The organism is Curtobacterium sp. SL109 (genome assembly GCF_026672405.1).
Lineage (GTDB): Bacteria > Actinomycetota > Actinomycetes > Actinomycetales > Microbacteriaceae > Curtobacterium.
The window spans coordinates 1,927,726-1,984,540 of the sequence record NZ_JAPPRB010000002.1 but is presented as its reverse complement, the minus strand read 5'-3'; the positions used below and the strand labels follow the sequence as shown (position 1 = coordinate 1,984,540).

Below are 56,815 nucleotides of genomic sequence, written 5' to 3'. Positions count from 1 at the left end.
GTGCCCCAGGGCCAGTCGCTCTGGATCTCGGGCAGCGCGATCGACCGGTTCGGCAACCTGACCGAGGAGTGGGAGGACGGCGAGGCCTTCCCGTCCCCGACCATCACGAGCGACCACGCCACGGACGTCATCGCCCTCGACGAGGACACCTTCTCGACGAAGGTGACCTTCCCGCACGCGTCCGTGCACCGTCTCACGGTCGCGCAGGACGACGTCTCGGTGTCGTTCCCCGTCACGGTGGTCCCGACGCTCGCGGTCCCCACGGCGGCGGTCCCGGTCGTCCCCGCAGCCGCACCGCTCGCTCCGGTCACGGCGGCGCACGCGGTCGACCGCCGTCTGGCCTACACCGGCACGGACACCACCGACGCCCTGCCCTGGGCGCTCGCGATGCTCCTCGCCGGTGCCGGCCTGGTCGGCTTCCGCACGCTGCGCCGCCGCAGCCAGCGCTGACGACCCGCACGACCGCAGCACCACCCACACACCACGAGGGCGTCTCCACCGGGGGCGCCCTCGTCCTCTCTCGTTCCTGCCCACCTGGACAGCGGACGCTCACGATCCGGCACCCGACCGGACCTCATCCCCTGGGGGAACCCGTGCACCGCAGCACCTCCGGAGCCCGACGCGCCTGTGCCGTCGGCACCACCATCGCGATCATCGGCCTGACCACCGGCCTCGGCCTCGTCACCGCCACCGCAGCCTCCGCCGATGAACTCGCGGACCCGACCAGCGGCCAGAGCACGTTGACAGCGCCAGCGCCAGCGCCCGCGCCCGCGGCCGACCCGACGCCCGGCGCGACCCCGACCGACCCGGCCAGCCCGACGGCACCGGCGACCGACCCGTCCGGTGCGCCGACCCCGGGACCCGACCAGGGCCTCCCGACCGACACACCGACAGCCGCAGCGCCCACCGGAGTCGGCCACGGCACGCCGACCGCGGCCCCGACCACGGGTGCCGAGCCGAGCACCCTGCCGCCGTCGCTCACCGCACCGCGCGACGTGCCCCCGTCCCCCGCAGCGACGACGCCGACCGTGACGATCACCGGGACGCCACGTCCGGGCGAGGACCTGGTCGCGAAGACGTCAGGCTTCACCGCCCCCGCGTCGTACTCCTACGTCTGGACCGTCGGTGACGTCGTCGCTGCCGAGACCGGCGCGAGCTACACCGTGCAGACCGCCGACATCGGCAAGGTCGTCCACGTCACCGTCACGAGCGGCACCGAGACCGCGGAGGCCGACACCGCCACGACCGTTGCGCAGCAGCCGGCCTTCGGCACCGGGACGGTCCGGGAGGACCCGCTCGTCCTCACGACCGTCGCGGGCGAACCGTTCTCGTACACCGTCACCGCGACGGGCGACCCGACGCCGACGTACACGCTCGACTGGTCCGACCCGTCCGACGTGAGCGACGTCGACGAGGGCTACACGCCGGACCTCCAGCTCCCCGACGCGACCACGTTCGAGGACGGCGTCCTGACCGGCACCCCCACGGCCGCGTCGTCGTACACGTTCAGCGTCGACGCCACGAACGCCGGCGGCACCGCGAAGCAGTACGTCGAGCTCGACGTCCTGCCCGCGGCCTCCGCCGGCTTCGAGGTGTCCACAGGCGACCGCGCCGAGCTCACCACGAACGGCGACGTCGAGCAGTGGATCATCGCGCCGGACGGCTCGGTGTCGACCCTGCACCTGTCGCAGCACGTCGACGAGGACGGCACCGGGTGGAGCATCGGGTTCTCCGAACCGGGCGGCCGACCGACCATCGAGCAGGGCGGCACGCTCTTCATCACCGGCAGCACGGTCGACGCGTACGGAAACCCCACCGACAGCACCGCGGGCGACACGTCCTACCCGACGCCGACCGTCACCTCGGACGTGGCGAGCGACGTCGTCCGGACCGACCCGGAGAACGGCGACTTCGGCATGGTCGACGTCACCGTGCACGAGGCCTCGACGCACCACCTGACCGTCGCCGACACCGCTGCCGGCTTCGCCACGGCGTTCGACGTCGAGGTCACGCCGACCGCAGCAGTCGCCCCGGTGCCCCCGGTCGCGTTCGTCCAGCCTGCCGCGCCGGCAGCCGCCCCGGTCACCCCTGCGCGGACAGCCGGCCGCCAGCTGGCCTCCACCGGCACGGACGCCACGAGCGCCCTCCCGTGGGCACTCGCGATGCTCCTCGCCGGTGCCGGCCTGGTGGGCGTCCGCACCCTCCGCCGCCGCGCCCAGCGCTGACGACCCCTCCTGGTCGCGTCCGGTTCCCGCCGGACACGACCGGGAGGCTCCTCCCGCGGCCCCGTCCGACCGGTCACCGGTCCGACGGGGCCGTCCTGCGCGTCCCCGGCCGTCGCGGCGCCCGGTCGGTACCGTTGGCCCATGCCCACACTGCTGCACATCGACTCCTCGGCCGACCTCGCCCACTCCCGCTCGCGCGCCCTGACCGCCGCGTTCGCCGACGCCTGGCGTGCACGGGGTCCGGAGTACACGGTGGTCCGCCGCGACCTGCACACGGACCCGCTCCCGCACCTGGAGACCTCGGCGCTGCACTGGGCCGCAGCGGACCGCACCGACGAGGAGTCCGTCGACCCCCAGGCCGAGGCACTGCGCCAGGCGGTGATCGACGAGCTCCTCGGTGCGGACGTCGTCGTGATCGGTGCGCCGCTGTACAACTACACGGTGCCGTCGACCCTCAAGGCCTGGATCGACCGCGTGCACATCCCGGGCGTCCTCGCCCCCGCGGCCGAGGGTGACGCCCAGCCCCTCGCCGGCCGGCCCGTCGTGACCGTCGTCAGCCGTGGCGGCACCTACGACGCCGGCACCCCGACCGAGCACTGGGACCACGGCTCGCCCGTGCTCGAGATCGTCCTCGGGAGCGCGCTCGGCATGCGGCAGTACCCGATCACCGTCAGCGCCACGCTCTCCGACCGGCTGCCCGCGCTGGCGCCGGTGGCCGACCACGCCGCGGCCGAGTTCCACGACGCGCGGACGACGCTCGAGCGCCTGGCGACGACGCTCGGCTGATCAGGCGGGACGGACCTCGCCGCGGCGGCCGAGCAGGTCCGCGTGGAAGGCCGTCTGCGTCAGCGCGCTCGCCAGCAGGAAGCCCCGCATCGACGCGATGCCGCCGCTGAACGGCACGCGGGACGCGACCTCGAACAGCGTCGGTGCGTCCAGCGTGTCCAGGGCGGCGGCGACGTGGGCGCTCCGCTCCTCCCGATGGCGTGCGAGCGTCCGGGCCCGGGACACCACGTCGCGGAACCGGTACTCGTGCCCCGGGCAGACCTCGAGGTCCGCGTACCCGTCGAGCCGCCCCAGGGACGCCAGGTAGTCGCCCAGCGGGTTCGTCGCCGTCCGGCCGCCGAGCCCGAGCCCGGAGTTGATCCGCGGCAGCACGTGGTCGCCGGTGAACAGCAGCCCGTCGGCCTCGTCGACGAAGCACAGGTGCCCGCTGGTGTGCCCGGGCGTCCACAGCGCCCGGATCGTCCTGCCCGGGACCGGCAGCACGTCGCCGTCCTCGAGCAGCAGGTCGGCCCACGGGGGTTCGGCGGCGCCGAGCCCGATGCGCCGACCGGTCCCCCACGCGGCGCTCAGGCCAGCGCGGAACTCCGGCGGCACGCCCCAGGTGGCGATGTCGGCCTCGTGCCGTGCGGCGTCCTCGCGTTCGTGCTCCAGCGCGTGCACCTCGAGCGCGTGCATCGCCACGCGGGCACCCGAGGCCCGGCGGAGGGCAGCGGCCGCGCCGAGGTGGTCCGCGTGCAGGTGCGTGACGACCACGAGCCCCACGTCGGCGAGCGCACGGCCGATGCTGCCCAGTCCCGCGGTCAGGACGTCGAGCGCACCGTCCTCGCTCCACCCCGGGTCGATGACCGCGAGCGAGCCGTCCGACCCCTCGACGACGTACACCAGCGTCGCGTCGGGGACGCCCCCGCGGAACGGGACGGCGAGCGTCCAGATGCCCGGCCGGACCTCCTCGACGGGCGGCAGCTCCCCCGCGGCGAGCGCCGTGGCCTGCACGGCGCTGATCGGGACGGGGGCCGGGGCAGCCGGCGGCGGGGACGGACGGGTCGACACCCGGCCACCATAACGACCGGACGGACGCGCAACGAGCCGACCCGGGCCTCCCGGCCAGCGGTCCCGAGCCGAGCCGGATGGACGTGGACCGCTGCCCTCCTCGCCCGCCGTGTCCTTCCCGGCGGTACCCGCTCCCCGACCGTTTCGCCCTGCGGTCGTGACGGATCTGGTCGGCGAGCCTCGGGGATCGCGAGCCGGATCCGTCATGGCGGAATCCGATCTCCAGCCGGGAGCCGGGACGCAGCCGGTCCTGTCAGTCCCTGCGGGATGGGGACGGTCGAGCCGACCCGGACCTCCCGGACGGCACCTGCGGGTAGACAGGACGCATGGAGATCGCACCGATGCTCGCCAAGGCCGTGCCCGACGTCCCGGACCCCGACAGCGTCAAGGGCGGCCTGCGGTACGAGCCGAAGTGGGACGGCTTCCGCGGGATCGTGACCATCGACGGCGACGACGTGGAGATCGGCAGCCGTGGCGCGAAGCCGCTCACCCGGTACTTCCCCGAGCTCGTCGAGGCCTTCCGCGCGCAGTTCGGCGGACACGGCCACCCGGTCGTGCTGGACGGCGAGGTGATCCTGCGCGCCGGGGCGCCGGGGCACGAGAAGCTCGACTGGGAGGCGCTGTCGCAGCGCATCCACCCGGCAGCCTCGCGGATCGCGAAGCTCAGCGCGGAGACGCCGGCGCAGTTCGTCGCGTTCGACCTGCTCGCGGCCGACGGCGAGGAGCTCGTCGACCTGCCGTTCGACGACCGACGCGCGCGGCTCGAAGCCCTGTCCGACGGCGTCACCGACCCCCTGTTCGTGACGCGGACCACGCTCGACGTGGACGTCGCCCGTGGATGGCTGACGACGTTCGAGGGGGCGGGGCTCGACGGCGTCGTCGCGAAGCCGCGCACCCGGGCCTACGAGCCGGGCAAGCGCTCGATGCTCAAGGTGAAGCACCACCGCACGGCCGACGTCGTGGCGATCGGGTACCGCGTCCACAAGAGCGGCAGCGGGGTCGGTTCGCTGCTCGTCGGGCTGTACGGCGACGACGGCGAGGTCCGGCAGGTCGGCGGTGTCTCCGCCTTCTCCGACAAGCGCCGACTCGCACTGGTCGACGAGCTCGACCCGGTGGTCGTCAAGGACGCCGACGGGAGGCCCGTCACCGGTGCCGGGGAGACGTCGCGGTTCTCGTCGGGTCGCGACACGTCCTTCGTCCGGCTGGCGCCGGAGCTGGTGCTGGAGGTCCGGTACGACCAGATGGAGGGCGACCGGTTCCGTCACACGGTGCAGTTCGAGCGGTGGCGGCCGGACCGCGAGGCCTCCTCGTGCGGGTTCGACCAGCTCGAGGTGCCGGCGGCGTACGACCTGCGTGATGTCCTGTCGTGAACGCGGTTGTCCGTTCTGCGGGCGGCCGTGTCCGATAGTCGAAAGTAGTTAGGCGAACTAGTGACTGCGTGGAATGATCGTCGCAGCGGCACTCGCAGGGAGTGCCAGCAGATCGGAGCGGATCGACATGAGCAGTGCAACACTCGTCCGTCACTCGCAGCGCCACCCGTTCAGCGAGCTGCGTGAGGCTCGCCACCAGCGTGCCCTGCAGATCAGTGCCGTGATCAGCGGCATCGCCGGGGTCACCGCCACCGCGCTCGCCCTCGTCACGATCGGCCTCGGCGCATGATCGTCGACGGCATCACCGACGCCCACCGCGGCACCTGGTCCAAGCTCACCCGCCTGCACACCGCCACCGTCGTGCTGCCGATGCACACCACGCTGATCGACTCCGCCGACGCGCGGCCCGAGGTCCCCGGGGTCTGACCGCTCGTCCCGCCCGGGCCTCCTCAGCCCAGGCACCTTCGGGTCAGGCCTCCCGGGGTCAGGCCTTCTTGGCGCGGGACGGCTGCACGCGCGGCGGCTCCCCCGGCATCTTCGGGAAGTCCGGCGGGAACGGCAGCTCGCCGAGGCCGTTCTCCACGTCACGCTCCCACCGGGCCAGGAGCGGCGCGATCGACGCGGACTCCTCGCCCATCGCCTCCCACGGGTCCCCCACGGTCGCCAGGCGCTCCGGCATCGTCAGGATCGTGAACGTCGTCGGGTCGGCGTCCCGCAGTTCCTCCCAGCGCAGCGGCGCGGACACCGAGGCGTGCGGGAGGGCACGCGGGCTGTAGGCACCGGCCATCGTCCGGTCGCGGTTCGCCTGGTTGAAGTCGACGAAGACGCGCTCCCCGCGCTCCTCCTTCCACCACGCGGTCGTCACCTGGTCGGGCATGCGGCGCTCGAGCTCCCGCGCCGCGGCGATCACCGCGTGCCGGACGTCGAGGAACTCGTGCTCGGGCTCGATCGGGGCGAACACGTGCAGCCCGCGGTTGCCGCTCGTCTTGATCCACGCGGTCAGGCCGACCTCGGCCAGGACCTTGCGGAGCTCCTCGGCTGCCGGTACCGCGTCGTGGAAGTCGGTGCCCGGCTGTGGGTCGAGGTCGATGCGGAGCTGGTCCGGGTGGTCGCTGTCCGACGCCTTCGAGGCCCACGGGTGGAACACGACGGTGTTCATCTGCGCTGCCCACACCGCGACCGCGGGCTCGTCGAGCACCAGCTGAGGGTGCTTCCGGGCGCTCGGGTACGTGACCGTCACGGAGCGGACGTAGTCGGGCGCGCCCTTCGGCGGGTTCTTCGAGAAGAACTGCTCGCCGTCGACACCGCCCGGGAACCGCTGCAGCGACAGCGGCCGGTCGCCGTTCGCCCGGACGAAGGCGTCGCCGACCGTCACGAGGTACTGCGCCAGGTCGAGCTTGGTGATGCCCGCGTCCGGCCAGAGCACGCGGGAGGGACTGCTGATCCGGACCTCCCGGTCGCCGTCGGGGCCGGGTACGGTCAGCGTCGTCGCTTCGCTCGCCATGCTGGGGAACCTACTCGCGGCTCCGTGTGCGTTCGCGTCCGGGAGCGCACGGCAGGATGGACTGGTGAGCGCGTACATCGGGGTCGACCTGGCCTGGGGACTCGGGACGGCGACGCGTCGCCCGAACGAGACCGGACTGGCCGCGCTCGACGACGCCGGCCGGGTCCTCGACGCCGGGTGGGCCCGCGGCGTGGACGACGTGACCGCCTGGGTCGCGTCGCACCTCGGTCCCCGCACGCTGATCGCCGTCGACGCGTCGCTCGTCGTGACCAACCCCACGGGGATCCGCGAGGCCGAACGGCAGGTCGGGCAGCGCTACGGCCGGTGGAAGGTCGCGGCGAACCCGACGAACACCGCTTCCGCCGCGAGTGCCGGTGCGCAGCTGCTCGACCGGCTGACCGCGCTCGGGGTGCGCTACGTCTCGGACACGACCGACATGCGGGAGCGCACGGAGCCGGGGATGTTCGAGTGCTACCCGTACACCACCCTGGTCGGGGTCGAGGAGCTCGGGTACGACGACGAACGCCCGCGCTACAAGCGCCTCGACACCGCCCTGCCGGCACCCACCGCCAGGGCTCGCCGCGCCGTCGCGTTCGACGAGCTCGTTCGACGTCTCCGCGAGACACCGCTCGAACCGCCCCTGCACCTCGACACGCACCCCCTGACCGCCGGGCTCGCCGAGGCCTCCGGGATCCACGGTCCGACGCACAAGCACCGGGAGGACCTGCTCGACGGCGTCCTGTGTGCCTGGACCGCCGCGTTCTGGGAGCGGCACGGCGACGAACGGGTGCAGGTGCTGGGAGGTGACCCGAGCCTCCCGTCCGACCCGGTTGACCAGGCGGGCCGGATGCCGACGATCGTGACGCCCGCGCGCGCGTCGCAGCGGCGGCCCCGCGGCTAGTCTTGACCGGTGAGCGCCACCACCGAACCCCTGCGCATCGGGCTGGTCTCGCTGCACACCTCCCCCGGCGACGAGCCGGGCTCCGGCGAGGTCGGCGGGATGAACGTCGTGGTCCGCCACCAGGCCGAGGCCCTCGCGGACCGCGGACACCACGTCGAGATCATCACGCGACGCTCGTCCCCGACGCAGCCGGACTCCGTGTCGCTCGTGCCGGGCGTGTGCCTGCGCTTCCTGTCCGCCGGGCCGGCGGCGCCCGTGCCGAAGGGCGAACACGACGCCTTCATCGAGCCGTTCCGCCATGAGCTCGCCGCGCTCGGGCCGTTCGACGTGCTGCACTCGCACCACTGGTTCTCCGGCGTCGCCGCCCTGCCCGTCGCACGCGAGCGGCACATCCCGCACGTGCAGTCGTTCCACTCCATCGCCGCCGACTCCACCACCCCGCTGTCCGAGGGCGAACGCGCCGAGTCCGCCGGTCGGATGACCGGTGAGGCGATGCTCGCGCGGGACTCCGACGCCGTCGTCGTGGTCAGCGAGGCCGAGGCGCACACCGTCCGCTCCCGGCTCGGCGGCGAAGCCTCCCGCGTGTGGATCGTGCCGCCGGGGGTCGACGGGAGCGTCTTCCGCCCCGCCGCCGTCGGTGCGCGCCGCCCCGCGGCCCCCTACGTCGTCGCCGCTGCCCGCGTCCAGCCACTCAAGGGGCTCGACCTGGCGATCGAGGCGATCGCGGGCATCTCCGAGCAGGCCCGGCCCACCCTGGTCATCGCCGGTGACTCCTCGAGCGAGGCCGGCGACCACATGGCCGAGCTGCAGGAGCTCGCCGCCGCGCACGGCATCGCCGACCGGGTCACGTTCATCGGGCCGCAGTCGCGGGCCGACCTCGCCCTGGTGTTCCGCGGGGCATCGGCCGTGCTGGTGCCGTCGCACTCGGAGACGTACGGGCTCGTCGCGCTCGAGGGCTCCGCGTCCGGGGTGCCCGTCGTCGCGGCCGCTGCCGGTGGGCTCCGCGAGGCCGTCCTCGATGGGGAGACCGGGGTCGTGCTGGAGTCCCGTGACCCGAGTGTCTGGGCCGCCGAGATCGAACGCATCCTGACCGAGCCGGAGTACGCCCGGGGGCTGTCGGCAGCGGGGCGCGAGCACGCCGAACGACTCAGCTGGGAGCGGTCCGCCGCCGGGCTCGAGCAGGTGTACCGGCGGGTGCTCGGGCGTCCGGAGTGAACGGGCTCGGCGGGTTCTGGGACGCGCTCGACGCGGTACCGGTCGAGTCCGACGCAGAGGCCCTGTACGACGTCGGCACCGCGGACGGGCGACTCCGTCGGGAGAACCTGTCGCGCTACCTGGACACCGTCGGGCCCGGTGCGGACACGCTGCTCGTCGCAGAGGCGCCCGGGTGGCGTGGCATGACGAACACCGGCGTGCCGTTCACGAGCATGCGGGAGCTCGAGCCGCAGTACCGCGTCCCACCGACGCCGACCGCCCCGTGGGAGGCGTCGTCCCGGGTGGTCCACGCAGCACTCGCCGAGTGGCAGGGGCCGCTCCCCGTGGCGTGGGCCATCTTCCCGCACCACCCGTTCGTCCCCGGGGACCGGCTGACGAACCGCACGCCGCGCCCCGCCGAGGTCCGCGCCGGAGCACCCGTCGCGCTCGCGCTCATCGCTGCGCTCGGTGTCCGGCACGTGGTGGCCGTGGGGCGGAAGGCGCAGGGGGCGCTCGCCTCCGCGGGCATCGACGCCGTGGCCGTCCGGCATCCCGCGCAGGGCGGGGCACGGCAGTTCACCGAGCAGGTCCTCGCGCTGTCGCGGACGTAGGCGCTGTCGCGGGTGTCGGCGCGGCCGCGGTCGTGTCGCGGGCTGACGGGGCGGGCGCCGCGTCAGGCGGAACGGACCTCGATGTCCTTCGCGGCGAGGGCGTCCGCCACGTGCGCCGGCAGCCGGGTGGCGGCGTACACGGTGCGGAGCGCGGGGAGGTCGATCAGGTCGTCCCAGTTCTGCGGGTCGAAGCGGTCGTCGGTGCCCTCCCAACCGGGGTGCACGTCCTGCAGGACCTCGAGCGCGGAGTCGACGGTCAGCTCCGTCACCAGGGACAGGTGCGACGGCAGCAGGTCGAGGTCGTCGTAGTACTCGCGGGCGCGGTCGTCCTGGCCCTCGACGTCGACGTCCTCGTCGGTCTCGTCGGCGCTGTCGGCGTCGTAGGGCTCCAGCACGCCGAGGTCGTAGCAGAGCACGTCGAGCACGAGCAGCTTGGCGTTGAAGTCCGCGAACTCGACGGGTTCCTCGGTGGTGTTCGACTCGTCGTCCATGCAGCGGATCGTAGCGGGCTGTCGGCACGTCGTCCGGTTTCAGGCAGGACACGGCCACGTTGCGATCGAGGGCCAGAACTCTGTGAGACTCGACAGGGAAGCGATCGTCGGGAACAGTGTGTGCATGGCCACCACGAACACCGAACGCCCGTCCACGGAGCAGCCAGCGCTCCGACGGGTCATCGGCCCCAAGCTCCTGCTGCTGTTCATCATCGGGGACATCCTCGGCACGGGCGTCTACGCCCTCACCGGTCAGGTCGCCGCGGAGGTGGGCGGAGCAGCGTGGCTCCCCTTCCTCATCGCGTTCTCCGTCGCCCTGCTCACGGCGTTCTCCTACCTGGAGCTCGTGACGAAGTACCCGCAGACCGCCGGTGCCGCGCTCTACGTGCACAAGGCGTTCGGCGTGCACTTCGTCACGTTCATCGTCACCTTCATCGTGATGTGCTCCGGGATCACCTCGGCGTCGACGGCGTCCCGCGCGTTCGCCGCGAACCTCGGCGTGGGCTTCGGCCTCGAGCTGCCGAACACGGTCGTGATGCTCATCGCGATGGGCTTCATGCTCGCGGTGATGCTCGTGAACTTCCGCGGGGTGAGCGAGAGCGTCAAGACGAACGTGGTGCTGACCCTCGTCGAGCTGAGCGGGCTCGTGATGGTCATCCTCATCGGGTTCTGGGCGATCGCGGGCGGCAACGCGGACTTCTCCCGCGTGGTGATGTTCGAGACGCCCGAGGACAAGAGCCTGCTGCTGTCGATCTCCACCGCGACCTCGCTGGCGTTCTTCGCGATGGTCGGCTTCGAGGACTCGGTGAACATGGCCGAGGAGACCAAGGACCCCTCGCGCATCTTCCCGAAGGTGATGCTGACCGGCCTCGGCATCACCGCCGTGATCTACGTGCTCGTGTCCATCTGCGCCGTCGCCGTCGTGCCGATCGGTGAGCTCGCCGGCAACGAGACGCCGCTGGTCACGGTCGTACAGACCGCCGCGCCGGACTTCCCGATCGGCAACCTGCTGCCGTTCATCTCGATGTTCGCCGTCGCCAACACCGCTCTGATCAACATGATGATGGCGTCACGACTGCTGTACGGGATGAGCAAGCAGGGCGTCCTGCCCGGGTTCCTCGCGAAGGTGTCCCCGACCCGCCGCACGCCGTCCACCGCGATCGTCTTCACCACGCTGATCTCCCTCGCACTGATCGGGTGGGTGTCCCTCAGCCCGGACTCCCCCATCGTCGTCGTGCTCGGCGGCACCACGTCGCTGTTGCTGCTGTCGGTGTTCGCCGTCGTCAACCTGTCGGTCCTGGTGCTGCGCCGGGACAAGGTCGACCACCGGCACTTCAAGGCCGGCGTCGTCATCCCCGTGATCGGCATCGTCACCTGCCTGTGGCTCGTGCTGCCGTTCTCCTCCGGCCGTGACATCGAGCAGTACCAGATCGCCGGCGGGCTGCTCGGGCTCGGCATCCTGCTGTGGGTCGTGACGTGGTTCACCCACGGCCGCAAGCAGGCCGGCAAGCCGCCGACGGGCGTGGTCACGGAGCCGACGAAGGTGGTCCACCGGGACGGGCACCGCGACTGAGGTCGACGCCCGAGCGAACGGGTGACCCCCGGACCGGGGCATGTCGAGGGCGGCCGTTCCCAGGCCGCCCTCGTACCCTCGTCCTGGCACCCGGACGGAAGGACCCGAGCATGCGCCGTGTCGGCATCACCCTGGCATCGGTGTTCGGCGCGGGGATCGTCGCCGTCGGCATCGGTGTCGTCGTGCTCGTCGTGATCGCAGTCAACTCGCTCTCCGGCATCGGCAGTTCGGCGTCCACACCACGGGCCGTGACGTGTCCCGCGGTCGCGTCGAAGACCGTCGGCGGGATCGTCGTCCCCGCAGGCCCGGTGGCCGGGTACTGCCAGGACCGTCTGGTCAACGCCGCGTCGGTGATCCAGGCGGCACGGGCGCTCGGCATCGGACCGCACACCCAGGCCGTCGGGGTGATGACGGCGCTCGGTGAGTCCGGGCTGCGGAACCTCGACCACGGGGACACCGTCGGGCCGGACAGCCGCGGCCTGTTCCAGCAGCGGGACAACGGCGCCTGGGGCACGTACGCGGACCGGATGGACCCGTACACGGCCGCGTCGATGTTCTACGCGAAGCTCGTCAAGGTCCCCGGGTGGAAGACGATGACGCCGACCCAGATGGCGCACGCCGTGCAGGTGAACGCCGACCCCGACCACTACGCGAAGTCGTGGCCGGCGGCGAAGGCGATCGTCGAGGGCCTGACCGGCGAGACCGTGCCGGACACCGCCCCGCTGGGCTGACACGGGCGGACCGGGTCGGCCTCACGCCGCGGCCTCGCTCACCTCGTCGTCGTCGAGCTCGACCATCGACGCACCCCCGTCGTGCACCACGACCTGCCCGCGCAGCGGCACGCGGTGCTCGGCGAAGACGCACACCATGGCGTCGACCCACTCCCAGTCGACCGGGGAGAGCGCCGTCGTGGTCGGGCGCTCCCACGCGAGCACCACTTCCTTCGCATCGACCTGTTCGACGAGGTCGGCCACCAGGGCGCCGAAGTCCTCGACGTGCTCGTCGGGTTGCCAGGGCAGGTCGGCGATCGGGATCACGAGGCGGATCGGCACGGCGTCGGCGCCGAGGAACAGCACCCAGCACTGTCGGCGGACGGGGCGTTCGAGGAGTGCGACGACGAGGTCCACCACGTCGTCGTCGGTACGGACTGCGGTTCGCTCGAGTCGGTCGAGCACGTCGGTGTCTGGCATGCCTCCACGCTCGCGGACAGCAGCACCGGCGAGCACGCCCACCACGAGATCTGTGGACGACCGACCGCACGACCGCGCCTGTGGAGGAATCGCCGAACCGCCAGCTGCCGCGCCCTAGATCCCGAGCGTCACCGCACTGTCGACGAGCAGCAGCGCCGCGAAGAACACCGCCACGACGGCCACGAGCCCGGTCACCGCGACCGGCCACGCCACACGGTGCCGGACGAGCCGCATGACGCTCACCACGACGGACAGCGCCACGACGAGCGCGACGACCACCGGACCGGCGTACACGACGACCCCGCCGAGGGTCTCGTCACACCGGTTCCCCGGCGCCGAGCACGAGTGGAAGCCGAGCGAGAGGAACACGATCCCCCACGCGACCCCCAACCCAGCCGCCGTCGCGATCGTGAGCACGGCGATCGTGGCGACCATGTCGGCGACGCGACGCCCGCCGACCAGGGGCTGGCGGGCCTCCCGTCCGGTGGTCGACGCAGCCGCGTCCGGAGCGGACAGCCGCGTCGGCATCAGCGGACCCCGCCAGACGGCCGCTGCAGGCCGGAACGGCGCTGGTGCCGCACCTCGCGGAGCGGCAGGGCACGGACGGACGAACGCATGGCCCCAGCATGCCCGCCGGGGGCGCCGCCGGTCAGCGAGTGCCCCCTGGACCGGCGTCTCCCGGACAGCTGGCCGCATCGGTATGGTCAGGGCATGGCCGCTCGGACCCGAGACCACGAACCCCCCGCAGCCCCGGCGTTCGCCGCCGTCGTCCTCGCGGTGATCGCGCTCGTGCTCGGGTGTCTGGTGCCCGCCGAGTCGATCGTCCGGCACTGCGTCCTCGGTGCCGTGTTCGGCCTCACCGCCCTGGCCAGCGCGTGGCGGGCGATCAGCATCTCCGGGCGTCGGCGAGCGCCGCGGGCCTGGTCGTGGGTCGCCGTCGTCGTCGCCGGCGTGGGGCTCGCGATGCTGCTCTACCAGGTGCTCGAGATGGTCTCCGGCGGTGCGCTGCCGCGGCCGTTCTGGTCCCCGTACGCGACGCACTGAGGCAGCAGGACGGCGCGCAGGAGCGCGGACACACCGAAGACGAGCACGACCGGGCACGGACCCCGTCGAAGGTGCATCCTGGCCGGGTGACAACGACGCCGCGCCCCACCCTGTTCCGTCGCAAGCCGATCGAGGAGATCGACGACGACACCGGGGGCGAGGGCGGCCTGCAGCGGCACCTGGGGCTGTGGCAGCTCACCGCGATCGGCATCGGCGGGATCATCGGCGCCGGGATCTTCACCCTCGCCGGCACGGTCGCGCACGGCGTCGCGGGCCCGGCCGTCCTCATCTCGTTCCTCGTCGCCGGGGTGGCCAGTGCCGCCGCCGCGCTGTCGTACGCGGAGTTCGCCGGGATGATCCCGAAGGCCGGCAGCGCCTACACGTACGGGTACGCGGTGCTCGGCGAGATCGTCGGCTGGTTCATCGGGTGGGACCTGCTGCTCGAGTACACGGCGATCGTGGCCGTGGTGGCGATCGGCATCTCCGGCTACGTCGGGTTCCTGGTCGGCCAGTTCGGCATCGACCTGCCCGCGTGGATGCTCGGCGCGCCCGGCACCGGCGACGGCCACGTGGTCGACGTCTTCGCGATCCTGCTCTGCCTGCTCACCGCGTTCGTGCTCACGCGCGGCATCCGCAGTGCCGCGCGGTTCGAGTTCGTCGCCGTCGGCGTCAAGGTCGCGCTCGTCGTCCTCATCGTCGTGCTCGGCGTGTTCCACATCGACAGCGCCAACTACGACCCGTACTTCCCGTTCGGCTTCGGCGGCGTGATGACCGGTGCCGCGACGGTGTTCTTCGCCGTGTTCGGCTACGACGCCATGTCCACCGCCGCCGAGGAGTCCGTCGACGCCCGGAAGCACATGCCGAAGGCGATCCTGCTGTCCCTCGGCATCTCGATGGTGCTCTACGTCCTCGCCACGATCGTGCTGACCGGCATGCAGAAGTACACGGACATCGACCCGGCGTCCGGGTTCTCCTCCGCGTTCGCGTCGGTCGGGCTCGGCGGCGTGGCGAACGTCATCGCGATCGGCGCCATCGTCGGCATCGTCACCGTGCTCGTGACGTTCATGCTCGGCGCCTCGCGGGTGTGGTTCTCGATGAGCCGCGACGGCCTGATGCCCGCGTGGTTCGCCAAGACCGACCCGAAGCGACACGTCCCCACGCGGGTCACGTGGATCCTCGGGATCGCGGCAGCGGTCCTGGCCGGCGTCCTGCCGATCGGGGTGGTCGCGGAGCTGACGAACATCGGCATCCTGCTGGCCTTCGTCGTCGTCTGCACGGCCGTCGTCGTGCTCCGCTACACCCAGCCGGACCTGCCCCGGCAGTTCAAGCTCCCGTTGATGCCGATCGTGCCGGTCATCGGCGTGATCGCGTCGCTGTGGCTCGTCACGTTCCTGCAGTGGGAGACGTGGGTGCGCTTCGCGGTGTGGTTCGCGATCGGGCTCGGCGTGTACTTCGGGTACTCACGGAAGCACAGCAAGCTGGCCGAGAAGGCCTGACGGCCCCGCGTGCACAGCACGCAGGCCCGACACAGGTCAGCGGCGGTGCTTGCCCTCGGCGGCCGTCGGGTCGGCGAGCGGGTGGTTGCGGAACCAGCGCAGCAGCTCGCGGGGACGGCTGTGGTCCGCGCTCTGGTCGCCCTGCGCCAGGAAGCCGCTGAAGCCGTCGGGGGTGCCGTTCTCCTCGGAGCGGTCGAAGGCCATCGACCACTCGGGGAAGCGCCGGGTGTGGATCGACTCCTCGACGAGCAGCGAGACGTCGCCGTGGCGCTCGTCCGCGAGGATCCGGGAGTACGTCGCCATCACGGCGTCGTACGGCCCCTCGAGCAGCTGCATGAAGCGGCCGGCGCGGTGCACGAGCATGCCGGACAGCCCGTCGGCGGTGTTCCGCTCGCGTGAGTACGCGAGCACCTCCTCGAGCTCGTCGTCGTCGAACTGCTCGACGGCCGAGCTCATGTAGACCAGTGACTGCAGCATGGTGCTCCTCCCTGACGGACCTCCTCTGAGCCTGCCTCGTCCGTCTCGGCCACGACAGCCCCTGTCCGGGGTGCGTGGCACGATGGGCGGGTGCCAGCTGCCCCGATGATCGACGCCGTCGACGTCATCCGCTTCGTCGGGCCCCAGACCTTCGGCCGCGCGCGGGACATCGTCCGCCGCGGGCTCGTCGAGGACGCCACCTCCCACGACGACGGCTCCATCACCGCCACGGTCGCCGGCTCCGCTGACGACCCCTACGACGTCCACGTCGACACCACGGTCGCGCGCGGCGAGTTCGTCCGCCCCGTCCGGTCCCGCTGCACGTGCCCGATCGGCGGCGAGTGCAAGCACGTCGCCGCCGCGCTCCTCACCATCAACGCACGAGCGGTCGCCGCCCACGCCGGCCCCCGGTCCGCAGCACCGGTCGCGTCCACCACGGACTGGAGGCACGAGGTCGCCCGCCTCGCCGGTGACGCCGACGAACCGGTCACCACCGGCACCACGACCCCGCTCGGCCTGCAGTTCGAACTCCGCGACGCCGTCCCGGCACGCATGGCCGCGCGGGCGCGCGCCACCGGCCGGGCGCTCGCGGCGCCCTCGCGCTCCGTCCGGCTCGGCGTCCGGCCCGTCACCCGGAGCGGCGCGGGCAACTGGGTGCGCGGGCAGCTCACGTGGGGCACGCTCCCCTACTCGATGAACCGGCTCGGGCTCTCCCCCGAGCAGCACGGCTGGTTCCAGCAGTTCGCCGCGCTCCACCGTGCCGGCCAGCTCGCGGGACTGCCCGGGGAGAGCGACTGGATCCACCTGGACGACTTCCAGAGCCCGCTGCTCTGGCCGCTGCTGCGCCAGGCACCCGGACTCGGGGTCGCGTTCATCACCGGGAAGCGCGAGGGCGGCGTGGCCCTCGGCGCCGACGCCCGGGTGCTCCTCGACGTCGCACGGTCGGACGCCGGGCTCGTCATCGGCACGAGCGCCGTGCTCGACGGCCGCCCCGCAGCCGACGGCGCCGCGCGGCTGATCGGGGACCACGGCGTGTACGTGTTCCGCGAGTCGCCCGAGTTCCACGTCGACCTCGCGCCGACGCCCGAACCCGTGCCCGACGACCAGCGCCGCATGCTCGTCGAGGGCTCCCGCATCACCGTCCCCACGGACGAGGTCGACGAGTTCCTGGCCGACTGGTCCCCCCGACTCCGCGGTGCGCTCGGGCTCGTGAGCTCCGACGGCTCGATCGAGCTGCCCGAGCGGACGCCGCCCGAGCTCGTCCTCACGGTGACGTTCGAGCCGGCCCGGGCGCCGCGGACCGACGACGTCGCGCACCTGCAGTGGCGCTGGCACGTCGACGGACGCAAGGACCCGGTGTCGATGCACGGCCCGCTGCCGGACCTGCGCACGGTGACCGCGGCGGACGACGTCGCGTCTGCTGATGACCCCGACGCCGACGCTCCGGGTGCCGACGTCGCCGAGCCGGCCAGGGCGGCACTGGCGGCCGACGACGCGACGCCGGCCGAGCCTCCCGTCGGTGCGGGAGCCGACCACGGCGCAACCGGACCCGGCGGCGGGCTCGACTGGTTCCAGGACGGCACCGTGGAGGGCGCCGACGTCGCGGTCCTCGCGACCGAGCTGCTGCCGGCCCTGGCCGACCACGGCGTCCGCGTCGTGGTGCAGGGCGAACGGCTCGACTACGAGCGCCTGACCGGGCGGCCGCACATCCGCGTCACGACGATGCCGTCCGACAAGCACGACTGGTTCGACCTCGGGATCTTCGTCAGCGTCAACGGCAAGCAGATCCCGTTCACGCCGCTACTCCGGGCGCTCGCCAAGCGGGACCGGCGGATGAAGCTCATCGACAACTCGTACCTGTCGCTCGCCGACCCCGCCTTCGACCGGCTCAAGGAGCTCATCGAGGAAGCCCGCGAGCAGGACGAGTGGGAGCCGTCGCAGACGATGACGGTCACGCCGCTGCAGGCCGGGCTGTGGTCCGAGTTCGACCAGCTCGCCGACGAGACCGACCACGACGCCCGCTGGCAGGACATCGCCTCGCGGTTGCTCGACGCCGCTCCCGAGACCGACCTCGCGGTGCCGTCGACCGTGCACGCGGACCTGCGGCCGTACCAGCGGTCCGGGTACGCGTGGCTGTCGTTCCTGGTGGCGCACGGGGTCGGTGGGGTGCTCGCCGACGACATGGGGCTCGGCAAGACCCTGCAGGCGCTCGCGATGATCGCCGACCGACGCGCCTCACACCCCGACGACCCGCCCTTCCTCGTCGTCGCACCGACCTCGGTCGTGGGCAACTGGGCGCTCGAGGCCGCCCGGTTCGTCCCGTCGCTCCAAGTCACCACGATCGAGACCACCTCGCTGAAGCACCCGTCGCTCGTCGCCCGGGCCGCCGCGGACGCCGACGTCGTCGTGACCTCGTACGCGCTGCTCCGGCTCGACGCTGCGGCCTACACGGAGCAGCGCTGGTCGGCACTGCTCCTCGACGAGGCCCAGTTCGTGAAGAACCCGCAGTCGCAGACGCACCGGGTGGCCGCGGAGCTGCAGGCGCCCGTGAAGATCGCGATCACCGGGACCCCCCTCGAGAACGGTCTGACCGACCTGTGGGCACTGTTCTCCATCGTCGCGCCCGGGTTGCTGTCGTCGTGGACGCGGTTCGGCGACGACTACGTGAAGCCCCTCGCGTCGCCGGACCTGCGCGGCGACGCCCGGTCGGAGCTCACCGCCCGGCTCCGTCGCCGCATCCGGCCGCTCATGCTGCGGCGGACGAAGGAGAGCGTCGCGTCGGACCTGCCGCCGAAGCAGGAGCAGGTCGTGCGGGTGACGCTCGACCCCGCGCACCGCGAGGTGTACGAGCGCACGCTCAACCGGGAGCGCCTCAAGGTGCTCGACCTCATCGACGACCTCGACCGCAACCGGATGATCGTGTTCCGCTCGCTGACGCTGCTGCGGATGCTCGCGCTCTCCCCCGCGCTCGTCGCGGACGGCGACACCTCGATCCCCTCGGCCAAGCTCGACCTGCTGCTCGACGAGCTCGAACAGCTCGCGGCCGAGGGGCGGCGAGCGCTCGTCTTCAGCCAGTTCACGTCGTTCCTGCGCCTCGTCGCGACGGCCCTCGACGCGCGCGGCATCGGGTACGACTACCTCGACGGGTCGACCAGGCAGCGCACGAAGGTCATCGACCGCTTCCGCACCGGCACCGCGCCGGCGTTCCTCATCTCGCTCAAGGCCGGCGGCTTCGGGCTCACCCTGACCGAGGCCGACACCGTGTTCGTGCTCGACCCGTGGTGGAACCCCGCGGCCGAGTCGCAGGCCGTCGACCGGACCCACCGCATCGGACAGACCCGGTCCGTCAACGTCAACCGCCTCATCGCGGAGGACACCATCGAGGAGAAGGTCCTGGCGCTGGCGGCCCGCAAGGCGAAGCTGTTCGCGACGATGATCGACGACGACGCCCTGTTCGCGGACGACCTGACCGCCGAGGACGTGCGTTCCCTGTTCGACTGACCATTGGCGAGATGCAACATCCGGAGAGCTGGCGGCGGCGGGCTGGGTCGGCCTAGCGTCGGCGCATGCTCCTTCTCGATGCACCGCCGACCGCTGCTCCTCCCGATGCCCCCGACCGCGCCCGTGTCGTGCGCTCAGAGAGGGGCATGTCCTCCGTCCTCCGTCTGACGAACGGCGCCGAGGTCCCACTGTCCGGGATCACCGCCGGCATGTACTACCCGCCGAACTACCTCGAGGACCTCCGCGCGGGCAGGCTGTGATTACCCTCGACGCGAACGTCCTGATCGCCTGGTCGGACGCTGGAGACGCGAGCCATCAGCGCGCCTCCGACCTGATCGAAGCGCACGAGTGGGACGAGTTCGCCACGAACGCCGTGGTGCTCAGCCGAGTGAGACAGTCCACTCCGCGGTCGTGACGACGTCGGCCTGCCGCGGGAACACCTTCTCCAGCAGCACCCGGTGCACCTCGGGATCACCGTCCGCGCAGGCATCGGAGAGCACCGTCAACCCGAAGTCCAGGTCCGCCGCCTGCCGCAGCGTCGACAGGACGACACCACTCGTGGCGATGCCGGCGAGCACCAGGTCGCGGACTTCGAGCCCACGGAGCAGCACCTCGAGGTCGGACCCGGCGAAGGCACTCACGCGGAGCTTCGTCACGACGATGTCGTCGTCACCCACACCGAACGCAGCGTGGACGTCCGCGGCGCCGGGTGCCTGCGCGCCCATGCGGTCCCGCATGCCGGAGAACATCCGGTTGGACGACGCGACCTCGGGAGCGCCGGGGCGGAACCCGACCCGCACGAACAGCACCGGGATCCGTCGCTCGCGCGCGGCCGACACCGCCGCCGTCGCGGCAGCGAGGGACTCCTCGCTGCCGAGACGGTCGACGATGCTGTTCTGGTAGTCCATCACCAGCAGGGCAGTGCCAGCCATGTCAGTGCCCGAGCGCGTCGATCTGGCGGACCTCGTCGTCGGACAGGCTGATCGTGGCACCGGCGGCGTTCGAGCGGATGCGCTCCGGGTTCGACGACTTCGGGATCACGACGAACTCGTGGGCGACGTGCCACGCGACGATGACCTGGGCGGCGTCGGCGTCGTGCGCCTCGGCGATGGAGACCAGCGTCGGGTCCTCGAGGTTGCTCGCCTTGAAGGGGCTGTACCCCTCGAGCACGACGCCGCGCTCGCGCAGCCCGTCCGCAACGGCAGCGTCGAACTCGACGGGGCTCCACTTGATCTGGTTCACGGCCGGCGTGACCCCGGTGGCCTCGATGAGCTCGTCGATCTGGGCGAGCGAGTAGTTGCTGACGCCGATGGCCTTCGTCAGGCCGTCCTGCTGCGCCTGCACGAGCTGCTGCCAGACATCGGGACGGGCCTCGCCGTTCGGCGGCCAGTGCACCAGCCACAGATCGAGGTGGTCGAGCCCGAGCTGGTCGAGGCTCTCCTCGATGGTTGCGCGGACCTTCTCGGCGTTGTCCGGCGGGAGCTTCGTCGTGACGAAGACGTCCTCGCGCGCGAGCCCGGAGTCGGCGATGGCCTTCCCCACGCCGCGCTGGTTGCTGTAGCCGGTGGCGGTGTCGATGTGGCGGTACCCGGCCTCGAGGGCGGAGCTCACGGCGGCGGGCGCGTCGGAGTCGTCGATCTGCCAGGTGCCGAAGCCGAGGAGCGGCATCGCTCCACCGGTCACGGGCACGGACGGTTCTGCGTAGTCGGTCATGTCACCGTGTCTACGCGGCGATGTCGGGGGCGTCCGCCAGGATCGTCAGGAACCGCCGAGCACCACCAGGAGTCCCGCCAGCAATGCCCTCTCGCCGACGCCGTCCCGTCCGCCTCCGCACGGGCGTCACCGCCGTGCTCGTCCTGCTCGCGATCGTCGTCGCGGGCTACGCCACCCTGACGGCCGAGCCCCCTGCGCCGGGGGGGAGCCGAGCCTCCAGTCCGACGGTCGCCAGCCCCGCGATCACCGCGAGCGCCGACCCGACCGCGGCGACTGCGACTGCGACTGCGCCCACGGCCCCTGCTCCCACGATGACGGCAGGCACGACGCCACCGGCTGCTGCCGCGGCCCGTGCTCGCGACCTGCTCGCCGCGCTCCCGGTGAAGGGCCCCGCGCCGGCCACCGGCTACGACCGCACCGGCGACTTCGGCTCCCCCTGGCTCGACGTCGACCGCAACGGCTGCGACACCCGCAACGACGTCCTCGCCCGCGACCTCACCGACGTCGTCCGCAGCGGTCCCTGCCGCGTGCTCTCCGGCGAGCTCGTGTCGCCGTACACCGGCGCCACGATCGACTTCGTGCGCGGGAACACGACATCCACCGCGGTCCAGATCGACCACGTCGTCGCGCTCGAGAACGTCTGGCGCACCGGCGGGCAGCAGCTCACCCAGGACGAGCGCCAGGCGCTGGCGAACGACCCGGCGAACCTCTTCGCGGTCGACCAGCACTCGAACGCGCAGAAACGGTCCGGGGACGCGGCGACCTGGCTGCCCGCGGACACGGCGTTCCGCTGCACGTACGTCGAGCACCAGGTCGCGATCAAGACGACGTACCGGCTCTGGGTCGTCCCCGCTGAGCGCGACGCCATCGAACGGGTCCTCGCTCGATGCTGAACCGGCCTGACCGGGCGAGATAAACGACAGGTGTAGCCTGGAGGGAGGCTGATGCGCACGCATCGACCTTCACCGTCGAAGACCTCAGGAGGCCTCCCCATGACCGTGCCCACCACCGGCACCACCCGCTTCACCGACCGCGTCGTCCTCATCACCGGCGGCGGTTCCGGCCTCGGCCGCGCCACGGCCGTGCGCCTGGCCACCGAGGGCGCCTCGCTCGCCCTCGTCGACGTCTCCGAGCAGGGACTCGCGGCCTCCGTCGCCGCCGTGCACGAGGTCGCCCCCGACGCCGACGTCCTCACCACCGTCGCCGACGTCTCCGACGAGGCCCAGGTCGACGCCTACGTCACCGCCACCGTCGAGCGCTTCGGCCGCATCGACGGCTTCTTCAACAACGCGGGCATCGAGGGCAAGCAGAACCCCACTGAGTCCTTCACCGCCGCCGAGTTCGACAAGGTCGTCTCGATCAACCTCCGCGGCGTGTTCCTCGGCCTCGAGAAGGTCCTCGCCGTGATGCGCGAGCAGGGCTCCGGCAAGGTCGTCAACACTGCGAGCGTCGGCGGCATCCGCGGTGTCGGCAACCAGTCCGGCTACGCGGCCGCCAAGCACGGCGTCGTCGGCCTGACCCGCAACTCCGCCGTCGAGTACGGGCAGTACGGCATCTCGATCAACGCGATCGCCCCCGGCGCCATCTGGACGCCGATGGTCGAGAACTCGATGAAGCAGCTCGACCCGGAGAACCCGCGGAAGGCCGCCGAGGAGTTCATCCAGGTCAACCCCACGAAGCGCTACGGCGAGGCCCCCGAGATCGCTGCGGTCGTCGCGTTCCTGCTCTCCGACGACGCCTCCTACGTCAACGCGGCAGTCGTCCCGATCGACGGCGGGCAGTCAGCCAAGTACTGACGCTGGTCCGGCCGCGTCGCCGAGCAGGGCGCTCGGCACCGGCCGGGAGGCTCGGCTCGCCCCCGACACCGCATCGCACCGTGGCAGCATGGGTGGTCACACGACGAGTCACACGTCGAGTCACACGTCGATGGAGGAGGACGCGATGAGCGCGAACGGATCGACCGGGTCCGGCTTCGGCCGGGGCGCCGAGCACGCGGAGCCCGACGCTGCCGGTGCGCTGCGCCGCCGGATGGGCGAATCGGTCGAGGGCTTCCTCGGCAGCGCCGCCTGGGTGCCGTGGAAGGCCGCCGGGACGAGCGGCGAGCCCGAGGACGGCAGCATCGCGCACGTCATGATCCGCGACCGCGAGTTCGTGCCGGTCTTCACCGATCCGGCGGAGCTGACCACGAGCCTCCCGGACACCGAGGCCCGCGCCATGCCGATGGCCGAACTCGTCACTGCGCTCCCCGAGGGCTTCGGCATCGTCGTCGACCCGACCAGCGCGCAGGCGGCGAACTTCCTGCAGGCCGACGTCGTCGCCGAGCTGCGGGAGGGGATGCGCGGCGGCGTCCCCCTCGACCCCGACGAGCGCTGACCGCGGAAGCGAGCGCCCCCATGGCTGAGCACCTCACCGTCCCCCGGGCGTTCGCGCTGCTCCTCATCGAGCCCGACGGGCGTCGTGTCGTCAACGGCCAGACGTTCGACTCCGGCCTGGCCGGCGCGGTGCTCGCAGACCTCGCGCTTCGCGGCACGGTGTCGCTCCACGGCACGGACGTCCAGGTCGTCGACGGCACGCCCACCGGTGACCCGGTCCTCGACGGCGTCGCGGAGATGATCGGCGCTTCTGGATCGCCACGCTCCGCCACGTGGTGGGTCTCGAAGCTCGGGCGACGTCCGCTCCGCGACGACGTGCTCGGCGGCCTCGTCACCGACGGCCTGCTCACCGAGGCCCAGCGGAAGACACTCGGCATCTTCCCCTCGACCACCTACCCCGAGCGGGACGGCGGACCCGAGTCCTTGCTCCGAGCCGCGATCGCGGACGTCCTCGCCGCCCGGTCCGCTCCGACGCCCTTCACGGCCGCCGTGATCGGGCTGCTCGACGCCACCGGGACGCTGCGGAGGCAGTTCGGCACGGTCGACCGCGGCCGCGTGGCGGTCATCACCTCCGGCGCGTGGGCGTCCCCTGCGGTGAAGGCCGTGCTCGAAGAGCTCCAGATGGCCGTCATCGTCTCGGTGGTCGCGGTCACCGCGGCGACGACGGCGACGACGGCCGGCACGAGCTGAGGGGCAGCCCGGGGCTCACCGGCCGCCGGGACGACCGATCCCGTTCTCGGCGCTGACGGATCCGGTCGACGAACCCCGACGTACCCGAGCCGGATCCGTCACCGCGCCGACGGAAGTGCATCGCTCGGACGAGCAACTCTGAGCGGCGGCTCGACGAGCTCGATGAAGCGGGAGAGCAGGGACAGGCCCGGGATCGAGGGCGGCAGGGCCGTCGTCAACGCAGGTGAGTACACGAGGTACGCCGCCCACTTCGCCCGCGAGAGCGCCACGTTCAACCGGTTCGGCATCAGGAGGAAGTCGAGCCCGCGGGGGATGTCCGCCGCCGACGACGCCGCGAGCGAGACGATCGACACGACGGCCTCGCGCCCCTGGAACATGTCGACCGTCCCGACCTGGGTCCCTCGGAACCCGGCGCGGTCGAGCTCCTGGCGGATCACCGCCCCCTGCGCGTTGTAGGGCGCGACGACGATGACGTCCTCGTCCGTGAGCCTCCGCACGGTGTCGCCGTCGGTCCAGGTGCGCCCGACGACGTCCTGCGCGAGGGCGACCACGCGGGCGGCTTCCTCGAGCGAAGACGTGGTGTTGCCCGCGTGCACGACGGGCTCCGGGTGCACGCCGGCCTCGATGCCGTCGAGGTGCCGGCCCGTGACCATCGACGTCAGCTGCCCGTCGTAGGACAGCCCCGACACCGCCGAGGTCAGCGCGGGCTCCATCCGGCGTGTCCGCGCGAGGAAGTACCCGAACTCGGGCGGCAGCACGTGCTCGCCGTCCGCCAACCACCCGAGCGCGGACTGGTCGACCGGCTCGGGGTGCGACCCCTGTGACACCTGGGGCAGCTGCTGCGGGTCCCCGAGCAGCAGCAGGCGGGTCGCTGCGATCGAGGACGCGATCGTCGGCGCCAGGGAGAACTGCCCGGCCTCGTCGACCACGAGCAGGTCGAGGGAACGCCGGGCGATCGTCGTCTCGTTCGCGAACGTCCACGCCGTGCCGCCGACGACTCCCCCGGTACCCGTCTCCTCGCACGACGACAGGAACGCGGCCACCGCGGCGTTGTTCTTCACCGGGGTCCAGCGCGCTGCGTCGAGCTCGTCCTCGGACACGCCGGCCTTCGGCACCTTCACGACCCGCTCGGGCGCGACCCCCGCGGCGATGACGGCGTCGAGGAAGTTCTCGCTCGTCGCGTGGGACTGCCCGACGACGCCGACCCGCCACCCGTGCTCGCGGACGAGCCGCGCGACGACGTTCGACCCGACGTACGTCTTGCCGGTGCCGGGAGGCCCCTGGATCGCCAGGTAGGAACGGTCGAGTCCGAGCAAGGTGGTGACGACCGCGCCGACGGTGTCGTCCCCGACCACGGGCGCGAGCGCACCCCGCGGCGGCACCCGTCGCAGCAGGTCGAGGGCCGGGTCGGGCAGCATCTCCGGCAGCACGTCGAGCACGAGCGCACCCCACTCAGCGATGGCCTCGGGCTGGGGCTTCGCCCGCGGCGGGGCCGACGGCGCGAGCGCGATCGGGTACTCGTGGTGGGGCTCCCCGCCGACCGGCAGTCGTTCGAGCACCAGGACCTCGGTGTGCTCGCCGTCGTCCCGCACGTCGAGGATGACCGCCCGGTCCGACGCCCCCTTCGACCCCGGTCCGGGCGAGCCGACCGATGGCGGAGTCGGGGTGTCGTAGACGAGGTGGGGCGAGCCTCCTGGCCGGAGCCGACTGCCGGGCGCGAGCGTCCCCGACAACCGGAGCTCTCGTGACTGCGACCGGGCGCGCGGCATCGTCGCCCAGTCGCGCTCGACGGACGCGCGCTCGACGACCAGGACGTCGCGCGTGTCCGCCCACTCGTCGACCGGGTTGCGGAGGCGGTCGAAGTGGTCCTGCCAGAAGGTCTTGGCCTCGCGCCGGTGGTAGTCGATCGCGGCCGCGGCGAGCGCGAGGGCCGTCTCGTCGGGAGTGCGGTCGAGGGCGTCCACGTGCTCGAGGTGCTCGCTCAGGGCCACGTACACGGGGTTCGGCTCGCGCTCGACGGGCACCGGTGGCAGGTCGAGCTCGAGCGGCGTGTCCGTCGTGGCGGGCTTCAGCGACAGGAGCCAGTCGCGCAGGCGGAGCGTCGAGCGGCAGTCGTAGGCGTTGTAGTCCGCGACCTGGTCGAGCATCCGCTGCCCCGCGACCCTCTCGCCGGTGCGGAGCTCCTCGATCGCGTCGACGTAGGCGGTGATGCTGTCCGCCGCGTTCGTGACGTCGCTCTCGCGCAGGTCGTCGCCCATGTAGAGCGGCTCGAGCTTCTTGATCGAGTAGCTGCGGCTGCCGACAACGAGGGCCTTGCGGACGATCGGGTACAGGTCGACGAGGACTCCCGCGCGGAGGAGGTCGTCCACCGCTTCTTCGCCGACGCCGTGGCGCGCGGCGAGCGACAGCAGGTGCGTCCGCTCGTACGACGCGTAGTGGTACACGTGCATCCCGGGGTGCTGCTCGCGGCGCTGCTGCACGTACGCCAGGAAGTCCACGAGCGCCTGGCGTTCGTCGCGGATCGTGTGCGCCCAGAACGCCGTGAACTCCGCGCGGTCGTCGACCAGGCCGAAGAGGTAGTCGAGGCCCCAGTGGACGCCGTCCTCGGTGTGCAGTGGGTCGCCCTCGAAGTCGAAGAAGACGTCGCCAGCGTCCGGTGCCGGGATGGCGTCGAGGGCGGTCGGGTCGAGGAGTTCGAAGGCCGGCGTTCTCGTGCCCGCTTGTGTTCCGTCTTCCGTGGCGCGTCGTTCCGTCTCGGTTCGTTCCGTCTCGGTTCGTTCCGTCTCGATCTGGAGGCTCGCCTGACGGACCAGCCGATCTCGCGTCGTGCTCGACATGCCGGGCACCGGAGCGGTGCGGACCGCCAGGTCGTCGATCGTCCGCACCCCCTGCCGGATCAGCTTGGTCCGTTGGTCGAGGCGCATGCCGGCGACGAGGACCAGGTCGCGGTGCTGCGCGACCTGCTGCTGGCACGCGCCGCAGCGGCCGCAGCTGCTGTACCTCGGGTCGCCCCACTGCAGTGCTTCGTCGGCGCCGAGTCGTTCGTCGATCACGCGCTGGAGTTCGGCGCGCTGAGTGCGGTACACCGGCGCGATGTCGGCCAGGTCGTGCGTGGTCGTGGTGCGGTCGCCGAGGACCAGGTGGACCTGCTGCCCGGTCGGGATGCCGTGCGCCTGCATCTGCTCGGCGTAGGCGGCGAGCTGCAGGAGGGCGCTGATCTTGGCGTGGCGGGCGAGCTTGGTGTCGTAGACCTCGTACTCCCCCGCGTCGTTGCGGATGATGAAGTCCGCGAAGCCGATGAAGCCCGCGGTGTGGGCGGTCGGGGGCGCGTGGAAGGTCGGTTGGAAGAGGACGTCGGCGCCGTCGCGCATGGCTGCTCGGGCTCGTTCGGCGGCCTCGGCGTACTGCGGTGGTGCCGGGCGGTCGAACTCGACGACGTCGTGGGTCTGCTTCAGGATCTGGAGGTAGTCGAACTCGTGCTGGTCCCCGAGTTTCGCCGTGCGGTCGAGCATGTCGTCGTGCTCGTCCGGCAGGGGTTCGGCGCGGCCCAGCTTGGCGTCGAGGCGGCGGAGGAACGCCCACTCGCAGGTCGCCCACGTGGTGAGGTCGCTCGGGCTGAGGAGCGGCCGGCCCTCGGTGGTGATCTGCATGGGATCAACCGTAGGGGCGGCCGGTGACGTCGGCACCGCCCGGGGACGTCCGCGCATGTGGTCACATCATGTTTGACATCTCAGGACACCGGCTGCGAGCATCACTGGATGGTCAACGGGTGGGCACAGCAGAACCTCGACCCCCACGGCGGATGCGGATGATCGCGCTGTCAGCCCTCGGGATCTCATCGCGGTCGGCGTACCCGGACGGACGCAAGATCATCAGCGGCCTCGACCTCCGCGCTGAACCGGCGATGCTCACCGCAGTCGTCGGGCCCTCGGGTGCAGGCAAGTCGACCGCACTCGACCTGGTGACTGGGATCCAAGTCCCCGCAGCCGGCTCGGTCCTGCTCGGCGAGACACGCATGCACCCCGCGACGAACCGCGGTCGAGCACGCCTCCGGGCGCGAGTGATCGCCTCCGCCCGTCAAACGGATGACCTCATCGATGCGCTGTCCGTCGATGAGAACGTCCTGCTCGCTCAGCGGCTCGCTCGCAACCCGGACCGTGGGTTCGCGGAACACATGTTCCTGGCGCTCGACCTCGACCGCGAAGTACGTCGAACACCGGTACGCCACCTCTCGGGAGGCCAGCGCCGACGTGTCGCCATCGCCAGGGCATGCGCGACGGGTACGCCGATGCTTGCCTGCGACGAGCCGACCACTGCCCTTGACGAGTCGAAGGCCGGACTCGTCCGCTCGCTGCTCCGCGGCGCTGCGAACTCAGGGAGGACGGTGCTCGTCGTGACCCACGACGTCGAACTGGCGACGGACGCCGATCGCCTCGTCCAGCTGGTCGACGGCCGGACGAACGCTGTGCTCGATCGCCCCTCGGAGCAGCAGGTTCGTCACCTGATGGGGGCGCCGCGGTGATTGCTGTCCGGGTGCTCGTCCGAACCGTTCGCACTGACCCCCGGCCAGCGTTCGGCTTCCTGATCACGGTGGTCACGGCGACGCTCGGACTCAGCGTGGTGCTCGGCGGCACGCTCGCGTTCGCTTCGAGCACCTCCGTTACCGCAGAGGCGCTCGAGGCGATCGTGCAGCTCACCGCGCTCAGCGCCGTGGTCGCGTCCTTCCTGGCTGCTCGCGGCCTCGCGATCTCGTTGCAGCCAGAGAAGCATGTCCTGCGGGCGCTCGGCGCGACCGAGGTGGCCCTCGGTGTGTTCGGGGTACTGGTGGTCTCGTCCGCGGCACTCGTCGCCGCGCTGGCAGGGGTCTTGTCCGGCGAGTGCCTGACCACGTCCTGGCTCGCCGGACTCGCGGAGGTGCTCCACGTGGCGCCTCCCGCGTTCGGGCGCATGCCGACCGGGGAGATCAGTGGCCTGCTCGCCTGTGTGAGCGCGGCCGGCTGGTGGAGCGGGCTCCACGCGAGTGGAGCCCGCGTCACCCGCTCCGGTCCTGTCTGGAGGGCTGCCGGCGCTCTCCTCTTGGTGGCGATGATCCTGATCCCGTCCGTGCTCGCGGTCACGTTGGCACCACAGTTGGTCGGCTTGGCCCGAGGCGCCGGAGAGGAGGTCGCCGCCGACCGGCTGCGGACGCTCGACTCGACCGACGGACCGCTTGTCATCCTGTCCGCAGCGGCGTTCGCCCTCGTCGGTGCCTCGAGCATCCTCGCATCGGACGCAGCCCGAGGCATCGTCGGGATCGTCGCTCGTCTCCTGCGCTCTGGGCCGACTGGAACGATCCTCGGCCTCCGGATCGCCCGTGCACGGATCACCTCGTTCGGCGCGCTCACGACACTCGTCGCAGCCGGGGTCGGGCTCGCGGTCACGCGGGCCATGACGGCGTCCGTTGCGGCCAGCATGGCGAGCGACAAGGCCGGAGCGGGCTTGCTTGAGCTGAGTGTCACACTCGGACCGGCGCTCGTCATCTCCACTGCGGCCGCGGTCGGCGCAGCTCTGGCTCAGAGTCGCGGTACGGGTGCCGACCTCACCCGGCTCCGACGAATCGGCTGCACCAGTGCCTGCACCGGGGCCGCGCTGCTCGTCGCAGCCATCGCGGTCGGGGCGAGCGGAGCGCTGATCGGGTTCTCGGCAGCGCTCGGTGTGGCATTGGTGGGCATGGCGAGCGGCATAGAGGCCACGGCGTTCCTTGCCATGAGCCCGACCGTGCCGATCGTCGCCGCGCTCACCGCGATGATCGGTTCTGCCACAGTGTTCGTGTGCAGCGAGCTCGTCGGTGTCGTCCTCGACGGGCGACGTCCCCGTCGAATGCCGTTGGCGATCGCCCCGCAGGGAGACGCTGCTCCCCCGACGGTCCACACATCGAACGGTCACCTCTAGCGGCCGCGCTTCGTCCCCGAGCGTTGCCGTGCGGTCGACTACGTCATCGTGCTCATCGGCAAGGGTGCCTCCCGGCGGTACAGTCGCCGTCGGAGGGGGAACGATGAGCGAGAGCATCAACACATGGGGCGGAAGCGCGACCAAGGCGGAGGTGGCGCCGATGATCGTCGTCCGACGGCCGCGGTTCCCCGGGGTCGTCTTCACGGTCCTCGGCACCTTCTGCCTGCTGATCGGAGTACCGGGGATCATCGTGCAGCTGGTCTCGACACCGAGTGACGGCAGTCCCGCGTACGGGATCTTCCTCGGTCTCGGAGCCGGGTCGCTGCTGCTCGGGCTGGCGCTCGCGGCTGGTCGCATCAACGTCTACGACCGGCACTACGACGTGAAGTCCGGCTTCGGCAGGTTCCACCGTCGCGAGGTCGACGACATCCACACCCTCCGCTACGGAGTGCAGTCGAACGGTGGTCCGACCTTCATCAGCCTGACCGCCTGGAACGCGCAGCGGAAGAAGCAGTTCATGGTCTTCACGAACCACCGCGGGTACGGGGAGTTCACCGCGTGGATCGCCGAGCGCCGCCCCGAGGAGTGGGCAGAGTGCGAGCGGTTGGGGCTGCCCAAGTAGCCACTTGTTCTAGCGCCCCTGGACCTCCACCTCCTCCCCGGTCGGAAGGCCGGCGCGGTCGCTGATATGCTGCCGGTCGTACCACTTCGGGGGAAGGAACAACGTGTCGGATGTCGTCATTGACAAGGGGGCCATCCACGGGGTTGCTGGCAGGATCGAGCAGAGCAAGGCCGAGCTCGCATCGCTGCAGATGAGCACCAGCGGGGGTGGGGCGGCATTCGCAGCCGCGGACGTACAGTCCGCGTTCGAGGCGGCGGCACACGTCAATGCTTCGCTGATCGAGGCGCTCGCATCGAACACGGGCGACATCGGTGCGCTGGCCAGGTCTGTCGCTCACGAGTTCGACAGGTGGGACGCCGAGACCGCAGCTGCGGCAGGGCGATGACCTCCGACCCGACTGCTGGGGACCCAGCATCCATCCGAGCCATCGCCGCCACGCTCCAACGACGAGCCGGGGAGATCAGGACGGCGGCGAGCCGCGTGCAGCGTCAGGCCGATGCAGTCAGTGCTGGCGAGTGGACCGGGAAGAGCCGGGCACCGTTCGTGCATGCCGCAGCCGATGTCAGTACCGGCGGGGAGCGGGTCGCGACCCAGGTCGATCAGGTGGCGACGGTGCTGACCACCTACGCCGCACGGGTGGAGCAGATCCAGGACGAAGCCCGGACCATCAAGTCCGCTCAGGCCCGCAATCAGCACGACGCCGTCACGAACTCCCGCTCGACGCAGAAGTTGCAGGACTCCCACGCCGTCGACGTCGCCGCGCAGCTCGGCGGTCTCGCTGTCGAGGCCGCGAGCCTCACCGCCTCGAAGCGTGCGCTCGACCAGTCCTGGGACGACCTCATCGCTCGCCGGAAGGCGGCTGACGCTGAGACGGCGTCGAACCTGCGGAACTCAGACACAATCGGTGCCTTCTCCGTCTCCACGTCGTCGATCTCCGGCATGTCCGACTCGCAGTTCTTGACGTTCCTCGCGGGCCTCCGACCCGAGGAGGTCGCGGCATTCGCAGGCAACTCGACGATCGCGGACCGCCTCGCGGGCCTGAAGGACCCGGATGCGGTCGCCAAGTGGTGGTCCGGGCTCGGTGGGGAGCACGGCAAGGGAACGAAGGGCGAGCACTCGGCGGCCCAGGACGCCTTCATCGCAGCGTTCCCCACCGCCGTCGGGAACCTCAACGGGGTGGCGTACTGGGCGCGCGACATCGCAAATCGGCGGAGTCTGGCAAGCCAGATTGCCGCTACGGAGGCGCGAATCGCTCAGCTCAAGCAGCAGCGAAATACAGCTGGTTGGTCACCGGCGCTCGACGAGGAACTGACCGCAACGCTCCCGCTGTACCTGTCGCAGTTGACGAACCTGCGGAAGGCAAGCAACAAGTCCGGCGACCTCCCGAAGCGTTACCACCCACAGGTGGTCGCTTTCCGCCCCGGTCCGCCACCACTCGGCGCAGTCTCTGTCGGGGACATCGACAGCGCGTCCAATGTCTCGTTCGTCGTCCCTGGAATGGCGACGACGCTCGGCGATGCCACCGTCGTCCAGCGCATGGCCAGGAACCTCGTCGCTGAGCAGCGCGAGCTCGGCGCGTTCGACACCGCTGCGGTCGCCTGGGTCAACTACGAAACTCCGGTCAACGCAGAGCGAGACTTCCGCGAGGTGTTGTCTGACGACAAAGCCCGCGTCGGCGGTGAGCAGCTGTCCAACGATCTTGAGGGATGGCGAGCATCAGTCGGAGAAGACGCGGTACTGAACGTCGTCGGGCACTCCTACGGGACAACAACCGCGGCGATAGGTCTCGAGAAGAGTCCGCGGCCGAACGTCAACGCCTTCGTCAGTCTCGGTTCAGCAGGAATGCCTTGGAGCGTCCCCAACGCAGCGGCCACCCATGCTGAACACGTGTTCGCCGGGACCGGCGACGAGCCGGTTGCAGGGCTGGGCCGTCTGGGAAGCGCACGGTTCGACCCCGAATACCCGCTCTTCGGCGCCAAGCATCTCGAAACGGGTGCGGAGGACGATCTCGCCGGAGTGTCCGCCCACGACCCACTGAAGTACAAGGAACCCGGCGACCCGTATGGGTACTTCGACCGAGGAACCTCCTCGCTGCACAACACGGCGGCTGCGACACTGGGACAGAAATGACCATCACGCTCGTGCGTCCTCGACGCACCCTCATCCTCGGCGCCAGCCTCGCCGCTCTCCTCTCGCTGAGCGCAGGCGGCTGTAGTCAAGCGAACAAGGAGACGCCTTCCATGTCAGTTTCCGCATCTGCTTCGGACCCGCAAGAAGTTCGTGCCGCTGGTGAAGGAGCTCTTCGCCTCGTGAAGGCAGTTGCAGGCGCGACATGGGACACCGATGCCGACAGCAACGGGTTCACCGCCAACGACTGCTACCTCGACTCCGACACGAAGGGCGTGCTGTTCCAGTGGTCATCCTCCGGTCCGAAGATCTCGGACGGCGCGAACTTCATCAAGCACGTCGCCACCGCGCTCGACGATGCTGGTTACTCCACGACGACTCGAACCACAACCCTTGAGCGGTACGGGACGTCCCATCAAGCGGTTGGGCGAGGCGACCTCGTATCCGCAGTGAGTGTCGCATCCAATGAGAAGGCCGTCATCGCGTCCGTCGAGACAATCTGTGTCCCAGGAGACGCGGGGGACTACCCAGACGAATGAGCGCGTGGTTCAGCGTCCCGTCACCGCTCTCGAAGTCGGGACGATCGCATCCGAAGACCAGGTGGACTTGATGACACCAGGGCGTCTCTCGATCACCATGGCGGTACTCGCCGCTGGCCTTCCGCTCTCGCTCAGCGCATGCGCGGGCTCAGCCCCGGCGAAGTCGTCCACTTCGACTCAGTCAGAGGAACAGAGGGTGAGACCTGCCGAAGCGCGACTGGAAGGCAGCGACGTCCTCGCGAAGCTGCGCGATCTCGACGAGACTGCCATACCGACCTCTCCGGCGCCGAGCTCGGTGGAGTGTGGACCACATTCGGACGAAGGCGTCGAGTTCCACTGGGCGGTACAGGGCGCTGCCGCCGAAGACGCACGCGAGTACGCCGCGCGCGCCGTGACCGTCCTCAAGGCCGCTGGCTTCTCGACCAACCGCACGACCAGCGAAACCAACGACGAGCGGCCCTTGTACGACATCGGCGGCGAATCGTTGAGCGGCGCGCAGGTCACCCTGAGCGCAAGCGCGCTGAACACTGTCTTGCAGGTTTCATCTGCCTGCGCAGACGGAGAGGCGGCCGACTTCGGCTGAAGTTCCCGACTCCGAACACCTTGATTGACTGCTCCTGAACGATGAGAACCACGACCGCAATGACCGCGCTGCTGATCTGCGTTGTTGGCGGTGAGCGTGGCTGCAAGGCCCTTGCAGACGGGGCCGAGCGTTTCAGGCGAAGGCGACAACGATGAAAGCGAGCTGGACCGGATGGTGAATCGATGAACGGCCAGCGGCTGCTCTGGCACATCACAGCGCTCGTCGCTGTGACGCTGATCTTGACCAGCTGTGCGAACGGGGGACGCTCGGGCATGGACATGCCGAAGAGCAAGCAGGACGCCGAGGCAGTGCTGTTCCGTGTGTTCGACGTCCCTGGCAGCGTCTGGTCCTCCGAAGAACGCCAAGCGAACCCGGCGTCGACAGTCTGCACCTTCAGCCGCAATGCCCACGGTGGCGTGCAGTACCACTGGTTCGTCAACGGGAGCGCTCCGTCGAACCCGAAGGCCTACGTCGCTGAAGTCGGCAAGGAGTTGCGCGAGGCAGGTCTCACAGTCGAGTTCCGCGAGACGGACTACGGCAAGTACGGGACACTGCATGAGGTGATTGCCCGCGGTGAGAGCTTGCCGACGGTCGCTGCATCGGCGAATGCCAAGGGATCCTCGATCATGTTGGACTCGGTCTGCGTCGCAGGCGATGCGGAGAAGCTCGGTCCGACGGGTGACCGGAACGTTGCTGGCGAGACCGAATCGGAGGGTGATCGTTGAAGCGACGAACTTCCCTGCTCCTGTCTGGAGCGATCGCCTTCAGTACGAAACTGTGTCTCGCCGGCTGCTCGCAGTCGCACGACGAAGGGGGTGCAGGCCTGATGAACGCTGACAAGGTTCGCTCTTCGATGCAGAACTTCGTGCGGGACACCACGACGGAAGCCGGCGGTGAGTGGACCAGCGTGGGCGGAGCGCCGTCGCCAGACGCATGTGTTCTCAATGCTGGAAGTTCTGGCGTTTCGTTCTCTTGGAACCAGCAGGCCGCAGGCATAGCGGACCCGGAATCGCTGGTCCACCGGATTGAGAAGTACTGGGAAGCACAGGGCCTCATGATCTCGGAACGGCAGGGCCAGCGCGGCGACGGACTGACCCTCTACACGGTGCTGGGCGAGGGCGAGCCCGTGCGGACCATCTCGATCAACGCAAGCGAGCACCGGACCTCGATCCAGGTTGAGTCCTTGTGCGGGAAGGGCGATGTCTCGGACTTCATCGGTGGTGAGAGCGATGGGTAGGTCCGGCCTGGTCCCGGCAGTCCTCGTGGCGTTGCTCGCCGTTGGAGTCACCGGTTGCGCGTCCGACCCCGGAGAAGCCCGCTCGACGAACAGCACGTCCACCCGGTCTGACGCAGGAGCGTCGTTGCGTCTGGTCTTCTCCGTGCCCGGCTCGACATGGTCTCCCGCGAACGAGAACTCCGAGCCCGCCGACGCCGAGTGCACGCACCACGGCGATCCGCACGGCGGCCAGCAGTGGCACTGGAACGCGGCGGGTTCTGCACCGGAGGATCCGAAGGCCTACATGGACTCGGTCGCGACGACACTGCGACGAGACACCCGGACGGTCACGATCACCTCAGCAGAAGGTGGGACCTACGGGACGCTGTACCAGGCGACGGCCGACGACGACGGACGCCCGACCATCGCGGTGACAGCCAATCCGCGGACGACGACAGTCACAGTCGAATCGACCTGCATCCCGGCGTCTCGAGGATCTGGCCGAGGGCGAACATGACCGATCACGGAAGGCCGTGCGCCCGAGAACGGGCCGCCCGAGCTTCAGCTGCAACATCAGTCACCGCCGAGCCCTGCGGAAGCGACCACCTCGAATGCACTCAAGACGCACGATCATCATGGCGGCGCTCGTCGCGCTCGTCCCGCTCTCAGTCAGCGCGTGCGCGGGATCAGGCCCGGTCCAGTCATCCGCACCAACGCAGTCCGAGGAACAGACGGTGAGACCCACCGAAGCGCGCCAGGAAGGCAGCGACGTCATCGCGCCGAGCTGCGGAAGCTCGACGACGAAGCCGTGCCGCTGTCCCCGTCGCCCAGTTCGGTGGAGTGCGGACCGCATTCGGACGAAGGCGTCGAGTTCCATTGGGCTGTCCAGGGCGCTGCCACCGAGGACCCACGTGAGTATGCCGCACGCGCAGCCACTGTTCTCAAGGGCGCTGGTTTCTCGACGAACCGGTCGACCAGCGAACTCACCGACAAGCGGCCCCTCTACTTCGTCGGCGGCGAATCGTCGAGCGGCGCACAGGTCGCTCTGAGCGCAAGTGCGATGAACACGGTGCTGCAGGTCTCATCCGCTTGCGCGGACGGAGCGGCAACCGACTTCGACTGAGCCGCAGCTCGCCCGCATTCCCGACCACCCAGCCGGCGCCGGAGACTCCCCCCATCGAAGCCTCCGACGCCGCGCCGACTCAGACCGCAACACCCCGCAGTGCCTGCGAGCTCAGCGCCACGAGGTCGTCCGCGCGGAGCCCCGGCCACCCGTGCAGCAGCTCGCGCCACTGCGCGGGCAGCGCCGACGCACCGTGGACGGCCCCCGCCAGTCCTCCGGCGATCGCCGCGACCGTGTCGGTGTCGTTGCCCGATCGAACTGCGGCGACGAGGGCGTCCTCGAGCGAGTCCGTCCGGAGCACCGCGGCGTACGCGGCCTGCAGCGCCGAGACGACCCAGCCGTTCGTCGCGGTGAAGTCGACGGGCTCGCCGGCCTCGGCGGCGGAGAGCCGGTCGGCCCACTGCGCGCGGCGGTCGTCGGGCAGGAAGTCCAGCCCCCGCCGGACGTCGAGCACCCCATGCACGATCGCGTGGCGGATCGCCAGGCACCAGAGCACGCAGGCGTCACCGGCGTCTGCCTCGAAGTGGGTCAGGTCGCTGACCGCCCGCGCCGCCGTGACGAGCGCAGCCTCGTCGTCCAGGTAGCCGAGGACCAGCGGCGTCGTCCGCATCAGCGAACCGTTGCCAGCGGAACGACCGCTCTGGTCATGTTCGAGACGGGCCGCAGCCCGCGCGGCGGAGGCGGTCCGAGCCTCCAGGCCGGCCAGGACGCTCCGTGTCTGGATGCCGACGTCCGGGGCGGTCCGCGCCCAGTCGGCCCAGGCCGCGACGAGGCTGTCGAGGACGGCCTCATCGGCGAAGGACCCGCCGCGGGCGAGCGTCCGAAGGATCGGGACCGCCATGCTCGTGTCGTCGGTCCACTCCCCCGGCGCCCAGCTGAACATCCCGCCGCCCTTCATGCGGATCAGGGTGGGCTCCGGGACGGGCGGTTGGAACTCGTAGCCGGCGCCGAGGGCGTCGCCCGCGGCGGATCCGAGGACGGCGCCCACCGCACGGTCGAGGATGTCCGGGTTGAGGGTCATGGCCGCTCCGATCGGTTCGGGTTCACGCAGGATCGCGTAAACCTATCATGCACGGCGCCCCCCGTTTGCGCAAGTGCGCGTAAACTCGCCGCATGAGCGATACTTTCCGGGACAGCAGCGGCAAGCGGCTGTCGGACTACCCGCGGCCCTCTGTCGCGGTGGACACCGCCGTCCTGACCGTACCGATCGGTGGGCCGCTCTCCGTCGTCCAGGTCTGCGACCAGGTCGACGGGGACTGGCGCCTGCCGGGGACGTTCGTCCACGAGGGAGAGCGGCTCGCCGACGCCGTGCTGCGGTCACTGCGAGACAAGGCCGGCGTGACCGGGCTCGCGCCGCGGCAGCTCCACGTGTTCGACGATCCCTCGCGGGACGACCGAGGGTGGGTGCTGTCGGTGGCGCACCTCGACGTGGTGCCGGCTGCTGCTCTGCAGACCGCGATGGAGGCTCGGATCACGCCCGTCAGCGAGGCGACCGGGATGGTGCATGGGCACGACGACATCCTCGAGTTCGCGGTGGTGCAGCTCCGCGCCGACCACCGCGGCGCTCCCGATCCGCACGGGCTGCTGCCGTCGCCGTTCACGATGTCGGCGTTGCGTGGGTTGCACGAGGCGGTGCTCGGGGAGCGGCTGCTGCCGGACTCGTTCCGGCGGGCGATGCTGCCGAAGTTGACGGCCACCGAGGAGAAACGGGCGGCGGGGCCGGGGAAGCCGGCGGTGCTGTACCGGCGGTAGCGCCCCTGTCGCGTCGACGTCGCCTGACGGCGCAGACCCGGCCTGGAGGCGCGGGTCACCTCCGCAACGCGCGTGACGTCCCGAAGGGGTTGAGGCGTCCTAGCCCGGCTTCCTAGGCTCTCAACTACGCGTTGGACCGGCCGCGCCTCACAGGGTGGGTGCTGCGTGACCTGCTGCTGGCACGCGCCGCAGCGGCCGCAGCTGCTGTACCTCGGGTCGCCCCACTGCAGTGCTTCGTCGGCGCCGAGTCGTTCGTCGATCACGCGCTGGAGTTCGGCGCGCTGCGTGCGGTACACCGGCGCGATGTCGGCCAGGTCGTGCGTGGTCGTCGTGCGGTCGCCGAGGACCAGGTGGACCTGCTGCCCGGTCGGGATGCCGTGCGCCTGCATCTGCTCGGCGTAGGCAGCGAGCTGCAGGAGCGCGCTGATCTTGGCGTGGCGGGCGAGCTTGGTGTCGTAGACCTCGTACTCCCCCGCGTCGTTGCGGATGATGAAGTCCGCGAAGCCGATGAAGCCCGCGGTGTGGGCGGTCGGGGGCGCGTAGAACGTCGGCTGGTACAGCACGTCGAGACCGTCCGCGAAGGCCTGTCGCGCTTCGGCTGCGGCGCGTGCGAAGTCCGGCGGTGCGGGGCGGTCGAACTCGACGACGTCGCGCGTCTGCTTCAGGATGTCGAGGTAGTCGAACCCGTGCTGGTCCCCCAGCCGTGCGGTGCGCTCGAGCATGTCGTCCTGCACGTCCGGCACAGTTTCCCCGCGGCCGAAATTGGCGTCGAGGCGGCGCAGGAAGGCCCACTCGCACGCCGCCCACGTCGACAGGTCGCCGGGGTTATGGACGACGCCGCCGTCACTCGCGATCTGCATCCTGCTCCCCCGTCTCGTGTGGTGCCGTGCGAACCTAGGGTCGGCCGACGACAGACGTGCTCGGTCCTTCGGTCGGCACTGATTGGGGCCCTAGAATGTCTATCATTCCCGTCGCCCACCAGAGCGGACACCGTGACGCCCCTGACTATCCATGTACTGAATAGCTACAGCCATACACTATTGCAAGTGATGCGAGACAGCCTCGAGATGAGCGCATCGCAGATCGCAGACGTCGCACGGGAAGCGCTTCAAGAGATCACAACCGGCCTTGACGCTGTCGGTGTCTCCTATGCCGATAAGCGGCTCGCTTCCGCCCTGACACCCAGGAAAAGCAAACATGAGGTTGCCTTCCTCTTCGACACCCAACAAATTGCGGACGGGTTCTACGGGATGGCAGCTGCGGAAGCCTGGATCCCGGCCCTCCGTATTGCAGCTCCCAATTCATCAAATTCGATCTTAACCGGCGATCTGATCGATGGATTTTCCGATGGAGACGTGGCGGATGCGCTTCAGGACAATATTGTGCAGCGCAGACAATTCACCGCCCGAACAGCAAATCAATTTTACACGGTGTACATAACAAATCTCACGGAGAATCAGGTCGATCGACTGGACGAGCAGATGTTCGCCAGCGAACCGGGATATATTGGATACTCGGATTGCTCGGTGAGTAATTCACTGAAGCCGTTTCTGCTTTTACCCTCGCTCGCCGTGCGCCTGAAAAATGCGGTCATCATGCCCGGGAGCGCTGAAACTGACATCGCGAACCCTCTGGGCTATCCGTTTGCAACCAATGGATTCGAGGTGAAGCAGGTCGATCCAGAGCTGTACGATATGTTCCTCCATTTCAAACTGGACAATGAAATTCCAGAATGGCGAAAAGTCGACGGCGAGTTCGCTTTGATGGCCCTGTCCGGACACGCTCAGACGCAGAGTACGATGCCGTTGCATATAGACGAGGAGCGCTTCAAGCATCTGAGCGGAAAAGGCAGTCAGGGGCATGGGGCGTCGCTGAGCCACGCAGGACTCGATAGCCTCTCGCGAGAAGCCTTGACCGACCTCGTACAAATCCAGATTGCGCGCCGCCTCACCTTCAATCTTCGCGTAGTAGAAGGCTCACAAGAAGGCAAGAGCGGCGAGCGAGTTCGTGACCCCGATCTGGATGCGTTGATGTTTTCGGTGCAGATCGAAGTGCCTCAGAACAGTCGGTGGAAGATAGCCCGGCGCATGACCGTGGGCGTGAAGTATTCTCCCGCGGACCACCGTGGTGAAGTCGTCACCCTATTTTGAGGCGGAGTCAAGGTGGGCAAATACCCGCACGAACCGTGGCCCCTCGTACCCGTCCCGCGACACCCACGCCGTAAAGTCCGCGAGCGTGCGAACCCAGTACCCCCGCTCTCCGTACAGTGCCCGGTAGACGACGACCGGCTCCTCAGTTTCGACGTCCCGGGCGACGAAGAGCACCTCGTAGTCGTTGCCCTTGAACTGTCGGTAGCGACCCGCGGTCACGTCGTCAGTCACACGACTGAAGGTGCGGCCCGAGCGGTGGCACCATGACCACGCCTTCTGCTTGACTGAGCAGTACGAGCAACGAGCACTACGGGGCAACGACATGACCACACTGAGGACTCGTGAGCGGGACCGTCGCGCACAGCGTGTTCTTCGTCGTCATGGCGGCGGTCATAGCGGGGATGGAGGTCTGGCTGCACTTCCGCGCCGGCGCCATCCGTCCCTCGGCTTTCTGGGTCCCCACGGTCCTCGGACTCGTGTACGCGCCGTGGTGTGGCCGCTCGGCCTGCGTCAGGAGTCGACGTGGTGGCCGAACCTGGTCGCGGCGGGGTTCTTCGGTGGCTTCCTCGTCCTCATCGCGACGAAGACGTTCTCGCCGTACGCCTGGTTCCTCGCGGTCGTGATCGGTATGTTGATGTTCCAGGCCATCCTCCCGCCGAAACAGCTAGCGGCGCGGGTCGTCGCCAGGCTCCCTCGCCGCCTACGTCGAGCGGTTCATGAGTAGCGTCACGCCCGACGTCATAGCGCTCATCGTCGTGCCGACGTGACCGAGCTCGTTGCCGGTTCGGTGACGCTGGGGATCCTGATGTCCGTGGCCGGTGTCGTCTCGGTCGCGATCGGAACCGCCGCGACCAGGCTGCTCGCGAACGATTGGGCATTCGCCGGCCTCGTGCTCGGAGGCCCCTTCCTGCCGCTCGTCATGACCGGCATGCACCAGGGACTCATCCCGACCCACACCACCCTGATCGACCAAACCGGGTGGACCGTGCTCCTGCCCGCGCTGGCGATTGGTGATGCCGGGCGGACCAGGTGCCCGTAACGCGCTGTGGGTTCGGTTCCGGTCGAACGCCTCGCTGGTCCGGGCCATCCAAGGCTCGCTTCCGGCCGGATTCCCCGGAGTCGGGGAGCCCCTGATCTACGGTGTGACGCCCCCGCGGTCGGCCGTTGATCACCGCCTGCATCGGTGGAGCCTTCGGCGGCGGTGTCGTCGGGCTGTTTGACCAGCTCGGGCACTCCGTCGGGGCGAGCACCATCGGGGCCTCGGACCTGTCACTAACCCCGCTGCTGAACGGCTCCTCCGGGTACGGTTGGGCGTTACTCGGGTACGGGTCGGGGCTCGTGGCGGCATACGTCGTACGGTACGTCGCGACGTTGTTGATCGGGGTGTCTAGGTCGGTGCGGGCAGATCTGGTGACGCAGTCGGCTGTCCTTCAGACCTCGCAGTCATGACCTCACCACCCGCCTCAACGATCGCGTGGTGATCCACGTCGAGTTCTCACACAGAGCTGGAACCTAAGCGATTCGTTCAAGGAGACTGAGCTGCGGCCACCGATCGGGTCGCGATGCGAGGACTGCAAGGCACTCAAAGTTTAGAGCATATTAGGTGAGGTCCCACACTTCGGCGCTTCAGGGCCCGCACAACAACAGGGTACAGAAGTGATCTCATTCCGCCCTCAGTGTCATCACTACCTCACGCAGAGAATGGCGAGCCTTTCGCTTTGCAGTAGAGCTATTAGATCCACCGAGAGTCGAATTGACTCATCGGTACATGAGATATCTCGGTCACAAAGCCGAGGCCACCAGCTTCTTGCGCTATGAACTCCCACGTCAAATCGTTACTCCTCAAGCCCTCCGGATAGGTCAGGACGGCAGTCAGCTGCTTTGACCTCAGCGACTTGAGAAGACAAAGCATTGCTTCGCGAGCACGACTCTTCCTACTGAATTCCGAAGACGCCCGCTCTGCAGGCGCCGGAGCACGACCCGCACCTGACACTACTCCCCACCCTCCCCGCGCTATCCCCTCGAGGACATGGTAAAAACGACCGTACTGGGCCTCCGAATAAGGAGGATCGAGGAAGACGACATCGCCGTCGCGGAGGGACGCCGCCGCGTAAGCCTCAGCGTCACCGACAAGGGCCTCGCCCTTCACGACGGCGTGCTTAGAAGACAGACTCTCCACTTCCGTCCTCAGTCGGCTCAGCACGTCGAGGGACCAGGCCTTACGGATATGTGGCAGGAGCACCTCAGAAGGCTGGAACGGCTGGGCGGTGTGACCAGGCGACGCCGCGATATCGGAGGCGACTCGGATGACGGCGGCCATCGCTACCTTTCGTTGCTCGTCATCCCCCGGCAGCTCTTGGATTGCGCGGTCTAACCAATGGGCCTGAACCGGCGAGAAATAATGACCACCGTAGTCTCGACTGACGAACCAATTATCTGCGAATGCTGCTGCATCATGACGAACGCCCATCACCCAGGATCGGTCGAAGTCTCGAGGAACCACTGGGAGCGAGAGTCGCCCCCCTTCATCGACCAGTGGCTGGAGCCAAGAAGACACAATCGCGGAACTACTTAAGGATGCGGTTCGACCCGTGATGGCCGACGCCAGGATACTAGGGAAGAGCATCTGATCGACAGCGACGGTTTCGATCGCCGAATTCTGGGCAACGTGATGCACTACCGATCCCGAGCCGGCAAAAAGGTCAACGAATCTCGTGGCATCTGAGGACAGGTTAAGGAGATGCTTCCCAAGCATCCCATTCAACATGAACGCTTTGGAACCCATGTACTTCACTATCTAGACCGCCTGCACCCATCGCACGACTCGCTCAGTGGTGACCAAAGTCTGAGCAATGGGCGCCCATACCGCAACCCCCTCGAGGGAGGGAGCGGCCATGGTGAAACCGAGCTGGTCCACATCTTCGAGCGCGAAAGCTATCTCGTCCCACAAGTCACTTGGGGCAGCTTCCGCATCAATGCCCCTCATGGAAAGCAGATCTCGCGCCCAAAACTCGAGCTGAGTGGAGTCCACCCCGCTACGATCGGACAGGGTAGCAACGGACCCGAGAGCTAGCCGCAAAAGCGCTACAGCCCGCGCAGCAACGGAAGCCACAAGCTGGTCGTCCGGCTCAACATCTTGCGGGGCAACCTCGGAGGTCTTATCGAGCAAGTGAATTCTGCGCTCGTTGACCAGTGCACTTAATAACGAACTTTGCGAAGATAAAATCCCCAACTCATCCATCACGGCCTCTACCTTCGAGCTATCGAGACCCGGAGACTCGTTCTCGCTGTCCGAGGATGCACGAGCTAAAGCGCCGAGCACATCTCGGAGAACGTGTAGATCGAATCTTTCGAAGTTCCCGGATCCGCTAGGCTCAAGTAACGTCCACATCTCTTCCACGAGCCAAGCAGGTCCGAGCCGCTCGCTACTATCAACAGCTGGAGCCAATCGAGCAGGCTCATATGAGGCGGTATTTCTGACGTCTCGATCGCCACCTAAGTGGTCCAAGTCGAGCCCCCAAGAAATGATCAAGTTTTTCAAAATCGCGTCGGCAGAACCAGCACCCCGCCAGGCAGCTGTCCACTCACCTAGTGTCCTTCCCCCAACGCGGACTGCTTCTTTGAGTCTCTCTCCGGAGTGTTCCGCCGCCCACACGGAGAAAATATCCCAAGTCGCTCTATGCGTGCCTGTATTGGCAAGAAGTGGTGCAATGCGTTCTGCGGAAGTATCACCGGTGATGCAAATCGGATTTCCATTCAAGACCACAATGCCATCGCGCGCGAGTAGCGAATGCACACTTCGCAATTCGGAGTAGTACAAAAGGTGAACGGCCACGTTAGGAGCTCCCGATACGTACGCAGAAAGAGCCCGCCCTAGATAGCTCATCGCATCTGACGCATGCAGATAGACCGACGCAGAACAATATTCAGCGATCGACGCTACCTCCACTGGAGAGTACGGCTCTTGACCTGGTTTCCGCTTGAGCCCGTGTCGGTCATCGCCTTTAAGAAGAGGGTGCGACGCCCCCAACCAGTGTAGCGGCGCGCCAACGATAGCGCGTGGCAACGAATTTTCGACAACGTCCCGTCGAGTAGACGAGATCACCGCCCGCAGGGCCCCAAAATCGGTAGATTTCGTCACATTCGTACTTCAATCGCCTTGTTAATCGCCGACCGAAGTGCCAGCGGACCCGATTTCGATAAGTGTAGGAAAACACTGTCTCGAAGCAATTTGTATCCGCCAGTTCCACGAAGAGCTTGCTTGAAGAGCTGCTGGTCCGGATTCAAGTTCGCCTTGGAGCTCCGCCAGTCATAGCTCGCCAGCGCGTTTGCGAAATCGGTAATGACACCGTTGAACGGCTGATTCTGTAGAGAAAACAGCTCCTCCTCAACCGCATCGATCGAAGTGTCATCGAACGCCGAAGACCGTTTCCACTCCCCGAGACCAAGCTGTGGAGCCGCAACCCACATCACGTCGTTGACGGCCTGGTGAAGAGCCCTAACCCCCTGGTCTGCAGCTAAGAGAGTCTGCGAGCCTGCGAAGCCGGAATGGAGGTCCACAAGATCGAGGTCACCCTGGTCAAGGCTTTCCGCCCACACCGGTTTTTCCGTTTGAATGGCTGTATGGAGCTCACCCCAAATCGCGAGCAGAAAGGCTCCTTGCTGAGCACGGGTCCACGCGAGCCCTTGGCCCCCACCCCCACCGCCGAAAAGGCCACCAATGCCCGACGAACGGGAGTTCCAAGGACGAACAAGCGACTCCGAAAGGGATCGCACGAAAGACGCTTGTGTCACAGGCATCCTCGCCCGAACGCCCGTCTCGCCCAACATGTTGATTCGCTGGAACCAGGGACTCTTGGGCGACGACCAGAGGATCTCCGTTAGTTCCTGGGCGCGGGTCTCGCGATATACGTCGAGGCCCTCCCCCTGACGCAGCCACTCTTGATCGCGAAGCAGGGGATACAAATCGTACGCTAGAGAAGCGTTAATCTTCTTCGGCTTGATGTTGATAGTCCAGAACAAATATGCCTGCCACGAAATGTCAAGGCCGAAGAAAGCAACGACTGGCAAATCGTATTCAAGATCCTCGTCGCCCTCGATGAATGACCAGAGGCGATGCTGCCCGTCGATTACCTCAATCGGGTACGACCCTGAAGGCTCCCACTCTTCATCGCTCCACGAAGCAGGCAATCCGACCTCGATCACATCACCCCTGCGCCACTCGTCCGCGGCTCGCAGCTGCAACGCGTCCTCTCGAGCGACATCGCGACCGGACCGGGGCATTTCGGGATCGAGGATGTTTACTACAATTGCGGTGGGGAGCCATCCAGGCTTCCGCAGATTCTCCGTGGAAGCGGCCTTCTTGGCGGCCGAGAGAGACGAGAGCGGGTAACCCTCGCGCACAAATCGAGCTATCTCTTTGCTTCTGGTTTCGTCATGTTTGCGCTGGATGCCTGTCTCTCCGTTGCCACTCGACCGGCGATAGGTGTTTGAAAGACGCCGAAGGGTTCGTGCGGGAATTGATGTCATCAGGAAATGCTCTGGAGGGCGTGATTGAAAGGCCGCTGGATCGAAATCGATTTCGTTCCACTCGTCGAGCCATTGACGTACCACTATGGCGGGAAACTTCTCCGACATTTTTCCTCCGTGCGTCCGATGCCCTCCATCAGGCAGCCTTGCCACACTAGGGCACTGTGGGCGGATACGGAACCGAGCTTGTCTCGCACGCTTCCGCTCGGTCTCAGCACCCGCCGGTAACTTACCCCTGAGATGCGAGCCGCCAAGCTTGCCCCGGCGTACGCTCCGAACGCTGAGAGGGGCAGGGCTTGACGGCGCCGCACACGGCTGCCGGGGAAGCCCGCTTCGCGGCGCCCGAGGGCTCACGTGGCGCGGTTCAACCACTCGCAAAGCGTCGGAGGACTCTGGAGCCAGAGAGCTCACTCTTAGCTGCGACGGATTGGTTCTCAGGCTGCCCCCGAACGAGCAGGATGCGCCCCGCGCCCTCTCAGCTGAGCAGTACACGCCTCACCTCCCTCCGGCCTTCGCTGTGTCGACTGCGCCGAGGAGTGCGGCTTCCCTGTTTGACTGTCCCTCTGGAAGACGTTCGCCGTCCTTGGGAGGTTCTTCGATCCTTGCTCCTATGCGGGTAGGCCCCGGCTGGCGAATCAGCAGCGGGCCGCACCAACCGACGCAGCGTTCCCGCGAAGGCCCCAATCGGGTGCTTGGCGTGGTTCGAAACGAGAGGCGCACGAGGGTCTCTTGATGGCAAAGTCATCTGTGATCACGGTGATTGCCGCAGCTTTCGTGAAATAGATGAAATTGCGGCTCTGCTACGGCGAGCGTCTGCCGGGAAGTGAGCGCAGCATGGGATAGAGTTGTTAGCTAGGTCTGCTCCCTCTTCAGCGTCGTCGAAGCACCGCCCGGAGGCTGCCCGTGAGACAGACATATGAACTACCCCATGGACGAGACGGCCGCCTACGTTCGAGCAGCCTCGTTAAGCAGAGCGTCGCCGCCCTCCACGATCCCGAGGCAGTTTTCCGCGCTGAAGACGGCTCCCTTCGCGGTCCGACTGGCAATGGTGCGCATCTGCGAGCCGATCGCCAGGATCGATGAGCCGATATCTATCGCGTGCCGCTCAATGGACGGCCCGTTCAGCATCTGCAGCCTGCTTCGCAGAACATCAGCGGTGGCATAGATCAGGTTGGCTTCGTGGAGCCCAAACCGGCTGGAGTACGCCGCCATCTGGTACAGATCAGCGTTCGGGTACTGCCCGTGCTTCTCGACCTTGTACTTCACGTCGATGCAGGCGCGCACGACCCCGTCGACGATCCACACAAGGTCCGGTGCGATCTTCACCGTCCCCTCGACGTCGAGCGTCGAAGCGTACTGCGACACAAGCACTCCCCCGTACGGCTTGAACGCCTCGCGCAGTCCAGCCGACACGAAGTCCTCGAACACCGACCACATGTCGACGAGGAACCCCGACGCGACAACTGAGCCGGCGCGCTGTTCGACGGAAGACCCCGACAGCACAAGGGACGCGAGAGCCAACGCCGACGAGTACCGCGCATTCCGTCGATCTTGCCTGACCACGGGCACCGGCGCCCCCACCGGGATCACCGACACCCCATCGAGTACTCGAACGGTCCGCCGCAGCGCCCCGAGCACGTCCGCTGGAACGCCCGGCAGCCGCAACAACCGCGTCGCAGCGGTCAGCAGCACCTGGTTCTCCGCGATGTCATCCACGTAGTCGTCGAACGACACCTCGACCGGCAGCGGCTGCCCACCCCGCCGCGTCAGCTGGTCCCCGATCCGCCACCGACCACGCACGAGCGGCAGCGCATCCTCGTGCGTCACGTACCCGCGGAGCGGCCCTCCGGCCAGCGCCCGCGAGGCCTGCCGCACGAATGCGTGCGCCAGCGCCGGCACGAGGTCCTCGTCCTCCTCGAACCCGAAGTCGTCCTCGGTCCAGATCGCACTTCCGGCCCGCGCGTACCCGAGCATCGCGAACAGCCGTCGCACCGGGGTCTTCGGCTTCAGCCACACCGTGTGCCCGGCGATACGGACGACGCCGACCTTCCGGACACCGCTCACGCGATACTCGTCCGCTCCGAGCGTCGGTGCAACGGTCGCGATGTTCGCTGATGCCAGACCGACGGCCACCGCCCGCGGTAGCCGGTGCACCACCGGCTGGTCCGCCTCCCGCAGCTCAATCGTCGACGGAAGCACCTTCGGCCCCGTCCGCAACGAGCGGCGCCGCGTGGCGACGAAGCGCTGCCAGGCCGTACCGAGCCTCCAGGTCGACGCCCTCGCCGTAGTGGTGCTCCGCCAGGAGCGGCAGGATCTCGTACCGCCACACGTCCTGCAGGCCGGTTCCGCCGAGGTCGCGCATCAGGAACGACGGGCCCACCTTGGCATCGTGGTCCTGGATCTGCGCGTTGAGTCGCGTCAGCAGGTCGGCGCGGTTGTCCTGGAGGCCCCTGGTCGCCGTCCAGCCCGCCAACACGTTCCGCACGGGGTCGCGTTCCGGGTGCAGCTCGATGAAGGCGAACCGGCGCCGCATCGCGGCGTCGAGCATCGCGATCGAGCGGTCGGCGGTGTTCATCGTGCCGATGACGAAGATGTTGCTCGGCAGGGTGAAGGGTTCGTCGCTGTAGAGCAGGGAGATCTCGCTGTCGCGGTACTCGAGCAGGAAGTACAGCTCGCCGAAGACCTTCGCGATGTTGCCGCGGTTGATCTCGTCGATGACCAGGAAGTAGTTCGCCTCCGGGTTGGCGGCGGCCGAGTCGGCGAGCCTGCGCAGCGGGCCCTTCCGGAGGCTGAACGCGAGGTTGCCGCTGTCGTCGTTGGCGACGGGGCGGAAGCCCTCGAAGAAGTCCTCGTACGAGTACGTCGGGTGGAACTGGACGATTGTCGTCTCGCCGTCGGTTCCCCCTGTCACGTGCTTTGAGAGCGCCTGCGCGAGGAAGGTCTTGCCGGTGCCGGGAGGGCCGTAGAGGATGACCTGCTTGCGGCGCTCGATGAGGTCGAGGGTGTCCTGGAGCCAGGCCTGCGACATGTGGAGGGCTGCGGCAAGAGCAGTGGCTGCCTTCGGGAATCGAGAACGCACAACACGATCTGCCTCCTCCGCTCGCGTCAAGGCATCAGTGTCGTCTTGAAGCACGTCCTCCTCGGGTTTCGCCTTCTTCGCCTGCCACCGCGACAGCAGCGGTTCGACGTAGTAGAGCGCCGGGCCCTTCTCCTTCTGTTGCAGCGCGATCGTGATCTGCTGGAAGGCAGCGTCAGGGTCGTCTTCCATCTGGCCCTCGACTTCGCCGGCGAAGGCGGCCCGGATGGCGTCGCGGTTGTCACCTGAGACGACCTCGCCGAAGACACCAGGGTGGACGAGGTAGAGAAGCTCGTTTCGCTGGGTCGGGAACGCGGACCCCGGAAGTCCCGTCACGAAGTCGCGCCAAGCCCAGGGGTCTTCCAACGCGTGATCGCGTGCCTCTGGGGGAAGTGCGATCCAGTGCACCGCAGCCTCGACGACGATGGCCATCGCCCGGTAGAGCTGCACGGACATGCCGGTTCCCGGGTTGAACGACCATGAACGGAAGGCACTGTCGATCTCGGACGGGATCGTCACCGGATGCTGCATCGTGTCGAGCAACGATGTCACGCGCGCCCGCTTCTTCCGCTCGCCAGGCGTCTGGAGCGGAAGGATCTGCCAACAGATCAGCTCCGACATCAACAGCTTCGCGTCGTCACTGGCATCACGGAACTGGTTGACGAGCTTCGACAGGAAGTCGTCGCCCTCGATGTCTGGCTGCGCCAGGAATCGGACGCGGAGTTCGTCGGCAACGTCAGGACGCCAGACCGTGCGGCCGGGGGCGAAGACCGAGTCGAGTTGCCGCAGGCCTCGCTCGACGAACAGTTCTTCCGTGACACGGACGTGTTCTGCTCGGCGGTCGGGCGGCACGATCTCGGTCCGGAGACGGAGGGCGAGATCCTCCCGCTGCGCCCGCTGGAAAGCACGCTCACGCTCGGCAAGCGCTGCGCCGAAATCGTCGACCGGCAGCTCCGGGCGCGCAATCGCGCGACCAGCCTCGGTAACGGTCCACTCGCCGCGGCGCGGCTTCTCCATGTAGCCGGCGTGCACGAGTGCGGTTGTTCCCCACAAGAAGTCAGACTGACCCTGAGGCTCGCCGCTGCCGTTGAGGTCAAGCTCTTCGTCCTCGAGCGGGACCAGCGCCTTGACGTGCTCCCACACTTCGAGCCGACGCCCCAACTCGTGGGCATCGAGGTACCGAAGGGCCGCGCGGAGCCGTTCAAGCCGGTTCTGACTGCGAGTCACTGACGATCTACTTCCTCGGAGATGCCGTCCGCCCAGAAGCGCGACGGTCGGCGCATGGCTTGTTGCGCGGTCCCGCCGTTGCGCGTCGACAAGGTGCGGAAACCTCAGGCTAAACATACTCTTCGATCACCAAGCGGCTCCTACCGGCCTCTTGACGATGCGCATTGCCGTCCGTCTGGCGGCTCGAGAGGACACGTCATGTCTGACGCCCCCACTGACACCTTCCCGTCCGAAGACACCGACGATGCGACAAAGGTCGCCGTCGAAGCCGAGCAGGACAACCTCCGTGAGTTCGTTCGCGGGCTCACCGGTGACGATCTCAAGAGCGGTGGTTGGTTCACGAAGCTGCTCGCTCACGCGCTGAGCTCGTACACCGACAAAGTTGATGCCGCCTATTTCCAGGAGCGCTACCAGGGAGTCCCTGCTGACGCTGTGGTGGAGCAACGGATCAAGATGGCAGCTCGGTACGCCGCGCTCGAGGGAGGGCTGTCCGCGGGCGCTTACACCGGTGCCGTGGCCGCGACCATCGGCAGTGCCGGCGGTGCCTCACCGCTGACGCTCCCCGCAGCAGCAGCGACCGTCTTGGTGGACGTCACCTTCCTCACGCAGCTCCAGCTGCGCCTCGCCTACGACATCGCGGTGCTCTACCGCGTGCCGATCGATGTGAATGATCCGGACGACCTCTGGAAACTGATCCGTGTTGCCTTCACCGTCAAAGGTGGAGAGATCGCGAAGGACGGCGCTCTGAAGGTCGTGCCCATCGCGGTGCGGCCGTTGGTCAGGACCTTCATCAAGGGCCCAGTCCTGTCGGCAGCGAGGGGGCTTCCCGTCGTTGGGAAGTTCCTTCTCCAGCGCAACATCATCAAGATCGGCATCCCGCTGATCGGGGTCCCGCTCGCGGTCCTGCTCAATCGCTACACAACCCTCGTTGCCGGCCGTCATGCACGTTCAGTCTTCCGAAACGACGCTCGGATCATTGAGCTAGCGCGGAACCTCAGCAAGCGGACCGAGCATCCACAACTCTTGCTCTGGGTCACGTGGCTCATGATCAATGTGGACGGCAAGAGCACGGAGGACGAGACCTCACTGATGCGCCACGTCGTTCGCGTGGTTCGCGAGGAGCACCAGATCATCGACGACGAGCTGGCCGAACTCATCGAACTCAAGCCCGACGAGGTCTGGAAGCGACTTGACGCTGAGCCGGGCGACCTGAGCGACATCATCGACGCCGCGGAGCAGGTCGCAGGTGTCGACGGCGAGTTGAATGCTCGGGAACGCGGACTCCTGCACGATCTCCGTCAGCGGTACGGACGGGTCTGAAGAGGCAGACTCAGCCGACCCTGGAGCAACCGTTCGTCGCTGCTACTTTCAACGCATGGGCTGGGGAACAGTATTTGAAGGTGTCAGCGCTGTCGCTACCGGCGGAGCGCTCGTGGCGGCGATGATCGCAGCTCGTCAGGCCAAGCAGCTCTTCGGGATCGAGTCGGCTCGCGATGAGCAGGCAAAGGAAAGCGAACGTCGGAGCCACGCCACGCGAATCAGCGCGTGGGCCGCGACGCAGATTCGATCTGGGGGCGAACCAGTGTTCGGCGTCCTGGTCCGCAATTCATCTGACGACCCGGTGTACGACCTGCGAGTGTCCTGCCACGGATTCACGACGGAGGAGACTCCGTCTCTTCGCTGCGTTCCCCCTGGGGAGTACTTCCTTCCGAACGTCGATCGTGAGAGTTCCGATGGGAGCACGTCCCCATGGGACCACGCAAAGCCGGTCAGGGAAATACGGGACCCGCTCCGCCCCTTCACAACATCCGACGAACGGGGCGTGAAAGGGTTGACGTTCCGCGACAGCGCCGGTGTGGCCTGGCGCAGGGCATCGAGCGGAGAACTGGACCGGGCTGACGCCTGAGGACTTCGGGTTCCACTGCCTCGATAGTCCGTTCTCGACGGTGTCTCAGCAGCGACAGACGGTGAATATCGCGCTGGCACCGCCCCCACAACGGGTACTCCCGCCACTCGCTTCAGGTCGCGAGGATGGTTCACGACCGGCGCCCGAGGGAGGCGTTCGGCCAGGGGGGGGCACCACCATGACCATCGCCGGCGACTCAGCACGCGTCGAAGCCCGCCGCCAACGCGGCCGGGCAACGGAACTCCGTCGCCAAGCGGACGACGCCGAACAGCGCGCCGCACGCTTCGAGATCGCCCACCGCACCGAGAGCGAGACGGCGAAGGTCCTCGCTCCCCTGGCCGGCATCGGCTACCACCTCCTCGCCGACCGTCGCTGGCCCGGCAGCAAGACGGCCCAGGTCGACATGGTCGTCGTCGGCACCGCGGGCGTGTTCATCGTCGACACGAAGGCCTGGCGCGACGTCGCTGTCCACGAGGGCCGCATCACCCGCGGCCAGGAGGACGTCACGGACGACATCGCCAACCTCGCTGACCTGGCGTGGAAGACCGAAGCCGCACTGGCCGAGATCGGCCTCCCACCCGGCGAGGTCCACGCCGTTGTCGCCCTCGCGGGCCAGAAGAAGGTGCACGCCGAGGTCGCCTCGGTCGACGTCGTCGGCGTCCACGACCTCATCGCACACATCACGAAGCGCGGCCGTCGGCTCTCAGCCGTCCGCGTCGACGAAGTACTCGCCGCTGTCCTCGCCCACTTCCCTGTCATCCACGATGACCATCCAGCACCCGTACAAGTTATCGTCCCGGCCACGGTCCTCCCCCGCGACCCCGAGCCGCTGATCAACCAGCAGGAACTCGAGAACCACCTCCTCGACGCCGTCCTCGACGCCCCCATCGAGGACTGGATGGCCTTCCTCGACCCCGCCCAGGCGAAGCTCGTCCGCCGCAACTTCAACGGCCCGGCCCGCATCCGCGGTGCCGCCGGCACGGGCAAGACCGTCGTCGGCCTGCACCGCGCCGCCTACCTGGCGCGCGCGACCGGCGGCCGCGTCCTCTTCACCACCTACATCCGCACCCTCCCGGCGGTCCTGCAGTCACTGCTCGGGCGCCTCGCGCCCGACATGGTCGGCCGCGTCGACTTCGTCAACGTGCACGCCTTCGCCAGCCAGCTCCTCAAGGAGCGCGGGGTCGCGTTCCGCATCGACGGACTGGAGGCTCAGCGCGCGTTCGCCGACGCCTGGAACGTGATCGGAGCCTCCAGTCCGCTGCGCGCTCCGCGCTTCACGCGCCGGTACTGGGAGGAGGAGATCGCCCACGTCATCAAGGGGCGCGGGCTGACGCACTTCGACGAGTACGCCGACCTGGCGCGCGTCGGGCGGCGGCACGCGCTGCCGGTCGAGGTCCGGCAGGCGGTGTGGGACCTGTACGAGACCTACGCGACCAATCTGCGCGAGCGCCGCGTCTGCGACTTCGAGGACGTGGTCCTGCTCGCCAGGGACGCCGTCCGCGACCAACCGCTCGACCGGTACGACGCCGTCATCGTAGACGAGGCGCAGGACCTGTCGTGCGCGATGGTCTCGCTGCTGCACGCCCTGGTCGGCGACCGGCCGGACGGCCTGACGCTCATCGGCGACGGCCAGCAGACCATCTACCCGGGTGGCTACACCCTCGGCGAGGTCGGCATCAGTCTTGCCGGGCGCGGAGTCGTCCTCGACGTGAACCACCGCAACACCGCCGAGATCCTCGACTTCGCCAAGCAGATGGTGGCGGACGACCAGTTCGTCGACATCGAGGGCGTCGACGGCGCCGGCGACACGGTCTCCGCGGTCACCCGCTCTGGCCCTGCGCCCGGGGTCCACCGCTTCGTGGACCGCGCGGCGCACGATGCAGCACTGCTCGCCCGCGTCGACGAGGTCCTCCGCCTGGTCGGGACCGGCCGCGGTGACGTCGGCATCCTCACGGCGACGAACCCGCAGGCCGACAAGGTCACGGCGGTCCTCGATGCAGCCGGAGTGCCGTCCGTCTCGTTGAAGCACTACGCGGGCAAGAGCTCCGACAGGGTGCGGGTCGGGACGATCAAGCGGGCGAAGGGCCTCGAGTTCAAGCAGGTCCTGCTGCCGCACGTACCGGCGAAGCTGCTCGGTGACGCTCCGGACACCGAGTCGGTCGCCGTCCGCGAGCGCCGCGAGCTCGACCGCCGCGAGCTGTACGTCGGGATGACTCGGGCGCGTGACGGTCTCTGGGTCGGTGCGCTCGGCCGCGCGTGAGCGGGTCTGCGCGCCTCGGCGAGGCACTGACTCTCCACCGGTCGTCGGCGGCGCATCCCGCACGAGTACGCGTCGGGCTAGCGTCACGGGATGCAGCAGTGGGAAGCGGACGACGCCCGGCGGAAGCACATGGCTCGGTTCCGGCGGCGCGACACTGCACCGGAGCTCGCGCTGCGCCGGGTCCTGCACGCACGGGGCCGACGGTTCTTCGTCGACCGGCTCGTCAGCTCACGCACTCGGACGCGGGCTGACCTCGTCTTCTCTCGTGCCCGGGTAGCAGTCTTCGTCGACGGCTGCTTCTGGCACTTCTGCGAGGAGCACGCGCACCTGCCGAAGGCGAACGCCGAACTGTGGCGGACGAAGCTCCTGGCGAACCGGCAGCGGGATGCTCGGCACGACGAGGTGCTCCGCGCTGAGGGGTGGAAGGTCGTCCGCGTGTGGGAGCACGAGGACCCGGTTCAGGCCGCTGACCGAGTGGAGCGTGAACTCGCGCTCTGGGCTCACATCGTCGATGGTCGACGAGCCTCAAGCACGCCGACCAGTCCGCTGAACCGCACGACGACGCCGGCGTGACGCCGACGTGTTCAACATCGCGTTGCAGTCGTGTCCGATGCCGCGTCACTCCTCGTAGTCGTCGAGCGATCCTGCAGCACACGGTGAGAGGACGCGGATGGCGACCGTCGTGTTGCTGACCTGGTAGGCGGCGCTGGCTGCCCCCGCCTCGTCCGCGGTTGCCGAGTACAGGATGCCGCGCTTCTCGCCGAAGTCCGTCGTCGACGGAGAGACAGTCAGCCCCTCGGCCGTCCAGAACCGCTGGAACGTCGTGGCGAGTTGCTTCGCGTCCGTTCGGATCCTCGCGGTCACGTAGTACCCGAACCGAACGCCGCCTTCGCACTGTTCTGCGCTTGGGGGCGTGTCGCTGGCCAGGGCAGATCGGCTTGCTTCTCGGTGTCGTTCAGCAGCTGCACCGCTGCCCTCTGCGCATCGCGCGGCGTTGACACGGCTCCCTGCCCTGCTGCGCACGCACTTGCCCCGAGTCCCACGATCAAGGTGAGAGCTGCCAGACGGCAGGTCTTGCTTCGGTTGCTGCTCACCGCATCGTCCCTTTCGGGGCGCTGACCGAGCCAAACACCCGATTGGCTCCGAGAAGCGGATCAGCATCGTGAGGAGGATGACTGCCCTCACGCCGTGCGCTGCTCACTCGTAGTCGCTGATGTTCCCCTCGGCGCACTGAGAATCAACGTACAAGTTGATGCCAGTGCTGGAGATCTCGTACGAGCCCCAGGGCATCCGATCCGCACGAGCGGTGGCTGAGTACATGACACCGTACTTGCCGAAGTCTTCCTGGGATGGCTTGACCTCAAGACCACGGCTCGTCCAGTACGACTGGAGTGTCGAAGCGATCTTCTGTGAGTCCACATCTGTGTCCACCGAGACGAAGTACTGGAATCGCACCCCGACATCTCCATCGGAACATCGCGTAGCCACGGGTGTGGGCACCGGGGGCCATGCGACGTCCTGTTCGTGCTGCATGGTGTCCTTCAAGAACGCAACGGCTGCTGCTCTGGCGTCGTCGGCGTGCACGTTCGAACCTCCGGTAGCGGCGCAACCGCTGAGGAGGAGCATCACTGAGGAGAAGATCGCCGCTGACGCGATGAGCTTGTGTTGTCTCACTGTGGTCGGTGCAAGAAAAGACGATCACCGGTACTCATCGGGATCGCCCTTCACGCAGACGGAGTTGACGTAGACGTTCGCTCTGATCGTGGTCGCGCTCATCGAAGCGCTCGGTTTCCCCGTCGCCTTCGCGACGACGGCGAAGATGTCGCCATGGTCGGCATCGATGTTCGTCCGAGTCTTGGTGAGTCGGTATCCCTGCTGTTCCCAACGGTCACTCGCCGCATGGACGAGTCCCTCTGGGTCAGAAGGGGAGTCCGCTTCCATGAAGTACGTGAACTGCACGCCGCGCTCCGCCCCGACAGTGCAGTCGTTCGGAACCGGTCTGGGCAGATCCTGGCCCCAGATCTCGGGAGCGGGCGCTACGACGGCCTGCAATTCTGCGACTGCCTGCGCCTGGACCTGCTTGACCGTCATGCTCTTCTCGTTTCCCGTCGTGGAGCACCCTGCAGTTGACAGCGTGAGGATGAGGATGCCGACTAGGGCCGACATCCGGAACGTGACCAACGATCTACACCTCACCTCAGAGTCGGTTTCGCCGTCTGCAGGGGACTGTTCGTGTCAGCCTCCGGGTATCCGTGCCCGCCGTCGGCGACGCCAGATGGGTCGACGGGAAGCGGTCAAGTCGCACGTGAATCGGTACACCCGAACTACCCGAACCCAAAATGTTCAGGTCCGCTCGCCGAGCCGGGACATCACCGCGATGACGTTCTCGATCAAGACGCCCTCCCTCGGAGCGTCACTGCTCGTAGTCGTCGAGCGATCCTTCTGCGCACTGCGAGACGACTCGGATGACGACCGTCGTGTCACTGATCTGGTACGCCGCGCTGGGAGCCCCTTCTTTGTCAGCCGTCGCCGAATAAAGGATTCCTCGCCTCTGTCCGAAATCCGTCTTCGAGGGTGAGACCGTGA

General features: G+C 68.6%; 55 protein-coding genes and 1 pseudogene (2 of these 56 running past the window's edge). 35 read left to right on the top strand and 21 right to left on the bottom strand.

Going from position 1 to position 56,815, the window contains the following annotated elements:
- The 3 genes from OVA28_RS10890 to OVA28_RS10880 form a co-directional block, all read left to right on the top strand.
- A protein-coding gene (locus tag OVA28_RS10890) for a hypothetical protein (RefSeq protein WP_268096961.1) crosses the window boundary here: on the top strand, positions 1–450 show its final stretch. The gene continues 1,122 nt to the left of window position 1, outside the view; only the last 450 of its 1,572 coding nucleotides appear in the window; the start codon falls outside the window, past its left edge; it ends in the stop codon at positions 448–450.
- A gap of 143 nt (positions 451–593) precedes the next feature.
- Entirely contained in the window at positions 594–2,225 is a 1,632-nt protein-coding gene (locus OVA28_RS10885; RefSeq protein WP_268096960.1) for a hypothetical protein, read from the top strand.
- A 141-nt stretch (positions 2,226–2,366) separates the two neighbouring features.
- The gene (locus OVA28_RS10880; protein ID WP_268096959.1) at positions 2,367–3,011 is read left to right on the top strand and encodes an FMN-dependent NADH-azoreductase; all 645 of its coding nucleotides are present in this window, start codon (positions 2,367–2,369) and stop codon (positions 3,009–3,011) included.
- On the opposite strand, the gene OVA28_RS10875 is transcribed toward OVA28_RS10880, so the two are convergent.
- Positions 3,012–4,061: an MBL fold metallo-hydrolase gene (locus OVA28_RS10875; protein ID WP_268096958.1), complete on the bottom strand. Its 1,050-nt coding sequence runs from the start codon at positions 4,059–4,061 to the stop codon at positions 3,012–3,014.
- A 326-nt stretch (positions 4,062–4,387) separates the two neighbouring features.
- On the opposite strand from OVA28_RS10875, the gene OVA28_RS10870 reads away from it, so the two are divergent.
- From OVA28_RS10870 to OVA28_RS10860, 3 genes are all read left to right on the top strand, one after another.
- The gene (locus tag OVA28_RS10870; RefSeq protein ID WP_268096957.1) at positions 4,388–5,431 is read left to right on the top strand and encodes an ATP-dependent DNA ligase; all 1,044 of its coding nucleotides are present in this window, start codon (positions 4,388–4,390) and stop codon (positions 5,429–5,431) included.
- Positions 5,432–5,558: 127 nt separating this feature from the next.
- Positions 5,559–5,720 carry a hypothetical protein gene (locus tag OVA28_RS10865; RefSeq protein WP_175481348.1) on the top strand — a complete coding sequence of 54 codons (162 nt, stop codon included), beginning with the start codon at positions 5,559–5,561 and terminating at the stop codon, positions 5,718–5,720.
- Positions 5,717–5,857, top strand: a complete 141-nt coding sequence (locus OVA28_RS10860) for a hypothetical protein (RefSeq protein ID WP_194626094.1) — start codon at positions 5,717–5,719, stop codon at positions 5,855–5,857. Before OVA28_RS10865 ends, OVA28_RS10860 begins: the two co-directional genes overlap by 4 nt.
- A 58-nt stretch (positions 5,858–5,915) precedes the next feature.
- Here OVA28_RS10860 and ligD read toward each other — a convergent pair whose 3' ends face one another.
- A complete protein-coding gene (gene ligD, locus OVA28_RS10855) occupies positions 5,916–6,935 on the bottom strand; it encodes a non-homologous end-joining DNA ligase (RefSeq protein ID WP_268096956.1) in 1,020 nt (339 codons plus the stop codon).
- A gap of 64 nt (positions 6,936–6,999) precedes the next feature.
- Here ligD and OVA28_RS10850 point away from each other — a divergent pair, with 64 nt between their 5' ends.
- Genes OVA28_RS10850 through OVA28_RS10840 form a run of 3 tightly spaced genes read left to right on the top strand, consistent with a single transcriptional unit; the run spans position 7,000 to position 9,641 of the window.
- Positions 7,000–7,836, top strand: a complete 837-nt coding sequence (locus OVA28_RS10850; protein ID WP_268096955.1) for a DUF429 domain-containing protein — start codon at positions 7,000–7,002, stop codon at positions 7,834–7,836.
- Between the two features lie 9 nt (positions 7,837–7,845).
- The gene (locus OVA28_RS10845; RefSeq protein ID WP_268096954.1) at positions 7,846–9,051 is read left to right on the top strand and encodes a glycosyltransferase; all 1,206 of its coding nucleotides are present in this window, start codon (positions 7,846–7,848) and stop codon (positions 9,049–9,051) included.
- The gene (locus OVA28_RS10840; protein WP_268096953.1) at positions 9,048–9,641 is read left to right on the top strand and encodes a uracil-DNA glycosylase; all 594 of its coding nucleotides are present in this window, start codon (positions 9,048–9,050) and stop codon (positions 9,639–9,641) included. The genes OVA28_RS10845 and OVA28_RS10840 overlap by 4 nt, the downstream gene beginning before the upstream one ends.
- A gap of 62 nt (positions 9,642–9,703) precedes the next feature.
- On the opposite strand, the gene OVA28_RS10835 is transcribed toward OVA28_RS10840, so the two are convergent.
- A complete protein-coding gene (locus OVA28_RS10835) occupies positions 9,704–10,132 on the bottom strand; it encodes a DUF6892 domain-containing protein (protein WP_268096952.1) in 429 nt (142 codons plus the stop codon).
- Between the two features lie 124 nt (positions 10,133–10,256).
- Between OVA28_RS10835 and OVA28_RS10830 the strand changes: the two genes are divergently transcribed.
- Both OVA28_RS10830 and OVA28_RS10825 read left to right on the top strand, forming a co-directional pair.
- Positions 10,257–11,705 (top strand): APC family permease, encoded by a 1,449-nt coding sequence (locus OVA28_RS10830; protein ID WP_268096951.1) that lies wholly within the window; start codon positions 10,257–10,259, stop codon positions 11,703–11,705.
- A gap of 110 nt (positions 11,706–11,815) precedes the next feature.
- Entirely contained in the window at positions 11,816–12,436 is a 621-nt protein-coding gene (locus OVA28_RS10825; protein ID WP_194662664.1) for a hypothetical protein, read from the top strand.
- 21 nt (positions 12,437–12,457) lie between these two features.
- Here OVA28_RS10825 and OVA28_RS10820 read toward each other — a convergent pair whose 3' ends face one another.
- Positions 12,458–12,895: a hypothetical protein gene (locus OVA28_RS10820; protein WP_268096950.1), complete on the bottom strand. Its 438-nt coding sequence runs from the start codon at positions 12,893–12,895 to the stop codon at positions 12,458–12,460.
- A 114-nt stretch (positions 12,896–13,009) separates the two neighbouring features.
- Positions 13,010–13,423: a hypothetical protein gene (locus OVA28_RS10815; protein WP_268096949.1), complete on the bottom strand. Its 414-nt coding sequence runs from the start codon at positions 13,421–13,423 to the stop codon at positions 13,010–13,012.
- Between the two features lie 183 nt (positions 13,424–13,606).
- Here OVA28_RS10815 and OVA28_RS10810 point away from each other — a divergent pair, with 183 nt between their 5' ends.
- Both OVA28_RS10810 and OVA28_RS10805 read left to right on the top strand, forming a co-directional pair.
- Positions 13,607–13,939 (top strand): hypothetical protein, encoded by a 333-nt coding sequence (locus tag OVA28_RS10810; protein ID WP_267420468.1) that lies wholly within the window; start codon positions 13,607–13,609, stop codon positions 13,937–13,939.
- 86 nt (positions 13,940–14,025) lie between these two features.
- Positions 14,026–15,435, top strand: a complete 1,410-nt coding sequence (locus OVA28_RS10805) for an amino acid permease (RefSeq protein WP_268096948.1) — start codon at positions 14,026–14,028, stop codon at positions 15,433–15,435.
- 36 nt (positions 15,436–15,471) lie between these two features.
- Here the strand turns inward: OVA28_RS10805 and OVA28_RS10800 are convergent, their stop codons facing one another.
- Positions 15,472–15,912, bottom strand: coding sequence for a BLUF domain-containing protein (locus tag OVA28_RS10800; protein WP_228505843.1), 441 nt, complete (start codon positions 15,910–15,912; stop codon positions 15,472–15,474).
- Positions 15,913–16,002: 90 nt separating this feature from the next.
- On the opposite strand from OVA28_RS10800, the gene OVA28_RS10795 reads away from it, so the two are divergent.
- Together OVA28_RS10795 and OVA28_RS10790 are read left to right on the top strand one after the other, a co-directional pair.
- Positions 16,003–19,413 (top strand): DEAD/DEAH box helicase, encoded by a 3,411-nt coding sequence (locus OVA28_RS10795; protein WP_268096947.1) that lies wholly within the window; start codon positions 16,003–16,005, stop codon positions 19,411–19,413.
- 65 nt (positions 19,414–19,478) lie between these two features.
- A complete protein-coding gene (locus tag OVA28_RS10790; protein WP_268096946.1) occupies positions 19,479–19,673 on the top strand; it encodes a hypothetical protein in 195 nt (64 codons plus the stop codon).
- Between the two features lie 120 nt (positions 19,674–19,793).
- On the opposite strand, the gene OVA28_RS10785 is transcribed toward OVA28_RS10790, so the two are convergent.
- Together OVA28_RS10785 and OVA28_RS10780 are read right to left on the bottom strand one after the other, a co-directional pair.
- Positions 19,794–20,345, bottom strand: a complete 552-nt coding sequence (locus tag OVA28_RS10785; RefSeq protein ID WP_268096945.1) for a cysteine hydrolase family protein — start codon at positions 20,343–20,345, stop codon at positions 19,794–19,796.
- Position 20,346: 1 nt separating this feature from the next.
- Entirely contained in the window at positions 20,347–21,126 is a 780-nt protein-coding gene (locus OVA28_RS10780; protein WP_268096944.1) for an aldo/keto reductase, read from the bottom strand.
- A gap of 83 nt (positions 21,127–21,209) precedes the next feature.
- Between OVA28_RS10780 and OVA28_RS10775 the strand changes: the two genes are divergently transcribed.
- The 4 genes from OVA28_RS10775 (at position 21,210) to OVA28_RS10760 (ending at position 24,188) form a co-directional block, all read left to right on the top strand.
- The gene (locus OVA28_RS10775; protein WP_268096943.1) at positions 21,210–22,019 is read left to right on the top strand and encodes an HNH endonuclease family protein; all 810 of its coding nucleotides are present in this window, start codon (positions 21,210–21,212) and stop codon (positions 22,017–22,019) included.
- 99 nt (positions 22,020–22,118) lie between these two features.
- Entirely contained in the window at positions 22,119–22,922 is an 804-nt protein-coding gene (locus tag OVA28_RS10770) for an SDR family oxidoreductase (protein ID WP_268096942.1), read from the top strand.
- A gap of 145 nt (positions 22,923–23,067) precedes the next feature.
- On the top strand, positions 23,068–23,499 hold the full coding sequence (locus OVA28_RS10765; RefSeq protein WP_268096941.1) for an SseB family protein: 432 nt from the start codon (positions 23,068–23,070) through the stop codon (positions 23,497–23,499).
- A 20-nt stretch (positions 23,500–23,519) separates the two neighbouring features.
- On the top strand, positions 23,520–24,188 hold the full coding sequence (locus tag OVA28_RS10760) for a GOLPH3/VPS74 family protein (RefSeq protein ID WP_268096940.1): 669 nt from the start codon (positions 23,520–23,522) through the stop codon (positions 24,186–24,188).
- Between the two features lie 98 nt (positions 24,189–24,286).
- Here the strand turns inward: OVA28_RS10760 and OVA28_RS10755 are convergent, their stop codons facing one another.
- The gene (locus OVA28_RS10755; RefSeq protein ID WP_268096939.1) at positions 24,287–27,838 is read right to left on the bottom strand and encodes a TM0106 family RecB-like putative nuclease; all 3,552 of its coding nucleotides are present in this window, start codon (positions 27,836–27,838) and stop codon (positions 24,287–24,289) included.
- Between the two features lie 68 nt (positions 27,839–27,906).
- On the opposite strand from OVA28_RS10755, the gene OVA28_RS10750 reads away from it, so the two are divergent.
- From OVA28_RS10750 to OVA28_RS10705, 10 genes are all read left to right on the top strand, one after another.
- On the top strand, positions 27,907–28,710 hold the full coding sequence (locus OVA28_RS10750; RefSeq protein ID WP_326493751.1) for an ATP-binding cassette domain-containing protein: 804 nt from the start codon (positions 27,907–27,909) through the stop codon (positions 28,708–28,710).
- An 11-nt stretch (positions 28,711–28,721) separates the two neighbouring features.
- Positions 28,722–30,119: a hypothetical protein gene (locus tag OVA28_RS10745; RefSeq protein WP_268096937.1), complete on the top strand. Its 1,398-nt coding sequence runs from the start codon at positions 28,722–28,724 to the stop codon at positions 30,117–30,119.
- 103 nt (positions 30,120–30,222) lie between these two features.
- Complete coding sequence (locus OVA28_RS10740; protein ID WP_268096936.1) at positions 30,223–30,741, top strand: hypothetical protein; 519 nt, start codon at positions 30,223–30,225, stop codon at positions 30,739–30,741.
- A 103-nt stretch (positions 30,742–30,844) separates the two neighbouring features.
- Complete coding sequence (locus tag OVA28_RS10735) at positions 30,845–31,126, top strand: hypothetical protein (protein WP_268096935.1); 282 nt, start codon at positions 30,845–30,847, stop codon at positions 31,124–31,126.
- Positions 31,123–32,871, top strand: coding sequence for an alpha/beta hydrolase (locus OVA28_RS10730; protein WP_268096934.1), 1,749 nt, complete (start codon positions 31,123–31,125; stop codon positions 32,869–32,871). The genes OVA28_RS10735 and OVA28_RS10730 overlap by 4 nt, the downstream gene beginning before the upstream one ends.
- A complete protein-coding gene (locus tag OVA28_RS10725) occupies positions 32,868–33,407 on the top strand; it encodes a hypothetical protein (RefSeq protein ID WP_268096933.1) in 540 nt (179 codons plus the stop codon). The genes OVA28_RS10730 and OVA28_RS10725 overlap by 4 nt, the downstream gene beginning before the upstream one ends.
- Before the next feature lie 196 nt (positions 33,408–33,603).
- Entirely contained in the window at positions 33,604–33,990 is a 387-nt protein-coding gene (locus tag OVA28_RS10720; RefSeq protein WP_268096932.1) for a hypothetical protein, read from the top strand.
- A 182-nt stretch (positions 33,991–34,172) separates the two neighbouring features.
- Complete coding sequence (locus OVA28_RS10715; protein WP_268096931.1) at positions 34,173–34,715, top strand: hypothetical protein; 543 nt, start codon at positions 34,173–34,175, stop codon at positions 34,713–34,715.
- A gap of 101 nt (positions 34,716–34,816) precedes the next feature.
- Complete coding sequence (locus OVA28_RS10710; protein WP_268096930.1) at positions 34,817–35,227, top strand: hypothetical protein; 411 nt, start codon at positions 34,817–34,819, stop codon at positions 35,225–35,227.
- Between the two features lie 787 nt (positions 35,228–36,014).
- Complete coding sequence (locus OVA28_RS10705) at positions 36,015–36,329, top strand: hypothetical protein (protein ID WP_268096929.1); 315 nt, start codon at positions 36,015–36,017, stop codon at positions 36,327–36,329.
- 79 nt (positions 36,330–36,408) lie between these two features.
- Here OVA28_RS10705 and OVA28_RS10700 read toward each other — a convergent pair whose 3' ends face one another.
- Entirely contained in the window at positions 36,409–37,350 is a 942-nt protein-coding gene (locus OVA28_RS10700; protein ID WP_268096928.1) for an ADP-ribosylglycohydrolase family protein, read from the bottom strand.
- Positions 37,351–37,442: 92 nt separating this feature from the next.
- Between OVA28_RS10700 and OVA28_RS10695 the strand changes: the two genes are divergently transcribed.
- A complete protein-coding gene (locus OVA28_RS10695; RefSeq protein ID WP_268096927.1) occupies positions 37,443–38,081 on the top strand; it encodes an NUDIX hydrolase in 639 nt (212 codons plus the stop codon).
- Positions 38,082–38,326: 245 nt separating this feature from the next.
- Here the strand turns inward: OVA28_RS10695 and OVA28_RS19210 are convergent.
- Together OVA28_RS19210 and OVA28_RS10685 are read right to left on the bottom strand one after the other, a co-directional pair.
- Positions 38,327–38,803, bottom strand: a pseudogene (locus tag OVA28_RS19210) (hypothetical protein); the annotation flags it as partial.
- A gap of 1,419 nt (positions 38,804–40,222) precedes the next feature.
- Positions 40,223–40,462 (bottom strand): DUF1653 domain-containing protein, encoded by a 240-nt coding sequence (locus tag OVA28_RS10685; RefSeq protein WP_268096925.1) that lies wholly within the window; start codon positions 40,460–40,462, stop codon positions 40,223–40,225.
- Between the two features lie 256 nt (positions 40,463–40,718).
- Between OVA28_RS10685 and OVA28_RS10680 the strand changes: the two genes are divergently transcribed.
- Both OVA28_RS10680 and OVA28_RS10675 read left to right on the top strand, forming a co-directional pair.
- The gene (locus tag OVA28_RS10680) at positions 40,719–40,955 is read left to right on the top strand and encodes a hypothetical protein (protein WP_268096924.1); all 237 of its coding nucleotides are present in this window, start codon (positions 40,719–40,721) and stop codon (positions 40,953–40,955) included.
- A 39-nt stretch (positions 40,956–40,994) separates the two neighbouring features.
- On the top strand, positions 40,995–41,270 hold the full coding sequence (locus tag OVA28_RS10675; protein ID WP_268096923.1) for a hypothetical protein: 276 nt from the start codon (positions 40,995–40,997) through the stop codon (positions 41,268–41,270).
- A gap of 693 nt (positions 41,271–41,963) precedes the next feature.
- Here OVA28_RS10675 and OVA28_RS10670 read toward each other — a convergent pair.
- The 5 genes from OVA28_RS10670 to OVA28_RS10650 all read right to left on the bottom strand — a co-directional run bounded on the left by OVA28_RS10670 (position 41,964) and on the right by OVA28_RS10650 (position 50,063).
- Positions 41,964–42,551 (bottom strand): DNA adenine methylase, encoded by a 588-nt coding sequence (locus tag OVA28_RS10670; protein ID WP_268096922.1) that lies wholly within the window; start codon positions 42,549–42,551, stop codon positions 41,964–41,966.
- A 477-nt stretch (positions 42,552–43,028) separates the two neighbouring features.
- Positions 43,029–44,066, bottom strand: coding sequence for a hypothetical protein (locus OVA28_RS10665; protein WP_268096921.1), 1,038 nt, complete (start codon positions 44,064–44,066; stop codon positions 43,029–43,031).
- A gap of 302 nt (positions 44,067–44,368) precedes the next feature.
- Positions 44,369–45,868, bottom strand: coding sequence for a DGQHR domain-containing protein (locus OVA28_RS10660; protein WP_268096920.1), 1,500 nt, complete (start codon positions 45,866–45,868; stop codon positions 44,369–44,371).
- A gap of 837 nt (positions 45,869–46,705) precedes the next feature.
- On the bottom strand, positions 46,706–47,959 hold the full coding sequence (locus tag OVA28_RS10655) for an McrC family protein (protein ID WP_268096919.1): 1,254 nt from the start codon (positions 47,957–47,959) through the stop codon (positions 46,706–46,708).
- Positions 47,940–50,063, bottom strand: a complete 2,124-nt coding sequence (locus OVA28_RS10650) for an AAA family ATPase (protein ID WP_268096918.1) — start codon at positions 50,061–50,063, stop codon at positions 47,940–47,942. Before OVA28_RS10650 ends, OVA28_RS10655 begins: the two co-directional genes overlap by 20 nt.
- A gap of 198 nt (positions 50,064–50,261) precedes the next feature.
- Here OVA28_RS10650 and OVA28_RS10645 point away from each other — a divergent pair, with 198 nt between their 5' ends.
- The 3 genes from OVA28_RS10645 to OVA28_RS10635 all read left to right on the top strand — a co-directional run bounded on the left by OVA28_RS10645 (position 50,262) and on the right by OVA28_RS10635 (position 54,802).
- Positions 50,262–51,383 carry a hypothetical protein gene (locus OVA28_RS10645; RefSeq protein WP_268096917.1) on the top strand — a complete coding sequence of 374 codons (1,122 nt, stop codon included), beginning with the start codon at positions 50,262–50,264 and terminating at the stop codon, positions 51,381–51,383.
- 764 nt (positions 51,384–52,147) lie between these two features.
- A complete protein-coding gene (locus OVA28_RS10640) occupies positions 52,148–54,229 on the top strand; it encodes a nuclease-related domain-containing DEAD/DEAH box helicase (RefSeq protein ID WP_268096916.1) in 2,082 nt (693 codons plus the stop codon).
- 90 nt (positions 54,230–54,319) lie between these two features.
- On the top strand, positions 54,320–54,802 hold the full coding sequence (locus OVA28_RS10635) for a very short patch repair endonuclease (RefSeq protein WP_268096915.1): 483 nt from the start codon (positions 54,320–54,322) through the stop codon (positions 54,800–54,802).
- 45 nt (positions 54,803–54,847) lie between these two features.
- On the opposite strand, the gene OVA28_RS10630 is transcribed toward OVA28_RS10635, so the two are convergent.
- The 4 genes from OVA28_RS10630 to OVA28_RS10615 all read right to left on the bottom strand — a co-directional run.
- Positions 54,848–55,093 (bottom strand): hypothetical protein, encoded by a 246-nt coding sequence (locus OVA28_RS10630; protein ID WP_268096914.1) that lies wholly within the window; start codon positions 55,091–55,093, stop codon positions 54,848–54,850.
- A gap of 333 nt (positions 55,094–55,426) precedes the next feature.
- Entirely contained in the window at positions 55,427–55,813 is a 387-nt protein-coding gene (locus OVA28_RS10625) for a hypothetical protein (protein WP_268096913.1), read from the bottom strand.
- Positions 55,814–55,927: 114 nt separating this feature from the next.
- Complete coding sequence (locus OVA28_RS10620) at positions 55,928–56,320, bottom strand: hypothetical protein (RefSeq protein ID WP_268096912.1); 393 nt, start codon at positions 56,318–56,320, stop codon at positions 55,928–55,930.
- A gap of 322 nt (positions 56,321–56,642) precedes the next feature.
- A protein-coding gene (locus OVA28_RS10615) for a hypothetical protein (protein ID WP_268096911.1) crosses the window boundary here: on the bottom strand, positions 56,643–56,815 show its 3' end. The gene runs 304 nt beyond the window's last position; the window shows 173 of its 477 coding nt (coding positions 305–477); the start codon falls outside the window, past its right edge — the gene reads right to left on this strand; its stop codon occupies positions 56,643–56,645.

What these genes read in the sequence shown, in the direction of transcription:
- OVA28_RS10880 (WP_268096959.1), top strand. Translation starts at nt 2,367, where the DNA reads ATGCCCACACTGCTGCACATCGACTCCTCGGCCGACCTCGCCCACTCC.
- OVA28_RS10870 (WP_268096957.1), top strand. Translation starts at nt 4,388, where the DNA reads ATGGAGATCGCACCGATGCTCGCCAAGGCCGTGCCCGACGTCCCGGAC.
- OVA28_RS10865 (WP_175481348.1), top strand. Translation starts at nt 5,559, where the DNA reads ATGAGCAGTGCAACACTCGTCCGTCACTCGCAGCGCCACCCGTTCAGC.
- OVA28_RS10860 (WP_194626094.1), top strand. Translation starts at nt 5,717, where the DNA reads ATGATCGTCGACGGCATCACCGACGCCCACCGCGGCACCTGGTCCAAG.
- ligD (WP_268096956.1), bottom strand. Translation starts at nt 6,935, where the DNA reads ATGGCGAGCGAAGCGACGACGCTGACCGTACCCGGCCCCGACGGCGAC.
- OVA28_RS10835 (WP_268096952.1), bottom strand. Translation starts at nt 10,132, where the DNA reads ATGGACGACGAGTCGAACACCACCGAGGAACCCGTCGAGTTCGCGGAC.
- OVA28_RS10830 (WP_268096951.1), top strand. Translation starts at nt 10,257, where the DNA reads ATGGCCACCACGAACACCGAACGCCCGTCCACGGAGCAGCCAGCGCTC.
- OVA28_RS10825 (WP_194662664.1), top strand. Translation starts at nt 11,816, where the DNA reads ATGCGCCGTGTCGGCATCACCCTGGCATCGGTGTTCGGCGCGGGGATC.
- OVA28_RS10820 (WP_268096950.1), bottom strand. Translation starts at nt 12,895, where the DNA reads ATGCCAGACACCGACGTGCTCGACCGACTCGAGCGAACCGCAGTCCGT.
- OVA28_RS10815 (WP_268096949.1), bottom strand. Translation starts at nt 13,423, where the DNA reads ATGCCGACGCGGCTGTCCGCTCCGGACGCGGCTGCGTCGACCACCGGA.
- OVA28_RS10810 (WP_267420468.1), top strand. Translation starts at nt 13,607, where the DNA reads ATGGCCGCTCGGACCCGAGACCACGAACCCCCCGCAGCCCCGGCGTTC.
- OVA28_RS10800 (WP_228505843.1), bottom strand. Translation starts at nt 15,912, where the DNA reads ATGCTGCAGTCACTGGTCTACATGAGCTCGGCCGTCGAGCAGTTCGAC.
- OVA28_RS10790 (WP_268096946.1), top strand. Translation starts at nt 19,479, where the DNA reads ATGCTCCTTCTCGATGCACCGCCGACCGCTGCTCCTCCCGATGCCCCC.
- OVA28_RS10785 (WP_268096945.1), bottom strand. Translation starts at nt 20,345, where the DNA reads ATGGCTGGCACTGCCCTGCTGGTGATGGACTACCAGAACAGCATCGTC.
- OVA28_RS10780 (WP_268096944.1), bottom strand. Translation starts at nt 21,126, where the DNA reads ATGACCGACTACGCAGAACCGTCCGTGCCCGTGACCGGTGGAGCGATG.
- OVA28_RS10775 (WP_268096943.1), top strand. Translation starts at nt 21,210, where the DNA reads ATGCCCTCTCGCCGACGCCGTCCCGTCCGCCTCCGCACGGGCGTCACC.
- OVA28_RS10770 (WP_268096942.1), top strand. Translation starts at nt 22,119, where the DNA reads ATGACCGTGCCCACCACCGGCACCACCCGCTTCACCGACCGCGTCGTC.
- OVA28_RS10765 (WP_268096941.1), top strand. Translation starts at nt 23,068, where the DNA reads ATGAGCGCGAACGGATCGACCGGGTCCGGCTTCGGCCGGGGCGCCGAG.
- OVA28_RS10760 (WP_268096940.1), top strand. Translation starts at nt 23,520, where the DNA reads ATGGCTGAGCACCTCACCGTCCCCCGGGCGTTCGCGCTGCTCCTCATC.
- OVA28_RS10755 (WP_268096939.1), bottom strand. Translation starts at nt 27,838, where the DNA reads ATGCAGATCACCACCGAGGGCCGGCCGCTCCTCAGCCCGAGCGACCTC.
- OVA28_RS10750 (WP_326493751.1), top strand. Translation starts at nt 27,907, where the DNA reads ATGTTTGACATCTCAGGACACCGGCTGCGAGCATCACTGGATGGTCAA.
- OVA28_RS10740 (WP_268096936.1), top strand. Translation starts at nt 30,223, where the DNA reads ATGAGCGAGAGCATCAACACATGGGGCGGAAGCGCGACCAAGGCGGAG.
- OVA28_RS10730 (WP_268096934.1), top strand. Translation starts at nt 31,123, where the DNA reads ATGACCTCCGACCCGACTGCTGGGGACCCAGCATCCATCCGAGCCATC.
- OVA28_RS10725 (WP_268096933.1), top strand. Translation starts at nt 32,868, where the DNA reads ATGACCATCACGCTCGTGCGTCCTCGACGCACCCTCATCCTCGGCGCC.
- OVA28_RS10715 (WP_268096931.1), top strand. Translation starts at nt 34,173, where the DNA reads ATGAACGGCCAGCGGCTGCTCTGGCACATCACAGCGCTCGTCGCTGTG.
- OVA28_RS10710 (WP_268096930.1), top strand. Translation starts at nt 34,817, where the DNA reads ATGAACGCTGACAAGGTTCGCTCTTCGATGCAGAACTTCGTGCGGGAC.
- OVA28_RS10700 (WP_268096928.1), bottom strand. Translation starts at nt 37,350, where the DNA reads ATGACCCTCAACCCGGACATCCTCGACCGTGCGGTGGGCGCCGTCCTC.
- OVA28_RS10695 (WP_268096927.1), top strand. Translation starts at nt 37,443, where the DNA reads ATGAGCGATACTTTCCGGGACAGCAGCGGCAAGCGGCTGTCGGACTAC.
- OVA28_RS10670 (WP_268096922.1), bottom strand. Translation starts at nt 42,551, where the DNA reads ATGGCCGCCGTCATCCGAGTCGCCTCCGATATCGCGGCGTCGCCTGGT.
- OVA28_RS10660 (WP_268096920.1), bottom strand. Translation starts at nt 45,868, where the DNA reads ATGTCGGAGAAGTTTCCCGCCATAGTGGTACGTCAATGGCTCGACGAG.
- OVA28_RS10645 (WP_268096917.1), top strand. Translation starts at nt 50,262, where the DNA reads ATGTCTGACGCCCCCACTGACACCTTCCCGTCCGAAGACACCGACGAT.
- OVA28_RS10640 (WP_268096916.1), top strand. Translation starts at nt 52,148, where the DNA reads ATGACCATCGCCGGCGACTCAGCACGCGTCGAAGCCCGCCGCCAACGC.
- OVA28_RS10635 (WP_268096915.1), top strand. Translation starts at nt 54,320, where the DNA reads ATGCAGCAGTGGGAAGCGGACGACGCCCGGCGGAAGCACATGGCTCGG.
- OVA28_RS10620 (WP_268096912.1), bottom strand. Translation starts at nt 56,320, where the DNA reads ATGACGGTCAAGCAGGTCCAGGCGCAGGCAGTCGCAGAATTGCAGGCC.